General features: G+C 43.2%; 44 protein-coding genes and 8 tRNA genes. 44 read left to right on the top strand and 8 right to left on the bottom strand.

Annotated elements, in window-relative coordinates; all coding sequences use genetic code 11:
* The first annotated feature begins 1 nt into the window (after nucleotide 1).
* The 7 genes from ACESZH_RS19695 (at nucleotide 2) to ACESZH_RS19665 (ending at nucleotide 692) form a co-directional block, all read left to right on the top strand.
* Nucleotides 2-75, top strand: a tRNA-Asp gene (locus ACESZH_RS19695).
* A gap of 37 nt (nucleotides 76-112) precedes the next feature.
* Nucleotides 113-185: transfer RNA gene (locus ACESZH_RS19690), tRNA-Val, on the top strand.
* Nucleotides 186-192: 7 nt separating this feature from the next.
* A tRNA-Tyr gene (locus ACESZH_RS19685) sits at nucleotides 193-274 on the top strand.
* A gap of 60 nt (nucleotides 275-334) precedes the next feature.
* Nucleotides 335-407: transfer RNA gene (locus ACESZH_RS19680), tRNA-Thr, on the top strand.
* A gap of 17 nt (nucleotides 408-424) precedes the next feature.
* Nucleotides 425-498: transfer RNA gene (locus tag ACESZH_RS19675), tRNA-Met, on the top strand.
* A gap of 5 nt (nucleotides 499-503) precedes the next feature.
* A tRNA-Phe gene (locus ACESZH_RS19670) sits at nucleotides 504-576 on the top strand.
* Nucleotides 577-619: 43 nt separating this feature from the next.
* Nucleotides 620-692 (top strand) — tRNA-Lys (locus tag ACESZH_RS19665).
* A gap of 201 nt (nucleotides 693-893) precedes the next feature.
* Here the strand turns inward: ACESZH_RS19665 and ACESZH_RS19660 are convergent.
* Together ACESZH_RS19660 and ACESZH_RS19655 are read right to left on the bottom strand one after the other, a co-directional pair.
* The gene (locus ACESZH_RS19660; protein WP_373218591.1) at nucleotides 894-1,070 is read right to left on the bottom strand and encodes a hypothetical protein; all 177 of its coding nucleotides are present in this window, start codon (nucleotides 1,068-1,070) and stop codon (nucleotides 894-896) included.
* A complete protein-coding gene (locus tag ACESZH_RS19655) occupies nucleotides 1,060-1,263 on the bottom strand; it encodes a hypothetical protein (protein WP_373218589.1) in 204 nt (67 codons plus the stop codon). Before ACESZH_RS19655 ends, ACESZH_RS19660 begins: the two co-directional genes overlap by 11 nt.
* Before the next feature lie 33 nt (nucleotides 1,264-1,296).
* On the opposite strand from ACESZH_RS19655, the gene ACESZH_RS19650 reads away from it, so the two are divergent.
* From ACESZH_RS19650 to ACESZH_RS19590, 13 genes are all read left to right on the top strand, one after another.
* Nucleotides 1,297-2,037, top strand: a complete 741-nt coding sequence (locus ACESZH_RS19650; protein WP_373218587.1) for a TetR/AcrR family transcriptional regulator — start codon at nucleotides 1,297-1,299, stop codon at nucleotides 2,035-2,037.
* Nucleotides 2,038-2,231: 194 nt separating this feature from the next.
* Nucleotides 2,232-3,503: an MFS transporter gene (locus tag ACESZH_RS19645; RefSeq protein WP_373218585.1), complete on the top strand. Its 1,272-nt coding sequence runs from the start codon at nucleotides 2,232-2,234 to the stop codon at nucleotides 3,501-3,503.
* A gap of 98 nt (nucleotides 3,504-3,601) precedes the next feature.
* Entirely contained in the window at nucleotides 3,602-4,681 is a 1,080-nt protein-coding gene (locus ACESZH_RS19640; protein ID WP_373218583.1) for an SH3 domain-containing protein, read from the top strand.
* A 135-nt stretch (nucleotides 4,682-4,816) separates the two neighbouring features.
* The gene (locus ACESZH_RS19635; protein ID WP_373218581.1) at nucleotides 4,817-5,200 is read left to right on the top strand and encodes a BlaI/MecI/CopY family transcriptional regulator; all 384 of its coding nucleotides are present in this window, start codon (nucleotides 4,817-4,819) and stop codon (nucleotides 5,198-5,200) included.
* A 30-nt stretch (nucleotides 5,201-5,230) separates the two neighbouring features.
* Entirely contained in the window at nucleotides 5,231-6,970 is a 1,740-nt protein-coding gene (locus ACESZH_RS19630; RefSeq protein WP_373218579.1) for a M56 family metallopeptidase, read from the top strand.
* Nucleotides 6,971-7,000: 30 nt separating this feature from the next.
* A complete protein-coding gene (locus tag ACESZH_RS19625; protein WP_373218578.1) occupies nucleotides 7,001-8,632 on the top strand; it encodes a response regulator in 1,632 nt (543 codons plus the stop codon).
* 6 nt (nucleotides 8,633-8,638) lie between these two features.
* Nucleotides 8,639-10,114 carry a sensor histidine kinase gene (locus tag ACESZH_RS19620; protein WP_373218577.1) on the top strand — a complete coding sequence of 492 codons (1,476 nt, stop codon included), beginning with the start codon at nucleotides 8,639-8,641 and terminating at the stop codon, nucleotides 10,112-10,114.
* A 171-nt stretch (nucleotides 10,115-10,285) separates the two neighbouring features.
* On the top strand, nucleotides 10,286-11,269 hold the full coding sequence (locus ACESZH_RS19615; RefSeq protein ID WP_373218576.1) for an ABC transporter substrate-binding protein: 984 nt from the start codon (nucleotides 10,286-10,288) through the stop codon (nucleotides 11,267-11,269).
* Nucleotides 11,270-11,418: 149 nt separating this feature from the next.
* Entirely contained in the window at nucleotides 11,419-12,933 is a 1,515-nt protein-coding gene (locus ACESZH_RS19610; RefSeq protein ID WP_373218575.1) for a sugar ABC transporter ATP-binding protein, read from the top strand.
* A complete protein-coding gene (locus tag ACESZH_RS19605) occupies nucleotides 12,933-13,982 on the top strand; it encodes an ABC transporter permease (protein ID WP_373218574.1) in 1,050 nt (349 codons plus the stop codon). Before ACESZH_RS19610 ends, ACESZH_RS19605 begins: the two co-directional genes overlap by 1 nt.
* A 1-nt stretch (nucleotide 13,983) precedes the next feature.
* Nucleotides 13,984-15,018, top strand: coding sequence for a sugar ABC transporter permease YjfF (locus tag ACESZH_RS19600; protein ID WP_373218573.1), 1,035 nt, complete (start codon nucleotides 13,984-13,986; stop codon nucleotides 15,016-15,018).
* A gap of 40 nt (nucleotides 15,019-15,058) precedes the next feature.
* Nucleotides 15,059-16,558, top strand: a complete 1,500-nt coding sequence (gene araA / locus ACESZH_RS19595) for an L-arabinose isomerase (RefSeq protein ID WP_373218571.1) — start codon at nucleotides 15,059-15,061, stop codon at nucleotides 16,556-16,558.
* 138 nt (nucleotides 16,559-16,696) lie between these two features.
* Nucleotides 16,697-18,301 (top strand): xylulokinase, encoded by a 1,605-nt coding sequence (locus tag ACESZH_RS19590; RefSeq protein ID WP_373218570.1) that lies wholly within the window; start codon nucleotides 16,697-16,699, stop codon nucleotides 18,299-18,301.
* Nucleotides 18,302-18,353: 52 nt separating this feature from the next.
* Here the strand turns inward: ACESZH_RS19590 and ACESZH_RS19585 are convergent, their stop codons facing one another.
* Nucleotides 18,354-20,243, bottom strand: coding sequence for a serine hydrolase domain-containing protein (locus ACESZH_RS19585; protein WP_373218568.1), 1,890 nt, complete (start codon nucleotides 20,241-20,243; stop codon nucleotides 18,354-18,356).
* A 310-nt stretch (nucleotides 20,244-20,553) separates the two neighbouring features.
* Here ACESZH_RS19585 and ACESZH_RS19580 point away from each other — a divergent pair, with 310 nt between their 5' ends.
* A complete protein-coding gene (locus ACESZH_RS19580) occupies nucleotides 20,554-20,874 on the top strand; it encodes a hypothetical protein (protein ID WP_373218567.1) in 321 nt (106 codons plus the stop codon).
* A gap of 23 nt (nucleotides 20,875-20,897) precedes the next feature.
* On the opposite strand, the gene ACESZH_RS19575 is transcribed toward ACESZH_RS19580, so the two are convergent.
* Entirely contained in the window at nucleotides 20,898-22,085 is a 1,188-nt protein-coding gene (locus ACESZH_RS19575; protein ID WP_373218566.1) for a metallophosphoesterase, read from the bottom strand.
* 192 nt (nucleotides 22,086-22,277) lie between these two features.
* Between ACESZH_RS19575 and ACESZH_RS19570 the strand changes: the two genes are divergently transcribed.
* The 4 genes from ACESZH_RS19570 to ACESZH_RS19555 all read left to right on the top strand — a co-directional run bounded on the left by ACESZH_RS19570 (nucleotide 22,278) and on the right by ACESZH_RS19555 (nucleotide 26,019).
* Nucleotides 22,278-23,120, top strand: a complete 843-nt coding sequence (locus ACESZH_RS19570) for a SpoIID/LytB domain-containing protein (protein ID WP_373218565.1) — start codon at nucleotides 22,278-22,280, stop codon at nucleotides 23,118-23,120.
* A gap of 128 nt (nucleotides 23,121-23,248) precedes the next feature.
* Nucleotides 23,249-24,079 carry a peptidoglycan DD-metalloendopeptidase family protein gene (locus ACESZH_RS19565; RefSeq protein WP_373218564.1) on the top strand — a complete coding sequence of 277 codons (831 nt, stop codon included), beginning with the start codon at nucleotides 23,249-23,251 and terminating at the stop codon, nucleotides 24,077-24,079.
* A gap of 187 nt (nucleotides 24,080-24,266) precedes the next feature.
* The gene (locus ACESZH_RS19560) at nucleotides 24,267-25,496 is read left to right on the top strand and encodes an ATP-binding protein (protein WP_373218563.1); all 1,230 of its coding nucleotides are present in this window, start codon (nucleotides 24,267-24,269) and stop codon (nucleotides 25,494-25,496) included.
* A 280-nt stretch (nucleotides 25,497-25,776) separates the two neighbouring features.
* On the top strand, nucleotides 25,777-26,019 hold the full coding sequence (locus ACESZH_RS19555) for a GIY-YIG nuclease family protein (protein WP_373218561.1): 243 nt from the start codon (nucleotides 25,777-25,779) through the stop codon (nucleotides 26,017-26,019).
* 51 nt (nucleotides 26,020-26,070) lie between these two features.
* Here ACESZH_RS19555 and ACESZH_RS19550 read toward each other — a convergent pair whose 3' ends face one another.
* A complete protein-coding gene (locus ACESZH_RS19550; RefSeq protein WP_373218558.1) occupies nucleotides 26,071-26,733 on the bottom strand; it encodes a hemolysin III family protein in 663 nt (220 codons plus the stop codon).
* Between the two features lie 271 nt (nucleotides 26,734-27,004).
* Here ACESZH_RS19550 and ACESZH_RS19545 point away from each other — a divergent pair, with 271 nt between their 5' ends.
* From ACESZH_RS19545 to spoVT, 8 genes are all read left to right on the top strand, one after another.
* Nucleotides 27,005-27,772 (top strand): DeoR/GlpR family DNA-binding transcription regulator, encoded by a 768-nt coding sequence (locus ACESZH_RS19545; protein ID WP_373218556.1) that lies wholly within the window; start codon nucleotides 27,005-27,007, stop codon nucleotides 27,770-27,772.
* 413 nt (nucleotides 27,773-28,185) lie between these two features.
* Entirely contained in the window at nucleotides 28,186-29,205 is a 1,020-nt protein-coding gene (locus tag ACESZH_RS19540; protein ID WP_373218555.1) for a sugar ABC transporter substrate-binding protein, read from the top strand.
* Between the two features lie 132 nt (nucleotides 29,206-29,337).
* Complete coding sequence (locus ACESZH_RS19535; RefSeq protein WP_373218554.1) at nucleotides 29,338-30,834, top strand: sugar ABC transporter ATP-binding protein; 1,497 nt, start codon at nucleotides 29,338-29,340, stop codon at nucleotides 30,832-30,834.
* Nucleotides 30,835-30,855: 21 nt separating this feature from the next.
* Complete coding sequence (locus tag ACESZH_RS19530) at nucleotides 30,856-31,824, top strand: ABC transporter permease (protein WP_373218552.1); 969 nt, start codon at nucleotides 30,856-30,858, stop codon at nucleotides 31,822-31,824.
* A 19-nt stretch (nucleotides 31,825-31,843) separates the two neighbouring features.
* Nucleotides 31,844-33,331, top strand: a complete 1,488-nt coding sequence (locus ACESZH_RS19525) for an L-fuculokinase (RefSeq protein ID WP_373218550.1) — start codon at nucleotides 31,844-31,846, stop codon at nucleotides 33,329-33,331.
* A gap of 18 nt (nucleotides 33,332-33,349) precedes the next feature.
* A complete protein-coding gene (locus tag ACESZH_RS19520) occupies nucleotides 33,350-34,186 on the top strand; it encodes a class II aldolase (RefSeq protein WP_373218548.1) in 837 nt (278 codons plus the stop codon).
* A gap of 25 nt (nucleotides 34,187-34,211) precedes the next feature.
* Nucleotides 34,212-35,699, top strand: a complete 1,488-nt coding sequence (locus ACESZH_RS19515) for a xylulokinase (protein WP_373218547.1) — start codon at nucleotides 34,212-34,214, stop codon at nucleotides 35,697-35,699.
* Nucleotides 35,700-35,800: 101 nt separating this feature from the next.
* On the top strand, nucleotides 35,801-36,349 hold the full coding sequence (spoVT, locus tag ACESZH_RS19510; protein WP_373219956.1) for a stage V sporulation protein T: 549 nt from the start codon (nucleotides 35,801-35,803) through the stop codon (nucleotides 36,347-36,349).
* An 83-nt stretch (nucleotides 36,350-36,432) separates the two neighbouring features.
* On the opposite strand, the gene ACESZH_RS19505 is transcribed toward spoVT, so the two are convergent.
* Nucleotides 36,433-37,002 carry a M15 family metallopeptidase gene (locus ACESZH_RS19505; RefSeq protein ID WP_373218544.1) on the bottom strand — a complete coding sequence of 190 codons (570 nt, stop codon included), beginning with the start codon at nucleotides 37,000-37,002 and terminating at the stop codon, nucleotides 36,433-36,435.
* 138 nt (nucleotides 37,003-37,140) lie between these two features.
* A complete protein-coding gene (locus ACESZH_RS19500; RefSeq protein ID WP_373218543.1) occupies nucleotides 37,141-38,607 on the bottom strand; it encodes a nicotinate phosphoribosyltransferase in 1,467 nt (488 codons plus the stop codon).
* A gap of 292 nt (nucleotides 38,608-38,899) precedes the next feature.
* Here ACESZH_RS19500 and ACESZH_RS19495 point away from each other — a divergent pair.
* The 3 genes from ACESZH_RS19495 (at nucleotide 38,900) to aroE (ending at nucleotide 40,625) form a co-directional block, all read left to right on the top strand.
* Nucleotides 38,900-38,971 (top strand) — tRNA-Gln (locus ACESZH_RS19495).
* Between the two features lie 291 nt (nucleotides 38,972-39,262).
* On the top strand, nucleotides 39,263-39,619 hold the full coding sequence (locus tag ACESZH_RS19490) for a nucleotidyltransferase domain-containing protein (protein ID WP_373218541.1): 357 nt from the start codon (nucleotides 39,263-39,265) through the stop codon (nucleotides 39,617-39,619).
* Nucleotides 39,612-40,625, top strand: a complete 1,014-nt coding sequence (gene aroE / locus ACESZH_RS19485) for a shikimate dehydrogenase (protein ID WP_373218539.1) — start codon at nucleotides 39,612-39,614, stop codon at nucleotides 40,623-40,625. Before ACESZH_RS19490 ends, aroE begins: the two co-directional genes overlap by 8 nt.
* Before the next feature lie 266 nt (nucleotides 40,626-40,891).
* Here the strand turns inward: aroE and ACESZH_RS19480 are convergent, their stop codons facing one another.
* Nucleotides 40,892-41,125, bottom strand: a complete 234-nt coding sequence (locus tag ACESZH_RS19480; RefSeq protein WP_373218536.1) for a hypothetical protein — start codon at nucleotides 41,123-41,125, stop codon at nucleotides 40,892-40,894.
* A 951-nt stretch (nucleotides 41,126-42,076) separates the two neighbouring features.
* Between ACESZH_RS19480 and ACESZH_RS19475 the strand changes: the two genes are divergently transcribed.
* The 8 genes from ACESZH_RS19475 (at nucleotide 42,077) to ACESZH_RS19440 (ending at nucleotide 51,037) form a co-directional block, all read left to right on the top strand.
* The gene (locus ACESZH_RS19475; RefSeq protein WP_373218535.1) at nucleotides 42,077-42,547 is read left to right on the top strand and encodes a hypothetical protein; all 471 of its coding nucleotides are present in this window, start codon (nucleotides 42,077-42,079) and stop codon (nucleotides 42,545-42,547) included.
* 168 nt (nucleotides 42,548-42,715) lie between these two features.
* On the top strand, nucleotides 42,716-42,838 hold the full coding sequence (locus ACESZH_RS19470; protein WP_373218534.1) for a hypothetical protein: 123 nt from the start codon (nucleotides 42,716-42,718) through the stop codon (nucleotides 42,836-42,838).
* A gap of 201 nt (nucleotides 42,839-43,039) precedes the next feature.
* Complete coding sequence (locus ACESZH_RS19465; protein WP_373218533.1) at nucleotides 43,040-43,996, top strand: radical SAM/SPASM domain-containing protein; 957 nt, start codon at nucleotides 43,040-43,042, stop codon at nucleotides 43,994-43,996.
* Nucleotides 43,993-45,087, top strand: a complete 1,095-nt coding sequence (locus ACESZH_RS19460) for a radical SAM protein (protein ID WP_373218532.1) — start codon at nucleotides 43,993-43,995, stop codon at nucleotides 45,085-45,087. Before ACESZH_RS19465 ends, ACESZH_RS19460 begins: the two co-directional genes overlap by 4 nt.
* A gap of 41 nt (nucleotides 45,088-45,128) precedes the next feature.
* Nucleotides 45,129-46,373 (top strand): SPFH domain-containing protein, encoded by a 1,245-nt coding sequence (locus ACESZH_RS19455; RefSeq protein ID WP_373218531.1) that lies wholly within the window; start codon nucleotides 45,129-45,131, stop codon nucleotides 46,371-46,373.
* Between the two features lie 6 nt (nucleotides 46,374-46,379).
* A complete protein-coding gene (locus ACESZH_RS19450; RefSeq protein WP_373218529.1) occupies nucleotides 46,380-47,042 on the top strand; it encodes a hypothetical protein in 663 nt (220 codons plus the stop codon).
* A 14-nt stretch (nucleotides 47,043-47,056) separates the two neighbouring features.
* Nucleotides 47,057-49,525, top strand: a complete 2,469-nt coding sequence (locus tag ACESZH_RS19445) for a TIR domain-containing protein (protein WP_373218527.1) — start codon at nucleotides 47,057-47,059, stop codon at nucleotides 49,523-49,525.
* A gap of 42 nt (nucleotides 49,526-49,567) precedes the next feature.
* Nucleotides 49,568-51,037: a helicase HerA domain-containing protein gene (locus ACESZH_RS19440; protein WP_373218525.1), complete on the top strand. Its 1,470-nt coding sequence runs from the start codon at nucleotides 49,568-49,570 to the stop codon at nucleotides 51,035-51,037.
* Nucleotides 51,038-51,094: the final 57 nt, after the last annotated feature.

The raw sequence follows: 51,094 nt of genomic DNA, 5'->3' as shown, positions 1-51,094 counted from the left end.
TGGCCCAGTGGCTCAGTTGGTTAGAGCGCCGCCCTGTCACGGCGGAGGTCGAGAGTTCGAGTCTCTTCTGGGTCGTTAGCATGAAGCTAACGAAGTTAGTCAAGTGCATAATGGGGTCTTAGCTCAGCTGGGAGAGCATCTGCCTTACAAGCAGAGGGTCATAGGTTCGAGCCCTATAGGCCCCATCAATATGGATGGATTCCCGAGTGGCCAAAGGGGGCAGACTGTAAATCTGTTGGCAACGCCTTCGAAGGTTCGAATCCTTCTCCATCCATTGATGAAGAAAACTTCTTCATCTACTTCAATGATTTATCATTGAAATGCCGTAGGGCACGCCGATGTGGCTCAATTGGCAGAGCAGCTGATTTGTAATCAGCAGGTTATCGGTTCGAGTCCGATCATCGGCTTTTGAATTAAATATTGCCGCGGGGTGGAGCAGTCTGGAAGCTCGTCGGGCTCATAACCCGAAGGTCACAGGTTCAAATCCTGTTCCCGCTACTTATGCCCAGATAGCTCAGTTGGTAGAGCAGAGGACTGAAAATCCTCGTGTCGCTGGTTCGATTCCGGCTCTGGGCATTTGCAATGTATGAAAATGTGCATTGCAAATAATAAGAAATGTGGGGTATTAGCTCAGTCGGTAGAGCACTTGACTTTTAATCAAGTTGTCCGGGGTTCGAATCCCCGATGCCTCAGTTGAAAAATGGCGGAAATCCTTGTTTGGGGATTTCCGCTATTTTTCATTACTGGAAGTAATGGAAAGTAAATGGTATGTAGATGTCCCGAAAATTCCTCATTAAAACCAGAATGTCTCAAAACTGTCTCAAAAATTCAGCACGAACGTTACGTGTGGTGGTGTGAGAAGGGGGCGGTTAATCACCGCCGCCTTCTCGATTTCAGTTAAAAATAGATTCTACATAATTCCGCATTTCATTTCGGGAATTGATGTTACGGGCACCGTTTATAACGGATTCTTGTTCCTGCTTAGACAATTTAGAAAAGCGGTTCAGGATATCTGAATGCTGTGCCAGCTCCATAGTGAAGCCGATGGGTAACTCTTCATTATTGATCATCACCGTCACCTCCGGGGCCATCCTTGCGCGGTCTGGTGGATTCCGGAAGCGGTTCTGTGATCCAGGAATCCTTTGGAAGATCGATTTCCGGAATGTTACCATCGTCATATTCGCCGCCTTCTGTTTTGGGCGTACCCGTCATGAGATTCGAAGCGTTTGGATAATTGGTAATGGTTGAATATTTATCTGGCATGATGATACCTCCTTTTTGATTAGTATGTGTGAAATGAAATATAATATACGGCTTGACAAACATACTATTGGTATGATAAATTTAAAACATACTGATAGTATGTTTGGAGATGAAAAATCAATGGCAAGAAATAAACATCCGGAAGAGACGGTTAATCGGATATTAGATGTTGCTTTTCAGCTATTTATGGAGAAGGGATATGAGCACACCTCTATTCAGGATATTATCGACAATTTAGGAGGGCTGAGTAAAGGTGCCATTTATCACCACTTTAAGTCAAAAGAGGAGATTTTGATGGCAGTAACGGACAGAATGACAGAGGAGTCTAATCAAATGCTTGCAGTTATTCGTGACCGTTCTGATCTTAGCGGAAAAGAAAAATTAAAAACTATTTTTAAAGAATCCATTAGCCGGCCTGTACAGGATGATATCTTTACGGTGGCGCCTAGTTTTAATAATAATCCGAAGCTCCTTTTTAGCTTACTGCATGATACCATATATGAAGCTGCACCAAACTATATTTTGCCCATTATTAAACAGGGAATTTCAGATGGGTCCATTCAGACAGATTACCCGGAGCAATTAGCTGAGTTGATCCTGCTGGCAGCAAATGTTTGGATGAATCCCATGATATTTGATAATACAGAGGAAGAGTCCTATTGTAAATTTATGGTGTTCAGCCAAATGCTGAAGGGTTTTGGTCTGGATATTGTGGACGAGGAAATGCTGAACAGATTGCAGGAGTTGACATCTATATATCAAAAAAATAAATAAAATTCTGCCCTGAAATATGGGCAGATATTTTTGAATTAATACATACCGTCATTCGGTATTAAAAATGCCAAGGATTTAAAAACGAAGAATTGTAGGTAACGGATATGAATGTAAGGCAACAGATATAAAAGATGGGTAATTTCTTATTGGCTAGGGGTATTAACCATAAATTCATTGTAACAGGAGGTTAGAGAATGAATCAGAAACTATTTTCTAAGGATTTTACATTAGTGGTAATTGGTCAGATTATTTCTTTGTTTGGTAATGCAACAATAAGATTTGCTTTGCCGTTGTATTTGTTAAATCAGACAGGCTCTTCCATGATTTATGGAATCGTGACAGCGTGTGCATTTATACCGGCTATCCTGCTTTCTCCTATAGGGGGCATTGTTGCGGACAGGGTGAATAAAAGAAATATTATGGTATTTTTAGATTTTTTCACGGCGGCAGTTATCCTGATATTTTCTTTGCTGATGAATCGAGTAAATCTTATTTTTTTACTGGCAGTAACATTAATGATTTTCTATGGTATCGCAGGGGCATACCAACCGTCTGTGCAGGCAAGTATACCGGCGTTGGTCAGCCAGGAGTATTTTATGGAGGCAAATTCTATCATCAATACGATCAGTTCTTTTGCATCTTTAATGGGCCCTGTATTGGGCGGGATCCTGTATAGTGCATATGGAGTAAAACCTGTGCTGTGGGTTTGTATGGTATGCTTTTTAATGTCAGCAATTATGGAAATCTTTATTAAAATACCATTTGTGAGACAGGACACCAACGGAAATATATGGAGAACTGTAAAAGCGGATTTTTCGGAAAGTATCCGATTTATTCGAAAAGAAAAACCTGCTGTTGGAAAAGGAATGCTTGTGGTTTGTGGAATCAATTTGTTTTTGTCTGCAATGATCATTGTGGGAATGCCGTATATGATAACAGAAGTATTGGATTTAGGAGCAGCGCAGGCAAACAAATTGTATGGCTTTGCTGAGGGAATTCTGGCAGCAGGAGGGTTGGCTGGCGGCATCTGCGCAGGTATTTTTGCAAATAAGCTGACTGTAGAAAAGGCAGGAAATCTGTTAAGCGCCTGCGCTGTCTGCGTATTTCCTATGGGAGCGGCACTCATGCTGTTTCGTTCCGGAATGCTCAATTATATCATTATGACCGTATGCTGTTTTATTATTATGATATTTTCAACGGTTTTTTCCGTGCAGATGATGTCCTTTGTCCAAACAGAAACGCCGCAAAATCTGATTGGAAAGGTTATAGCGGTAATCCTTACGGTTTCTATGTGTGCGCAGCCATTAGGAAATGCCCTGTATGGAGTTTTGTTTGAGATATGTAAAGGATTTGAGTTTGTTGTAGTGTTGTTTGCTGGTATAGTCTCTTTAATTATTTCCATCAGCACGAAAAATATATTTAAAAATTTTTTTACTACAAATGTAGAAATATATATTGACAAATAACTACTACAAGTGTAGAATAAACACAACTACTACAAATGTAGAAAAAAAGAGCGCCTAGGATCCGGCAGCAAAGGAAATGATCGAAGGGAGATTATGATATGAAATTAAATGGAAAATTATTAGCGATTTTGGTTATAGCATCAGGACTGGCAATAAGTACACCTGTCTGGGCGAAGGAGTTTAAGACACAGGATGGTGTGATGACGATTGAAGCGCCGGATAAGGGTTGGGGTGAGACACAGGCTAAGGATGCGGTTATGGCTTTGACTGATGGGAAAAATAAAATCGTTGTGCAGCATTACAGCAATGGAGCGCAGCTTCCGGCAATTACAGTGGCTGACAGCAATTATGCGCAGACATGCCAGAATATTATTTCTACAACGGATGAAGTATTTATTATTACAGGCTTTGCTGCAAAACAGGACAGCTTTCCAGAAATCCAAAAGTCAGTTCAGAGTACAGTCATTAACAAATATGGAACGAAGAAAGCCGTAAAAGTATCGTCCGGTACAGCAGGCGGATCATCCGGCAAAGCATCAGGAAGCACGGAAAAAACCGGATCAAGCGGAAGCTCCGGTGTGGAATCAACCAGCTTTACTGGATGGGTAAAGGGAACCCAGGTTAATGTGCGCAGCGACTGCACCGTAAATTCAGATATTTTGGGACAGATTTACTTAGAGGATACTGTTTCTGTTACAGGATATGTGGCATCGGGAAAAGATGGGGCATCCTGGTATCAGATTGATTATAACGGAAAGAAAGGATATGCTGCAGAAGAGTACATTTCTCGTTCTCCATCCACAGCAGAGCAGAAAAATATCGGGTTGACTGATGAATGTGTAACGCTTTATTCTGTAAACGGCGATGGGGCGGCATACGTATATAAATCAACCAACGGAAATTGGTATGATGGCAGCGGAAGACTGTATTCACCCAATGGTTCCGGTATGTGGACGCTGACTACAGACGGAACCACCTGGACAGAGGAGGCTCCGGAATCACCTGGCGACAGTGCGGAAGAGGAAGTTGTGGTGGAGGATGAGGATGGTTACAACAGCATGACACTTTACGGTGACGGCGCTGGCTCCTGGAGCAATATTGCGGGCGGCGATTATACAGATAATGGAGACGGAACCTGGACAGGCCCGGACGGTACTGTGTGGTATGAGGTCGGTTGATCTTAGCATTTGGGACAGTAAACTTTAACTTCATAAAAAATCTAAAGGATTCTTGACATTTATCTACTACAAGGGTAGCATATAAACAAAAGAATCCTTTTTAGCATTGTAAGCGATCAGAAAGGGGAAATCAGAATGAAAAAAACAATCAGCCGCCTGCCGGATTCAGAGCTTGATATTATGCTGGTTTTATGGAAATATGAACCGCCAATGAGCAGAAGTGAGATCGAGCGGGTAGTAAATGAAAAAAAGGCACTGGCGCCAACTACGATTTTATCGCTGTTGACAAGACTGGAAAAAAAGAATTTTGTTTCAGTTACAAAACAGGGAAAAATGAACCTTTATACCCCACTAATTTCCCAGGAAGAGTATCAGCAGAATGAGAGCAAAAGCGTTCTGGAAAAATTATATGGAAATTCATTGAAGAGATTTGTTGCTTCACTTTATCAGGGAAAGAAAATGGATGAGGACGATATCAAAGAACTTCACGACTTCTTAGAGGAAATGGAAGAGAAATAATAGAGAAATTGGCAGCGGAGGAACTGGCAGATGGAAGCGTATATGTTTCACATTTTGAAAATGAATGTTATTGCAGCGGTCATGATCATGTTGGCTATGATTTTTGCGCGCTTTGCAAAGGGGAAGTATTCCTCAAAGTGGAAATATTACATGTGGCTTGCCATCATGATCTTTCTTTTGCTGCCATTTAATTTTTCATCAAAAAGTCCGGTAAAGCTACAGATCAGCAGGACGGAGACGGGGCAGCAGGCATCGGAGATAGTGAACACTGCTGTTTCGGGAAAGACGGGAAATAATGGATCATCAGAAACACATGCAGAGCCTGAAGCCGTGCTTTCTGTAAAACAGGAGAATTCGGTTATTGAGCTTTCATCACCGAAAATATCGCTGTATGGCCTTTTGAAAGCAATGGCGGTTATTTGGATCTCAGGAATTATATTTTTCGGGGCTGTGAGAGGTATGAAATATTATTTTTCTCTTCACAGCATGATGAGATGGAGTTACCCGACAGATAATGATAAGCTTCTGGAGCTGTATTTTTACATATGCAGGAAAAAACATATAAAGAATCCGCCGAGGCTGCTGGTCTGCGAGGGCTTGTCCTCACCTATGCTGGCTGGTCTGAGAAATCCAGGGCTTTATGTTCCGGTGGAATCTTATGGGATGGAGGAACTGGAATTTATCTTTTCCCATGAGCTGTCTCATTATATCCGGAAGGATTTGTGGTACAAGATGCTCATGATCGTTGTCACCACTATTTACTGGTTCAATCCGGCGCTTTACTGGATGCAGCGTGAGGCGGAGAAGGATATTGAGAATCTCTGCGATGGGAAAATGGCGGTCAATTACAGTATGCAGGAATGCAGGAGATACGGGGAATTGCTGCTGAAAATAGCGGCGACCCAGAATCACGTACCATATTTGTCTGTAAGCTTAAGCGACAGCAAGCAGGTTTTTAAGGATCGCATTCTGTATATGAGAAACCTGAAATCCTTAAAGGAAAAGCTTTTTCCGGCAATATTGCTGACAGTGGTTATGGCGGTATCCCATGTACTTGTGGGCATTTCCATAGGAGATATCCCGGTAATGGCAGGAAATCTGGTGGATTTCCAGCCGGAGGCCAGGGGATTAACTGATATGAGTACCGGTGCGGGGCAGGAGAGTGATGGCGGTGAATTTGGGACACCGGAAGGAAAAGCTTCGGGACAGGCTGTTTCCATGGTGCCATCTATCCGGGAAAACAAGGAAAATCAGGAAAATACCCATGCTTTGCCGGATTCCGAAGCGGACAGCAGGACGGAACAGGTGACGGAGGTTCGGAACGAAGAAGCGGATACACAGCAGGAAGGGGCTGAGAATCCATCGTCTGCGGATGACACTGCAGATACATCACAGATGGAGGAGCCGCAGAATCCTACTCTTACGGATGAACGTGTAACGGTTTATGGAAACGGCGGAAATAGTGCTACCTATGTATACAGGGCAACGGATGGCAACTGGTATGATGGAGGATGGCAGCAGTATTATGCAAACGGCGGCGGTGAATGGGTAGAAGCCGGGACGGGAAGTGTCTGGACAGAACAAGGACCGCCAAATCCCAGTGATAGTGCGCAGGCGGAAGCTTCCGTTACAGACGAAAGCGGGCTTAATTCACAAAGCCTGTATCTGGGAGCGGACGGCGTATGGCAAAATGGTGCCAGAGGCGTTTACACAGATAACGGAGACGGAACCTATACAGGTCCGGATGGAACTATCTGGTATCAGAATTAAGCATTTATTGATAAAAGGACGGATGCTGTGATGTTAAAGGTTTTTTTAGTAGAAGATGAAGCAATCATCAGAAGAGGAATCAAAAATAATATACCATGGGAAAAAGAGGGATTTGAATTTGCAGGCGAGGCATCCGATGGAGAACTGGCATATCCCATGATAAAAAAGATCAAGCCGGACATTGTTATCACGGACATCAAAATGCCTTTTATGGATGGTTTGGAGTTGGCATCAATTATCAGAAAAGAAATGCCGAACACGAAAATTATTATCTTAAGCGGATACAATGAATTTGATTACGCGAAAAGAGCTATTTCTATTGGTGTTACGGATTACCAGCTTAAACCGATCAGCTCTGATAAGCTTCTGGAAACGGTTAAGAGAGTGGGAGAGATCATCCGGGAGGAGCAGGCGCAGAAAAAGCTTCTGGAGGAATATAAACGGGAGAATCAGGAAAATCTGGAGCTTGATAAGGCGAAGCTGTTTTATGCGCTTGCGGATAATTCTCTTTCTACGGCTGAAATCCTGGAATGGGGAAGGCAGCTTGGCCTGGATCTGACTGCTTCATTTTATACGGTCATTCTTTTGAAAATCATCTCTTCTTCTGTGGGAAATACCTATCAGGAGCATCTGGTGGAGATGGAGAGCAAGGTAGAAGAATTCCTGGAGCATCAGGAGTGTATCTATTACTTTAAGCGCTGGGGCGAAGGCTGGTTCCTTCTTGTAAGAAGTGAAGATGAGGATGAGTTTTCTGACTTGATCCAGGGGCTTAAGGAATATCTGGACAGCCTTTTTGCTCATGATAAAAAAGAGAGCCTGCGTTATTTCGGGGGAATTGGTAATACGGTACAGAGGCTTGGCGACGTGCGCCAGTCATTCCTTTCGGCAAACCGGCTGTTTGCCGCCCGCTTTTTTATGGAACCAAACCAGATCATTACAGCGGACGAGCTGCATCGTATTGAAGCCTCACAAAAAGAAAATGAGGATTTGAAGGACATCAATATTTCCAATATGGATAGAAAGCTTCTTGAAGACTTTCTGAAAGTAGGAGATGTAGAAGAGGCAGGTCCGTTTCTGGATACGTATTTTGAAAAAATCGGAGTGGGAAGCTATAGCTCCCTGATGTTCCGTCAGTATTTGATGGTAGATATGTTTTTCTGTGTGTCAAAATTTCTGGAAGGTCTGGACAGCGGCGCCCAGGAGCTGATGGACAAATTCGGTGATGTGGAAGAAATCAAAATGCGGATTCATTCAACGGAGCAGATGGTTCAATATATGAAGGAGCTGTTTACAGCGGCTATGAAGCTTCGTGATTCTCTTTCACAGGATAAATACAGCCGTCTTTTGGAGGAGGCACAGAAATATGTAAAACAGAATTATTCCAGCAATGAAATTTCATTGAATATGGTTGCATCCCATGTTGGTATCAGCCCAAGCTATTTCAGTACGATTTTCCGTCAGGAAATAGGCAGTACCTTTACGGAATATCTGACAGAGATCCGTATGGAAAAAGCAAGGGAGCTTTTGCGCTGTACCAGCAAAAAAACTGCGGAGATTGCTTATGATGTGGGCTACAAGGATGCGCACTATTTCAGCTATATATTCAAAAAGACCCAGGGCCTTACACCAAAGGATTACCGGGGAGAACGGAAAGAGGGGTGAATTTAAGTGAAACGCAGCATTTCCTTAAAAAAGAGATTGTTCATCCTCTCTTTTTCTATTATTGTGCCGCTTTTGATCATGGTGATCAGTGTGTTGGTGCTGTTGAGAGGGTTTACAGAATCCTACAGCCAGATTGTTACCAATATCACGGAAGCAAATGAGTATAACGTAAATTTTGAAAAAGAAATGAATTATGCGGTATACAGGGTGGTGATCGGGTCTATTTCACTAGACGACCTGAAAGAAGGAGATATTCTGGACGGAAAAGATGTACGGTATGCTACTTTGGTCAAAAATCCATATGGAATGATCGATGATGCCAGAGAGCATTTCGAAAGCATGCGGGAGACAGTCACGGCAGACGATAGTACCTTTCAGATTAAGGGAATCCTGTCCTGTCTGAATACGCTGGAAAATGTTTTAATGAAGATCGAGAAAAATTTGGGTACACCATCTAATTATTCGGATAATCAATCTATGTGGGAAAATGATGTCCATGGTGTAACCTCCCTGATACAAAATTACATACAGAAATATATATATTATGAGACCCTTAGCCTGGAACGCCTTAAAAATACCATTGAACAAGAGACGGCACAGGCTATTTCCATAAGCATTTTGCTCCTGGTGGGAATTGTGGGAATTGTATTCTGGACATCACGAAGAACCATTCGAAGTGTCACGGTACCTATCAATGCACTCTGCGATGCGGCAAGGCAGATGGAAAAGGGTGATTTTTCCGCAGAGCCGCCTATTCCGTCGGACGATGAGATACAGATTCTGGTACATCGTTTTGACAGGATGAGATATAAGATCGCAAATCTGGTTGAAGATATCAAAACAGAACAGATGAAGCTGAAGGATACGGAGCTGAAGCTTTTGCAGGAGCAGATCAACCCGCACTTTTTATATAATACGCTGGATACGATCGTATGGCTGGCGGAGGATGGGCAGGATAAAGAGGTTATTGCTATGACCACATCTTTGTCTGAATTTTTCCGCACCGTGCTGAGCGGCGGGCGGGATTATATTACGATTCGGGAAGAGGAAACGCATATCCAAAGTTATTTAAACATCCAGCATTTCCGGTATGAGGATATTCTGGATTATGAAATTTCCATTGATGAGTCGCTGTATGGATACAGCATTTTGAAGCTCACCCTGCAGCCGCTGGTAGAGAACGCTTTGTATCACGGAATCAAGAACAAGCGGGGCAAAGGAATAATTAATATCAATGGATTTGAGGATGGAGATGATATTGTTTTTGAGGTATGCGACAACGGGATCGGCATGACAGAGGAGGAGCTGATCAGCCTGAGACAGAAGATCAAACAGAAATCAAGCAATGAAAACAGCGGTTTTGGTCTGATCAATGTTGAGGAGCGTATCCGGATGAATTATGGTTACCGTTACGGATTGGAGTTTGAAAGTCGAAAAGGAGAAGGTACGAAAGTAACGGTAAGAATACCGAAAAAAAATTAACCTTTATCAAAAGAAAACACACCGATTTTTTTAAAAGTTCAGAAAAACCAAAAATAACCAACCAAGACTTTGCTTTTTTCCGTAGATTCCTGCTGTGATTCTGATAGAATGTAGTCATCAGCTAAGGGAGTGAGACACCCAAAGCACATAGAATAAAAGGAGGTTCTCAAAATGAAGAAGAAAGTTTTAGCAGTAGCATTATCTGCAGCAATGGTTGCATCTCTTGGAACAGCAATGACTGTTCAGGCAGAGGACGATTTGATCGTTGTTGGTTATGCACAGGTTGGTGCAGAGTCTGACTGGAGAACTGCAAACACAGAATCCTTTAAATCTACATTTACAGAAGAAAATGGCTACAAACTGATTTTTGATGACGCACAGCAGAAACAGGAAAACCAGATTAAAGCAATCCGTTCCTTTATTCAGCAGGATGTTGATTACATCGTAGTGGCTCCTGTAGTGGAAACTGGTTGGGAAACTGTTCTGGAAGAAGCAAAAGAAGCTGGTATTCCGGTTATCCTTTCCGACAGAATGATGGACGTTTCCGACGACTCCCTGTATGAGTGCTGGGTAGGCGGAAACTTCATAAAAGAAGGCGAAGACGCCGGCAAATGGCTTGCTGATTACCTGGAAGCACAGGGACGCGGCGATGAGGATATTAACCTTGTTACAATTCAGGGTACCATCGGAGCATCCGCACAGGTTGGACGTACCGAAGGTTTCGGAAACATCCTGAAAGAGCATGAGAACTGGAATATGTTAGATATGCAGTCCGGTGAGTTTACACAGGCTAAAGGCCAGGAAGTTATGGAATCCTTCCTGAAATCCTATGACGACATTGACGTAGTTGTTTGTGAGAACGACAACGAAGCATTTGGCGCTATCGACGCGATCAAAGCTGCTGGAAAGACCTGCGGACCAGAGGGCGACATCATTGTTATCTCCTTTGACGCTGTAAAGGCTGCTTTCGAAGCAATGATCGCTGGTGACTTAAACGCAGCATTCGAGTGCAACCCGCTTCACGGACCACGTGTAGACGAGATCATCCAGAAACTGGAAGCTGGCGAAGAAGTTGAAAAAATCCAGTACGTTGACGAAGCATACTTCGATACATCTATGGATCTGGAAACCATTATGGCAGAGCGTGCATATTAATTAGTACCATAATGAGATTGATGTATTAAATTAAGGTGCGGAGGGCGGAGGCCGAAAAACCTCCGCTCTCCATTTCTTTTGTGACGTAGGAAGCGCAGGATGCGCACAGTTTTTAGATGTCATAGAAATGAAAAGAGAGGCGGGACCATATGGAATCAGGTGTAGTTCTTACCATGAGAAATATATACAAGACCTTCCCGGGCGTTAAGGCCTTGCAGAATGTGGACTTTACCCTGCACAAGGGCGAGATCCATGCTCTGATGGGAGAGAATGGTGCCGGTAAATCAACACTTATTAAGGTATTGACCGGCGTAGAAGAATTTGAAACTGGAGAGATCAGGATTGACGGAAAAGACGGTACGATCATTAACCGTTCTCCGCAGGAAGCACAGATGAACGGAATCAGTACCGTGTATCAGGAGGTAAACCTGTGTCCGAATTTATCTGTGGCAGAAAATCTTTATATTGGACGTGAACCGAGAAAAGGCGGATTTATTGATTGGGCAACCATGAAAAAACAGGCGTCTGAGCTTTTGGAGAGCCTGGATATTCATGTTGACGTATCTATGGCAGTAGAAAATTATTCTATCGCGATCCAGCAGATGCTTGCAATTGCCCGTGCAGTTGACATGTCTGCAAAGGTATTGATCCTGGACGAGCCGACTTCTTCTCTGGATGATGATGAAGTAGAAAAGCTGTTTGTACTGATGAGACGGCTAAAGGAACAGGGAGTAGGTATTATTTTCGTTACCCATTTCCTGGAGCAGGTATATGCAGTCTGCGACCGGATCACGGTTCTCAGAAACGGTACGCTGGTAGGAGAATATAAGGTTGAAGAGCTTCCGCGTGTACAGTTGGTTGCTAAGATGATGGGTAAAGATTTTGATGATCTGGCAGCGCTGAAAAAAGAAGGGGAGGAGACGAAGGTCAGCGATGAGGTGGTCATTGAGGCAAAAATGCTAGGTCATAAGGGAACGATCCGTCCGTTTAACCTGACCGTACATAAAGGTGAGGTTATCGGTCTGACCGGACTTTTAGGTTCCGGACGTTCTGAGCTGGTACGTGCTATCTACGGTGCAGACAAACCGGATGAAGGTGAGCTGTTTGTAAAAGGCAAAAAGCTTCAGGTAAATATGCCGATTGACGCGATGATGAACGGCATGGCATATCTTCCGGAAAACAGAAAAGAGGAAGGTATTATCGCGGACCTGTCTGTGCGTGAAAATATCATTATTGCACTTCAGGCAAAACGAGGTATGTTTAAGCTTCTGAGCAAAAAAGAGCAGGAGGAATTTACAGATAAATATATTAAGATCCTGCAGATCAAAACGGCTGACCGGGAAACTCCTATTAAGCAGCTTTCCGGTGGTAACCAGCAGAAGGTGATCCTGGGAAGATGGCTTCTGACCAATCCGGATTTCCTGATCCTGGATGAGCCGACCCGAGGCATTGATATTGGTACAAAGACAGAGATCCAGAAGCTGGTTCTGGAGCTGGCAGAGCAGGGAATGAGCGTGATCTTTATTTCCTCTGAGGTGGAGGAGATGATCCGTACCTGCAGCCGTATGGCTGTTCTCCGTGATGGAATGAAGGTAGGCGAGCTGGAGGAATCCGAGCTGAACCAGTCCTCCATTATGAAAGCAATTGCAGGAGGTGCAGAATAATGAGTAAACTGAAAAAATTAACACAGTATCGTTTGTTCCTGCCGCTGTTGTGTCTGGCGCTTGTGCTTCTTGTAAACCTGATCACAACACCTGACTTTTTCTCAATCAGCGTGCGTGACGGAATGCTTTACGGATATATTATTGATGTTATTAACCGTGCCAGTGAGCTTGTGATCCTGGCTGTTGGCATGACTCTGATGGTTGCGGCTTCCGGCGGTACCGACATTTCCGTAGGCGCTGTTATGGCAGTGGCAGCAGCCGTTACCTGTAATGTGCTTTCCGGCGGGCAGCAGTCTGTAAGCGAATACAGCAACCCATACATCCTGGGAGTTCTGGCTGGTGTTGCAGTTGCTGGTATCTGCGGCTGTTTCAACGGGCTACTGGTTGCAAAGCTGAAAATACAGCCAATGATCGCAACACTGATCCTGTTTACAGCAGGCAGAGGTATTGCACAGCTGATCACCAAGGGACAGATCACTTATGTACGTGTAGACCAGTACAAGGTATTGGGTTCCAGTATAAAGGGGCTTCCTCTTCCGGTGCCGTTTTTCATGGCAATGCTGGTAGTGATCATTACCCTTCTGATACTGAAACGCACAGCAATTGGACTTTATATTGAATCAGTTGGTATTAATGCCAAGGCTTCCCGTCTGGTAGGACTGAAATCTTCCAAGATCATCTTTTTGACATACCTTTTCGGCGGAATTTTGGCAGGTATTGCAGGGCTGGTTGCAAGCTCCCGTATTTATTCGGCAGATGCAAACAACATTGGCCTTAACATGGAGCTGGATGCAATTCTTGCAGTTGCATTGGGCGGAAACTCCCTTGGCGGCGGTAAGTTTTCTCTGATGGGCTCTGTAATCGGTGCTTATACCATTCAGGCGCTGACCACCACCTTGTATGCGATGCACGTATCCTCTGACCAGGTGCCTGTATATAAGGCAATCGTGGTTGTTATCATTGTATCTTTACAGTCTCCTCAGCTTAAGAAATGGCTTAATAAGCATAAGCTGGGCAAGAAGGCAGTAAGCGGAAGCGAGGTGGCATAAGATGAGTTCAAAACCAACAAAAATGAAAAGAAAAATTGATGGAAATTCCTTCCTGCTTTTAATTACCATTGCGTTGTTTTTTGTTATGTATATTGCTGGTATGGTGATCTTTAGTGAGCAGGGATTCGGAAAGGTTCAGAACTTCCTGAACCTGTTTATCTCCAATGCAGGTCTGATCGTAATTGCTGCCGGAATGACAGTTGTAATGATCACAGGCGGAATTGACATTTCCGTTGGCTCTGTGGTAGCATTAACTTGTATGCTTCTTGCGTGGATGACAGAGATCAAAGGGATAGGCGCTGTCCCGGCAACCATTCTGGTTCTTGTGATGGGCGTTGTGTTTGGCCTGGTACAGGGATTTCTGGTTGCTTATCTGGACATCCAGCCGTTTATCGTTACGCTGGCAGGTATGTTTTTTGCCAGAGGTATGACTGCGATCGTATCTACGGATATGATCAGTATTTCCAACGAAACTTTTTTATCCTGGGCGAAATTTAAGATTTATTTTCCGTTTGGAGGATACGTAAACAGAAAAGGAATTATGATCTACCCGTATATTTATCCGAGTGTAGTTATTGCACTGATCGTTCTTGTACTGGTATTTATCATGCTCCGCTATACAAAATTCGGCCGTTCCATCTATGCAGTAGGCGGTAATGAACAGTCTGCACTTATGATGGGGCTGAATGTGCGAAAAACAAAGCTGAAAGCTTATGTTTTAAGCAGCACGCTTTGCGGTCTGGGCGGTTTCCTGTTTTGTCTTAATACCTGTGCAGGATTCGTAGAGCAGGCAAAGGGTCTGGAGATGGATGCCATTGCGTCTGCCGTAATCGGCGGTACGCTGCTGACTGGTGGTGTAGGAAACGTATTCGGCTCCCTGTTCGGCGTACTGATCAAGGGTACCATTGAAGCATTTATTACCTTCCAGGGAACACTGTCTTCCTGGTGGACAAGAATTACCATTGCAGCACTGCTTTGCTTCTTTATTGTTATGCAGAGTGTTTTCGCAGCAATGAAAGAGAAGAGAAAACATTAAGCGCAGCGGAATAATTGATTTTTATGTGGAGGGTTTGGACATGGAAACAGGAAGAAATTATAAGTTTTGGTTTTGTACAGGTTCACAGGATCTGTACGGCGATGAGTGTCTGCGGAAGGTTGCAGAGCATTCCAGGATCATTGTGGAGGAGCTGAATAAGTCCGGTATGCTGCCGTTTGAGGTAGTATGGAAACCGACCCTGATCACAAATGAACTGATCAGAAAGACCTTTAATGAGGCAAATGCAGATGAGGAATGTGCAGGTATCATTACCTGGATGCACACCTTTTCCCCTGCAAAATCATGGATCCTTGGCCTGAAGGAATACAGAAAGCCACTGTGTCACTTACATACACAGTTTAACCAGGAAATCCCATATGATACCATTGATATGGATTTCATGAATGAAAACCAGTCTGCTCACGGCGGAAGGGAGTACGGTCATATTGTCACCAGAATGGGCATTGAGAGAAAGGTCATCGTGGGACATTGGGCTGACAAAAAGGTTCAGGAAAGACTGGCATCCTGGATGCGCACAGCAATCGGTATTATGGAGAGCAGCCATATCCGTGTGTGCCGTGTAGCCGACAATATGAGAAACGTGGCAGTTACGGAAGGCGACAAGGTAGAGGCACAGATCAAGTTTGGATGGGAGATCGATGCTTATCCGGTTAATGAGATCGTGGAATATGTGAATGATGTAAAGCAAAGCGATATTGACGTTTTGGTGGAAGAATATTATGATAAATATGAGATTCTTCTTGAGGGGCGTGACCCGGAAGAATTCAAACGTCATGTAGCAGTTCAGGCAGGAATTGAGATCGGTTTTGAGAAATTCCTGGAAGAAAAGAATTACCAGGCAATTGTTACCCACTTCGGTGATCTAGGCGGACTGAAACAGCTTCCCGGCCTTGCAATCCAGAGGCTGATGGAAAAAGGCTATGGCTTCGGCGCTGAGGGAGACTGGAAAACGGCAGCAATGGTACGTCTCATGAAGATCATGACTGCTGGTGTTAAGGATGCAAAGGGAACCTCCTTTATGGAGGATTATACCTATAACCTGGTTCCGGGAAAAGAGGGAATCCTGCAGGCCCATATGCTTGAGGTATGCCCAACTGTTTCCGAGGGTAAGATCGGCATTAAGGTATGCCCGCTTTCCATGGGCGAGAGAGAAGACCCGGCAAGACTTGTATTTACATCAAAAGCAGGCCCTGCAATCGCGACTTCCCTGGTTGACCTGGGAGACCGTTTCCGTCTGATCATTAATGATGTAGAGTGCAAGAAGGTGGAAAAACCGATGCCGAAGCTTCCGGTTGGTACCGCATTCTGGACTCCGCAGCCGGATCTGGCAACAGGAGCAGAGGCATGGATTCTGGCAGGAGGTGCACATCATACAGCATTCTCTTATGACCTCACCGCGGAGCAGATGGGTGACTGGGCAAACGCCATGGGTATTGAGGCTGTCTACATTGACAAGGATACAACGATAAGAAATTTCAAAAATGAACTGAGATGGAACAGCCTTGCTTACAGAAAGTAAGAGCTGTAGGATCGCGCTGCCGTTCATTCCCGCGAGCAATGAGCCAAGCGCGGGTGCTTGCACACGCATTTGGTGAATGTTGCGGGGTATTTGACTTTGTGAACGGCAGCAGGTTCAGGAAGATTGGGAGGATTTACCATGGGTGTTTGCGAAGCAAAAGAAGCAATTTTAAGCAATAAGACAGCGCTGGGCATTGAGTTCGGTTCTACCAGGATCAAGGCTGTTCTTGTGGACGGTGAGAACCAGCCGATCGCATCAGGAAGCTATGACTGGGAAAACCGTTATGAGAACGGTGTCTGGACCTACAGCCTGGAGGATATCCACAAAGGACTTCAGGGAAGCTATCAGGACATGGCAAAGGACGTAAAGGAAAAATACGGAGTGGAGCTGACAAGAGTCGGCGCATTGGGAATCAGCGCCATGATGCACGGCTATATGCCTTTCAACAAGGCTGGTGAACTGATGGTTCCCTTCCGTACCTGGAGAAATAATATTACCGGAGAAGCTTCTGAGAAGCTGATGGAGCTGTTTCAGTATAATATTCCCCAGAGATGGAGCATTGCCCATCTTTACCAGGCGATCTTAAACGGTGAAGAGCATGTGAAGGATATTGATTACATGACTACTCTGGAGGCTTACATCCACTGGAGACTGACCGGAAAGAGAATTCTGGGTATTGGCGATGCCGCAGGTATGTTCCCGATTGACAGCACCACAAAGGATTACAACCAGGGAATGGTTGATAAATTTGATGAGCTGGTCGCGCCTTATGGATTCCCGTGGAAGCTGCGTGACATTATGCCGCAGGTTATGGTGGCAGGACAGGATGCGGGCTGCCTGACAGAGGAGGGCGCGAAGCTTCTGGATGTTACCGGAAAGCTTGAGGCCGGCATTCCTATGTGTCCGCCGGAGGGTGATGCAGGAACGGGAATGATCGCTACCAACAGCGTAAAGCAGCGCACCGGAAATGTATCTGCAGGAACCTCTGTATTTGCAACCATCGTACTGGAGAAAGAGCTTTCCAAACCTTATAAAGAGATTGATATGGTAGCTACTCCGGCAGGTGATCCGGCAGCGATGGCACATTCCAACAACTGTACTTCTGACCTGAATGCGTGGGTAAATATTTTCAAAGAGTTTACAGAAGCCATGGGTATGGAAGTGGATATGAACAAATTGTTCGGAACACTTTACAATAAGGCTCTGGAGGGGGATGCTGACTGCGGCGGACTTTTGTCCTACTGCTATTTCTCCGGAGAGCATATGACCGGATTTGAGGAAGGCCGTCCTCTGTTTGTCCGTTCTCCTGAGAGTAAATTTACTCTGGCAAACTTTATGAGAAACAACCTGTATACCTGCCTTGGAGCAATGCGCGTGGGCTTAAACATCCTGACAGAAAAAGAGGATGTAAAAATCGACAAGCTGCTGGGACACGGCGGTCTGTTTAAGACAGAGGGCGTAGGACAGCAGATCCTGGCGGACGCAGTGAATGCCCCGGTATCGGTCATGTCAACAGCAGGGGAAGGCGGTGCATGGGGTATTGCGGTGCTGGCTTCCTATCTGGTGAATAAGGAAGAGGGTGAAACCCTGGAGGATTTCCTGGATAACAAAGTTTTTGCAGGAAATGAGGGCAGCACTCTGGATCCGAAGCCAGAAGGAGTGGAAGGCTTTAACGTATATATGGAAAGATACCTGAAGGGTGTTTCCATTGAGCGGGCAGCGGTGGACAGTGAGATTTGGTAAAAAATAGATAAGTAAGACACCCGGTGCTTTTCGGTACCGGGTGTCATTGAATTTAAAAAGAAGTTGATTCCGGTGAACCGGAGGTGTCGGCTTCGCAGGCGGGCTCCTGTGGTTCAGATGCAGCGGATTCATCGCCAGCTTCAGGCGGCTGGGCTGGGTAGCCCGTTACAACAGGCTCAATGGTCTGCTCCATCAGGCGATGGAGAACCTCGATGCCGTTCTTTTCTTTCAAGGCTCCGTACAGGAAGTGGTTGGAAAGCTCCTCTGTTACGGATTCAAGTCCTTCCATGATCATGTCTTTTCCTGGCGTTTCCAGCCAGCGTATCTTGATCTCATCATCCAGGAAGAATATGCTGGCTTTTCTTGTGGTACATTCTTCCAGAAAGGCCATTTCCAGCTTCAGTACCAGAGAACCATTTTCATCCGTGGTGAAACAGCCGCGGGTACCGAGAAGATAGCTCTCTTCGTGCAGTGTCAGCCATGTTTCCTTTGCCTTACCAAAGCCAACGGGGATTTTATGCCATTCTTCCGCTTCCTGAAAGCTTACGGAGAATTCTCCTTTTTCATAAGAAAAAGACAGGCCGCAGCATCCCTCGGTCATATTGTTGTGGAAAACCTGGATAAGTAACGGGAACAGACCGATGCTTTGTGGATAAAGCTCATATTGCCGTCCGTTCAGAAGTCTCATACAGGCGGTTGGGTCAGGCATTGGAATGTCCTTCTGGATGTTCCAGGATTTTCTACGGATACCAAGGGAATTCTTTTTCCACCCGCCCTTTTTGATGGAGAGCGCATCCCGTGTGCCGTTTCCCATTTCTGCGATCAGCCGCCTGAGCATGGCCTGAGAGCAGGGATTTTCCGGAAGGACGGTTTCCGGTTGGAATTTGCGTGGAAAATACTTTCGGATAATATTCAACATGACACAGTTCTGGAAAAGCTCATTATTCCCTGCGTTTGTCACAATGACCATATCCATATCCGGATAGACGATCACATTCTGACCCAGCATTCCGTTGAACTCAAAGCTTCCGGGGCGCTGTTCCATCCAGATCTGATATCCGTATCCGAAGGTACCTTCTATGCTTTCCAGATGTTTTGCAGTGGAGGCTTCCACCCACCAGGCGGGAACAACCTGCTGACCGTTCCAGATTCCTTTCTGAAGGTAAAGCTGACCAAGCTTTGCCATGTCTTCGGCACAGAGGAAAAGTCCCCAGCCGCCCTTGGTGATTCCTTTCGGGCAGGTTTCCCAGAAGTATTTTGTGATTCCCAGAGGAGCGAAAAGCCGGGGCTCCAGGTATTCTGTCAGGGTAAGTCCTGTGCGCTCTGTGACGATGGCAGAGAGGACATAAGTATTCAGGCTGTTATACTGGAAGGCTTCGCCGGGGTGTCCGGTGATGGTGGAATTCAGGTAGCTGCCGAGCCAGTCATTACCGGATATGATCCCGGACTCATTAAAAGAAACACCGCTGGTCATAGTGAGAAGATTTTCCACTGTGATGGTGGGACGGAAAATTTTTACCAGAGGATTCAGTTTGTCTTCAAAAATTTTATAGATATTTTCGTCCAGGGCGAGCTGTCCTTCGTCTATCAGCATTCCGATCGCCATTCCGGTGATGCTTTTGCACATGGAATGGGTGATATGCCAGATCCCGTTCCGGTATGGAGCAAAGCTGCATTCACAGATGACCTTGCCGTGGCGGAGAATCATGAGATGGTGCATATCCGTATATTTTGACGCACCGAGGGCGCGGATCAATGCTGCCAAATGGTCGGAGGAAATGCCCTGGCTTTCGGGGGTCTCCCGGGGAAATGGCTGTTCATAGGGTTCCTCAAAGGGGAATTTCGGCTTTTGCGGGAAAAAGTCTACGCGACCGGATGCCTCTGTTTTTCCCAGGATCGTATTGGTGATCAGTTCTACAACTGCAAGCTGCTCTTTTGCCATAAAATCAGTCCTTCCTTTTCGTGTGCAGGATTGTTAGTGTGTCAGCGAATATTTTCAAATGTACCATGGCTGCGAAATCTGCCCTGAGCGGATGCACGGGCTTATTAAGTGTCTATATTATACCGAGTATTGACATAAATTACAAACATAATTCAGGGCCATGGCACTGGGATCAGGCCTGGCTTAAAAAAATTTTTGTTTTTTGGTTCTATTTGGTCCGGGGCGGGGCATAGGATTTTATTACCTGTGCAGCCGTGGGAAGTGCGCAGTCCCCAGAGCGGACAGGCATGGTAGAAAAAGGAGGACCTTTATGAAACATTTGAAAAAATATTTCAACGTGATAGTTACCGCAGTGATTTGTTTCTTCATGGGAATGGTTCGTGGAAAAAAGAAACACGGAGAGATTGTAAAGGTACTTGGAAATGGACAGGCTGTCGGCAACGAGACCCGGGGCATGTCGGGGTGCAGTGAAGGTGTCGGCAGATGGCATGAAGCTTTCTGCGTGTCTGATATGAGCAGCACGGACTGCATGAAAAAGAGAAAATATAAACGCCCCAGAATCAGGAATGTGTTCTTCTGGCTGGGTGGTCCGGGCGACAGGCCCCGCCCGGACATGGTCTGGCTATTGTAGCTTGTGGTGCGAGAGATTTGAGTTCAGCGAAATTCCGCCGTGATGACGCAGATTTCGCAATCCGTTCCTACGCGCATGTTGGGACCCCATATGCCGGCACCGGATGTAACGATGTTGTGCATGTCGCCTTTTTTCAGGTAGCCGCAAGAATTCTCCCAGAATAATTGGACAAAAAGATTTCCGGGAAAAAGCTGGCCGTCATGGGTGTGACCGCAAAGATCCAGGTCTGCTCCCGCATCCGCGATTTCTGATAATTCCTTCGGCTGATGGTCGATAAAAATAACAGGTTTGCTCCGGTCCAGATTTTCAGTAAGCTGGGCCGGGGTTTTCCGCCCACCTTCCATTTTTTCTGAGCGGGAAGCGTCCCGCCGTCCTACCAGGTAAAATCTGTTGTCGATCAGCACGGATTCATCATTGAGAAGATGGATCCCTGCATCTTTCAAAAATTCTTCCATTCGTGGATCTTCATAGTCAGGCTGTGCTCCTCCGAAGGTAAAGCCTGCCAGAATAGGCTCATTCAGATCGTGATTTCCCCAGCAGGCGTATACGCCGTATTTTGAACGTATTGATTTCAGGCTTTCTTTTACCTGATCAGGAAACTGGAGCGCGTCATATTCGTTATCAAAAATGTCGCCTGCAAAGCATACCAGATCCGGATCCTGGGCATTGATCTTTTCCACAAGCTGTTTGGCATGATGGCTGCCATAGCTGTAGCCGAAGTGGGTATCTGCCACAAGAACGATTTTCAGGGAATCCATTCCTTCAACCTGTTTATGCACCGTCACCTGATATGGAGTGACCTTCAGGTTCCACATGTGAAGGATTCCATAAATGCTGACAAAAATGATCAGCAGGCAGCAGACGGCGCCTGAGACAACAAAAGAGGTGCGGCTGCGGATAAAGGTGACATGGAAGATATACTTTAACACAAGGCGGCTCAAGTCAGCGATCACAATTACAAGAATTATGTACATAAAGGTGCCAAGAAAGTAGTTGCCTGTGTTTTTCAGAAAACGGTGAAGGGGTTCAGGTTTTTTTATGAGAAACCCGGTGAGCAGAGATGTGGAGAAAAAAATGTAAATCCCCACAAAAAGGGCGCGGAAAAAGAATGTCTGAAAGATATGGTGACAGGCACCCATCCAGAGAAACATCCATCGGACAACATAAATATTTACTAAGATATATAATGGAGCCAGAAACAAAGCAGCCATGGCAGAAACCTCCGAAAATATGCAGCGTTTATAATAATCGTGGTCACTAAATTCAGCTCTCTTTTCAGTCGGCCTCATTACACCGCAGGTGTCCCTTTGGGAAGTGTCCAGACATATGTTCCTATTATACTCCAGTTAATAAAATTCCGCAATTGTCCATATATTAAGAAAAAGACATAACAGGACAAATTTATGAAAAAGCAGATTTATTCCTTATTTTCCGCGGTTCCGGTGCTTTTGCTGGTGGCTTATCTTCTTACGGCGGCTCTCAACGGACCGGAGACAGCGCTTGTTATGAGGATTCCTGATGCGGAGAATTGTCTTCCGGTGCTGCTTTCGCTTCAGATAGAAGCAGATTATGAACCGGAGGCAGTGAAAGCCCAGGCGATCATCGCCCGCTCCAACCTTTACCGTCAGATTGAAGAAAAGGGTCTTTTTACGGTTTTGGGGGAAACGGGAAGAAAAGTGAGCAGCTCTTTTGTACCGTTTTATTTTTCTATATCTATGAAGGATTGGGAATGCTATGAGGAGGCAGTGACAGAAACCGAGAATATGGTTCTTTCTTATGAAAATGAATTGCGGCTTGTCCCATACCATGAGATGAGCAGCGGGACTACCAGGGATGGGGCGGAGGTTTTGCACAGCGAGGAATATTCCTATTTGAAGTCAGTGGACAGCAGCGTGGACAAATCCGCACCGGACTATCTGAGCACCAGCTATGTGGCAGCGCGGCAGATGCCGAAACGCCTGGTGATAAAAAGCCGGGACAGCGCCGGGTATGTCACCAGGCTTACGGCAGACGGAGCATCTCTGGAGGGCGAGGCGTTCCGGCAGGGAATGAATCTGGCGTCTTCTAATTTTAAGGTGCAGATCATCGGAACAAGATATCGTTTTCTGTGCAAGGGTAAGGGACATGGATTGGGCTTTTCCCAGTATGGAGGAAATGCCATGGCAGAGTCCGGAGCTGACTGTGAGGAGATTTTAAAAACATATTTCCCGGTTATGGAGCTGGTGGATGTACATAATATGATATAAGAAAGGCAATAGTTGCAAAAAAAGTGAATAGACTCCCATATTTTGGACACCCTATAGTTACAAGCAGAGTGGTTGGCCTTATGCCAGAGCTGCTGCGAATAGATTACGCATGTAGAGGTGAAAAGAATATGAGTAAAAACAGAACAAGAAAAGTCATTTTCAGCGGTTCCCTTGTGGCAGCTATGGCAGCGCTGGGTATTACCGTCTATCAGGTGGGAACGTCCGGCCAGAGAGACAATGTACAGGAGATTCTTCCGCTGGAAAGTACAAGCGAAAACCAGACAGCACAGGAAGAGCCTATGGTGGATGTTGGAACCAGCCAGGTAGAGGCGGACATGAGCAGCATGGACGGAGAGGACTTCCTGGCAGGAATTGAGACGGATGTGGCAGGAAGCGGTGTGGTTGCCGGGGTTGGTACTATTACAGGGACAGAAGATGGGATAGACGAGGCAGCAGACACAAATATTGCCAGTGCGGATAATTTGGTAGATATGGCAGCAGCTGCAGATACAACAGCTTCTGTTTACACAGCGCCGGAAATTAATTTTTCCGAGGATACATTAATGGAGTGGCCGTTACATGGCACGATCCTGATAGATTACAGTATGGACCAGACGACCTATTTCCCTACTCTGGATCAGTATAAATTAAATCCTGCAATCGTGATCCAGTCAGGTGAGGGTGCCCCAGTAGTATCGGCTGTAAACGGAACCGTATATTCCATCGAGGATACGGCTGAAACCGGGACTACTGTTACCATGGAGTTGGGGAACGGCTATCAGGCAATCTACGGCCAGCTTACGGATCTGAATATCTCTGAGGGCGATACGGTTACAAAGGGAACCACCATCGGGTATGTGGCAGCGCCTACAAAATACTACAACACAGAAGGCAGCAATCTGTACTTTGCCATGAAAAAGGATGGCAAACCCATTGATCCGATTGCATATTTGCCGTAAAGGTTAGAAAAGGCTTCCTCCAGAGCAAGGGATATCCTGAACTGGAGGGAGTTTTTTACCGATGTTTTTTTGAATGTACAAGTCAAAAACTACATAAAATTATAAAGTTTCTGACTTGTAAGTCGGAAACTATTGACTGATTCCGGATTTCGTGTATAATAAGGATAAGAGATTTAGGAGGTGCATTATGGCTGAGCTTATTAATCGCCCTGAATATTTAGCGCAGCTTATCCAAAACAAAGATGTCGATCTGGTCAAAATCGTTACAGGCATTCGCAGGTGCGGGAAATCTTCGCTGCTTGATCTGTTTCATCAATATTTGAAAGAAAATGGCGTACCGGATACGAACATCATTCATATGAATTTGGAATCGCTTCGTTATCGGAATTTAAAAGATTATCTCTCTTTCTACGATTATATCAGCGAACGTATTTCAGAAGAGGGAAGGACATATTTGATTTTTGATGAACTGCAGGAGGTGGAGCACTGGGAAAAAGCCATAGAGTCATTCCGGCTTGATTTCAATGTGGATATTTATATTACAGGGTCTAACGCTTATTTATTGTCAACAGAATTTTCTACCCTGCTTTCCGGGCGGTATGTGGAAATAAATATGCTGCCGCTATCTTTTAAGGAATTTTTGACCTTCTATGAATTTGAAGCAGCTATTACAATGGAGGAGAAATTTCAGATGTATTTAAAGTTCGGCGGTATGCCGATCCTCCGGGAGTATCAGTTCAACGAGGCGAGGAGCAATCAGGCGCTGGAAGGTATTTATTCCACTGTTGTTTTGCGTGATATTTTGCAGCACAACAATCAGGCAGACCAAAATATGCTTCAGAAGATCATGCTGTTTCTTTGCTCCAATATAGGCAGTATAACTTCGCCCAACAGCATCGGAAATGTGCTGTCAAATGAAGGCGATATTCAAAGGGAAAGAGGCAGAAATGTTGCTGGTAAGACAGTGGATAAGTATATTTCTATGCTGCGCAGTGCCTTTATTTTTTATTCTGTTGGACGATATGATGTAAAAGGAAAGCAGCTACTTAAAACGCTTAGTAAGAATTATATTATTGATATGGGGTTTCGCAATATGCTTCTTGGATATCGTGATGGGGATAGGGGACATATTATTGAAAACATTGTATTTTTGGAGCTTATCCGCCGCGACTATCGTGTGTATATCGGCAAAGTGGGGGAAACGGAAGTGGATTTTGTAGCCGAAAGACCGGATGACAAAGTGTATATCCAGGTGACGGAAAGTATGCAGGTGCCGGAGACTCGTGAGCGTGAGCTTAGACCTCTCCGCATGATTCCGGATAACTACGAAAAAATCGTATTGTCTATGGACAGAAATTATATCAATTCCTATGATGGAATCAAATCGCTGAATTTGATTGATTGGCTGCTGTCTTAAATACGGATATCAATAATCCTATTCACAAAATTCGCGGAACAACGTATAATAAAGCAGGTGGGAATGAAAAATCCGCAATCGGTAATCTCCTACCTGCTTTTCTTTACCGAAACGGTGGTTTCGGCTGACTGATGTACTGTTTTGGACCGATTGCTTTTTATAGAGAATAGGAGGACTGTCTGAAATGAGTAGGGCGGTGCTCCTTTACATAGAGAAAGGACAAAAGAAAACTGCGGCGTTGGCTGCGTCTGCAGGTTGGTTCGCTTAAAAGGAGCTGCATATGAATTACACTTATATAGTCCGCTGCGCGGACGGAAGCTTTTATACAGGATGGACAAACTGTCTGGAAAAGAGGATCAAAGCGCACAACAGCGGCAAGGATGGAGCAAAATATACAAAGAGCAAGCGGCCTGTAACCCTTGTCTACTATGAAGGCTTTGCCACAAAGGAAGAAGCGATGAGCCGGGAATATGCCATCAAGCAGCTTACCCGAGCGGAAAAAAAGGCTCTGATGAAGTTTTGAACTCATCAGAGCCGTTCCTGTTATTACGTATTATGAGAGCCGAACCGACACTTATATGGGCATAGGAGCCACAAAGAAATACATCACGATAAAGTGGCACAGGCTTCCAAGCATAACGAAAATATGGAAAATCTCGTGCGAACCGAAATTTTTATGTTTGGAATTAAAAATCGGAAGCTTCAGTGCATAAATAATACCGCCGATGGTATAAATAATACCGCCTGCTAAAAGCCAGCCAAAGCCTGCTTTTGGAAGGGCACGGACAATGGGGACAAAAGCCAGGACACACAGCCAGCCCATTCCGATATAGAGTACCGAGGATACCCATTTCGGACAGGTAACCCAGAAAGCCTTAAAGGTGATTCCCAGAATCGCTGTGATCCAGACAAGGGCGCACAGTGCATAGCCGGTACGGCTATGAAGCACGATCAGGCACACCGGAGTGTAGCTGCCTGCTATCATGACAAAGATCATCATGTGGTCGATTTTTTTCAGCCGCCTGTTTACTTTTTCCGTGGAATCCACGGAGTGATAAATGGTACTTGCCGCATAAAGTAAAATCATGGTCAGAATGAAAATGCTCAGAGCCGCTATATGAAGGGAATCGGTCCATCCGGCTGCACGAATGAGCAGCGGAGCCGCGCCCGCTATGGCGAGAAGAAGGGCAATTCCATGAGTGATTGCACTGCCGGGGTCTTTTAATTTTAGTCTCATTTTAATCTCCTCCTAACTGGAATGACAAAAACTTTAACACATAGTTTTAAAAACTACATAAGAAGTATATGAATACTATAACACAAATATTCGAAAAAGCAAGGGGGAATTTACATAAATTCAATATGTGCTTTCGAACAACTATATGTCCATTTTATATGGGAAACGAAAATATATCTTGAAAAAAGATGTCCAAATGGTATAATTAAATGGTCAGTGAGGTACGAGATCATCGTAAATGCTGGTAATTTATATATAGAGGGTGGAGCGTGTGAACAAGAACGAACGATGCCTTGAGATTTTGGAAATACTCCAGAAGGAACATAAAGTCGAAGTAGGCGAGTTGGCAGAGAAGTTTGAAATCTCAGAAATGACCATAAGACGTGACCTGAATGCACTGGCACAGCAGTATAATATAACCAGAACCCACGGCGGCGCTATTTTGAACAAGAATCAGCCGGTTGTGCGGATGATATCCTTTGATGAGGACAGGATTGCCAACAGGGATGCTAAGGAGCGTATTGCTGAGATGGCGGCATCCATGATACGGAACGGACAGAGAATTTTTATAGATGCAGGTTCTACCACCAGAATCATACTGAACTATTTGCCGGAGGATACAAAGGCGGTGGTGGTCTGCAACCATTTGAAGGTGGCGGAGCAGGCGCTTAAGTTTAACAATCTTTCGGTAATCATGCTGGGAGGGGATATGATCAGGATCACCAATTGCAGTTCCGGCCCGGTGGCAGAGGAGCAGCTCCGAAAATACCAGCTTGATACGGCCTTTATCGGAGCAGCAGCTATAGGGACTGATGGAAAGCTGTATGATGGATACTCACCGGAGGCGCGGTTGAAAAGCGCTATCTTTGAGGTGGCAAAACGGGTTTACGTGCTGGCAGATTCCTCCAAGATCAACACCTATGACTTGAATGAATTCGGAAAGCTTACCCAACTGGACGGTGTGATCACAGACAGCGGCATGGACAAAGAAGGAGAAAACCTGATGAAGCGGCATCATGTAAATGTGATGCTGGCATAGTAAAAAAAGAACGAAAGTTAAGGAAAGAATCTCGTTAAGTGACGGGGTTCTTTTTTTGTGCATTGCGTGCAGGAGGAAAATCGCCGCTAGTGTGATGGCGCTCCGGCGTGAATGTGATTCACTTCTGGCTTGTAAAGAATAAACTTAACTAAAATATAAACACAAACGAACATGGAAAATTTTTGTAAAATTTGAGAAATACTGATAAATTAAAAGAATCAAACAAAAACAAAACTATATTTGTTCGAAATGAACGGCTCTGATACAAAAGACACAAAATCGAAATGTTAATTTTGGGAAGAAATGGCATTGAATTCTTAAAAATAATGTGCTAATATGTTCATACAATCAAAAAGGAACCTAAGAATTCCGAAAAAAGAACAAAAAACAAACATTTAAAGGAGGTTTTATCAATGAAAAAACTTGTAGTGGCAGCTCTCACAGGAGCAATGGTATTTACTATGGTTGGTAGCGTAAACGTAATGGCAGAAACCGAAGACGGCGGATACACCATAGGATTTTCTCCTTATACTCTGACAAACGAGTATTTTACAGCAGTACTTGACGGTGTTCAGAAAGCATGTGATGAGACAGGAAGCGAACTGATTTACTTTGACCCACAGAACGATCCGACACAGCAGGCTTCCCAGATTGACGATATGATCGCAAGTGGGATTGATGCTCTTGTATACATTCCATACGATTCTGCAGGAGCACACACCGTTCTTCAGACCTGCAAGGATAAAGGGGTTAAGGTTATCAATGTTGACAATGTGATCACAGAAGATGACTACGAACTGGTAGACGGAATCATTGCTTCCGATAATACACAGTTAGGTTACCTTTCCGGACAGTGGGTTGCTGAAAACCATCCGGACGGAGCAAACATCTTGATCGTTCACCTTCAGACAGCAGAGTCCTGTATCATCAACGTAGACGGCTTCTGGCAGGGAATCAAGGACAACACAGACAACCCGGATGCTTTTGTAGAGGCACAGGTTGTTGAGGGAGAAGGCTCTACAGAGGTTTCCTTTAACGTAGTATCCGATGCACTTCAAGCAAACGAAGATATCGATGTGATCTACTGCATCAATGATACTTCCGCTCTGGGGGCTGTACAGGCTGTTGAGGAAGCTGGAAAGACTGGCGAGATCGACATTCTCGGAAAAGACGGTGCGCCTATCGGAAAACATGCCATCAAGGATGGCACCATGGTACAGAGCTCCGCTCAGAGACCTACCTACATGGGTTATATGGGTGTGAAGGAAGCTATTGACCTTCTGGAAGGAAATGAAATCGAATTCAATACAAGTATTGAATCTTACAGCATCACAGCCGATAACATTGATGATTACGATTTAGACGCATGGGATACTCTGGATACAGAAGAAACAGCAGAGGAAGATGCTGCAGAGGAGGAAGCAGCCGAATAACAGTAAGGAAAACAGCGTGTTACGCGAACTGGCTGCAGTGTAAAATGATTTGATTATCCGGCCGGCTCAAAAAGGATTCTTCTTTTGAGCCGGCCTGTTTTTTCAGAAAAGAAGATAATGAGGTAGCATAATATGAGCGAGACAAAGCTATTAGAAATGTCCAATATAACAAAAGCATTTGCTTCAAATGTTGTGCTGAACGGTGTTAATCTTTCCGTCAGTGAAGGAGAAGTTGTTGCTATCCTCGGCGAAAACGGAGCTGGAAAGTCAACCTTGATCAAAATATTAGGTGGAATTTACAGGGCGGATTCCGGGGAAATCCGTATTAACGGTCAGACAAAAAACATAACCACTGCTGCAATTGCAGGCGAAAACGGAATCCGCATTATCCATCAGGAAATCATCCTGGTTCCGGACAGAACCATCGCCGCAAATGTATTTCTCGGACGTGAACTGAAAAATAAACTTGGCATGGTTGATGCGAAGCTTATGGAGCAGGAGACACAGAAGGTGATCGATGACCTTCATCTGGATCTTCGTGCAGACCAGTTTGTGGGTGACCTTACCATGGGCATGCAGCAGCTTGTTGAAATCATAAAGGCAATATCAGCAGAGGCGAAAATAGTCGTTATGGACGAGCCTACATCATCTCTTTCTCAGGCAGAGGTGGAAATTTTGTTTGACATCATCCGCCTTCTCCAGAAAAAGAAAGTAGGAATTGTCTATATTTCACATAGATTGGAAGAGCTGTTTACGATCACAGACCGCATTGTGGTATTGCGGGACGGTAAAATGGTGGGAGACGTTCCCACAAAAGAGGCGGACAAGGACGATCTGATCCGTATGATGGTGGGCCGGGAGCTAAGCAGCTACTATACAAGGAACAAGCATGAGATCAAGGGTGTGTCTCTGGAGGTAAAAGGGCTTTCCCATGATAAATACTTTAAAAATGCAAGCCTTCAAGCAAGGTATGGAGAGATTATCGGGTTTGCCGGCTTGGTGGGCGCCGGACGGACAGAGCTTATGAAAACAGTTTTTGGAGCATATCCGAAGACCGGTGGGGAAATCTATCTGGATGGAAAGAAAATCGACATCAAACGCCCCCAGGATGCAATCAGCAATGGAATCGTTTACGTTTCAGAGGATAGAAGAGGCGAGGGGCTGATCCTGAAAAACGATGTAAAGTTTAATATGGGACTTGTCTGTCTGGCCGATTTTGTAAATGGAATCCGTGTGAAAAACACAGCCTGGGATGAGATGGTGGAGGAGTACAGAAAGAAATTCTCTATTAAAATCACATCCTCCAGACAGCTTACAGGAAACTTAAGCGGCGGTAACCAGCAGAAGGTGGTATTGAGCAAATGGCTGGCAAAGGATCCAAAGGTTATTATCCTGGATGAGCCCACAAGAGGTATTGATGTGGGGGCGAAAGCGGAGATATATGCCATTATTGATGAACTGGCATCCAGAGGTGTTTCCATTATTATGATCTCTTCGGAGCTGCCGGAAATCATTAATATGTGCAATAGATGCTATGTTATGTGCGAAGGCGCTATCACCGGGGAGATTCAGGAAGAGGAATTTTCTCAGGAAGCAATGATGCAGCTTGCAACGAAGAGAGAAGATTGAATTTTTTAGGAGGATTTTGTTATGGGAACGAAAAATGGAAAGTCTGTCCCGGGCATGGGTTATTTTAAAAGAAATATAGGTACCATCATAGGTCTGATCATATTGATCGTGATCGTAAGCTTTTCAACACCAAAGTTTCTCACAAGTTCAAATATATTGAACCTGTTTAAGTCCAATGCGGTGAATGCCATTATAAGCTGCGGTATGTTGCTGGCGATCCTGCTGGGCGAGATTGATATTTCTGTAGGCTCTACCGTAGGATTAACGGGGGTAGTGGGCGCCTATATGATCACAAATGCAGGACTTCCTGTACCGGTAACGGTTCTGATATGCCTTGGTCTTGGCGCATTGGTAGGTCTGGTAAATGGTATTGCCATCTCTTATCTTCAGGTTCCGGCGTTTGTGGCAACTCTTGCAACACAGTGTATTGGAAGAGGTCTTACGGAAATCATTTCCGGCGGTGTTACCATCCGTATCCGTAATGATGGGTATACTGCTTTGGGAAATAAGGAGATTGCAGGAATCTCCATTATCATTATCTATGCAGCCGTGATTCTTGTATTTACATGGTTTTTATTAAACCGTACACGCTTTGGTTACTATATTTACGCACTTGGAGGAAATAAGCTGGCGGCTCAGTATTCCGGCGTAAATGTTAAGAAATATAATATGCTGCCATATGTGCTTATCGGACTTTTCTGCGGTCTCGGCGGTATTATCTGGTCAGCACGTCTTGGTTCCGCAGCCGCAACCCTCGGATCTGGTTTTGAGATGGATGCGATCGCTGCAGTTGTGATCGGCGGCACCAGTATGTCAGGTGGTGTAGGTACTGTAGGCGGAACCTTTGTAGGCATTATGATCATCGGCGTAATTACCAATGGTCTGAATCTGATGGGAATCAACTCTTTCTGGCAGGATGTGTTCAAAGGAATCATTATCATGGCAGCCGTTATCATCGACGTTGCGAGAAAGAGCAGATCAAAACAGTAAAAGAATGATGAGGTGTGATATGGCATTTGCAGGAATGGATGTAGGTACCAGCGGATGCAAAATGCTGGTGTACGACCTGGACGGAAATGTTATTTTCCAGACATCAAGACGGTATCAGGAAGAAGGGGACAAAGGATACAGGGAGCTGGATCCCCGGATGGTACTGCGCTATGTAAAAGAAGTGCTGAAGGAAGTGGGTGAAAACTGTCCAAAACCAATTGAGGCAATGGCAGTCACAAGCCTGGGAGAGTCTGTGGTGTGTCTGGATGAACAGGATCATGTGCTGGCAAACTCTATGCTCACAGGAGATTCCAGAGGAATTCCGGAGACAAAAAGAATCATTGATAAGATAGGCGCACAGAGGGTCTTTGAGATTACGGGTCTCCCGCCTAATGAGCTTTATGGGCTGCCAAAGTATATGTGGCTCAATGAAAATACTCAGGCAGTAAAAAAGGCAAAGGCAATTCTTTTTTATGAGGACTTTGTAGGATATGTCCTGACCGGAGAGAGAAAGGTCAGCTATTCCTCGGCTGCGAGAAGCATGGCGTTTGACATCCGAAAACTGGAGTGGTCAGAGGAAATGCTGGCAATGGCAGGAATAAAAAAGGAGCAGATGTCTGTCCCGGTAAAACCTTGTACCATAATCGGCACCATTCTTCCTGAGATGGCCAGGGAGCTTCATCTCAATCCTGAAATGAAGCTGATAGTTGGTGGGCATGACCAGAGCTGCGCGGCGCTGGGGAGCGGACTTAAGGACATGACGACCGGGGAATGCGGAATGGGAACCTGTGAATTTATGTTTACGATGCTTCCGGAGGCAAAGATGACACCGGAAATGCGTAAGGATGATTTTACCTGTATCCCTTATATTATACCGGGCACGTATCTGTCCAGCATTGAGGTCACAACCTGCGGCGCTTTGAAAAACTGGGCAAGGGATACACTTTTCCGTGATATTTATGCGAAATGCAGCCATGAGGGGAAAAACTTTTTTGCCTATATGGACAATCTGGCAGCGGATGTGCGGACAGAGGTTTTGATCCTTCCGCAGTTTGGATCAGCGGGTAATCCGGACCTGTCAATGGATGCGAGAGGAACCATTACCGGGCTGACTATCCACACAAAAGCGGAGGAGTTGTACCGGGCGCTCTTGGAGGGAATGGCGTTTCAGATGTATCTGGCATATGAACGGCTGGAAAAGGCTGGGACAGCGATGCAAAGCATTGTGGCAACCGGAGGCGGGGCAGCTTCTGAGCTGACGCTGCAGATACGCGCTGATGTTTTCAATAGGAAGGTGTTTTCACTGAAAAGCGATGAGTCCGGTACTTTGGGCTGTATGATGATGGCGGCAACAGCAGCAGGTGCCTATTCATCTCTTGCAGAGGCGATTAAAAGGGCGGTAAAAATCCGCGAGGAGTACATTCCGGATAAGGAAATGCACGCCTATTATATGGAAAAATTTAAAAAATATAAGCAACTGTACACCAGGATGTTTGATTTTAAATAAAGTGATGGAGGAGAAATTATGAAGCTTATCAATGGATTTCAACTAATGGAATATGCAAAGAAGTATAATTATGTTTTGCCTGCATTTAATACCACAAATCTGGAGATGACATATGCCATTGCAAAGGGGCTTATGGATGCAAATCTTCCCGGGTACATTCAGATTTCCTCTAATAATCTGCGGCTGTCCAATCCTGAGATCATTGCAAAGATTGCTGCGGATGCTGTAAAAAAATCTGAGACACCTATCGGACTCCATCTGGATCACGGAAAATCCTTTGAGGATGTAAAGGCATGCGTGGATGCAGGATTTTCCTCCATTATGATCGATATGTCCCATCTTCCTTTTGAGGAAAATATCAGGGAAAGCCGGAGAGCAGCGGAATACTGCCATTTTTACGGGCTTCCTGTAGAGGTGGAGCTAGGTGCGCTTAAGGGAAAAGAGGAAGATGTGGTAAATGAAGCAGACTGTAAGACAGATCCGGATATGGTTGCAGATTATGTGGAACGGACAGGCTGTGATACCCTGGCAGTTTCTGTGGGAAATGTGCATGGACTTTGCCTGGATCCGCAGATCGATATTCCGCTTTTAGAGAAAATTTACAAGGTCAGCAAGGTTCCGTTGGTACTTCACGGCGGTTCCGGAATTCCTAAGGAAGTGATCTGGGAGTGCAAAAAATATGGCCTGATCAAGATTAATTACGGTTCTGATCTGAGAAAAGAATATATCCACACCTTTGGTGAAGCATATGAAAAAGACCATAACGAGCACGATGTGATTCATTTGAGTATTGCAGCAGTTGACAATGTAGCAAAGAGGGCACAGGAACTGGTTACGATGATTAATGAACACTGATAAAGTTCGCAAAGTGGGTGTTGGTATGAAGCATACGTTTTTAGGCATTGATTTAGGGACATCTGCCATGAAGCTTGTTCTGACCGATGAATATAAGAATGTGCTGGAGCAGATTACCGAAGAATATGAGGTAGTACAGTCAGATGGAGGGTGGCGCGAAATCAATCCAGAGATCTGGTTTGAATGTATGAAACATGGCATCAGACGGATTTTACATAAGCAGGATGGGAAAAATATCAGGGCAATCGGAATTACGGGGCAAATGCACACTTTGGTGGTGGTTGATCGTGACGGAAAGCCTGTCCGTCCGGCAATGATGTGGAATGATACGAGAACAAAGGAGCTGCTTCCTGAATTAAAAGAAAAGGTGAAGTCTTTTCCGGGAGGAGAATATCTTTCCCGTACAATTTCTACCGGCAGCCCGGCTGCGAATCTTTATTGGATGAGTCTGTACGAGCCGGAGAATCTGGAAAAGATACACAAGTTTATGATTGGACCGGATTTTCTGGTATTTCGGATGACAGGGGAGTGCGGCACGGATTACTGTGAGGCGTCCACCTCCTGCCTGTATCAGATTTATGAAAGAAAATGGTCGGAAGAAATCAGAAATCTGATCGGTCTGAGTGAGGATGTGTATCCTGTTATCAGAGGCAGCGCCATGTCAGCCGGAAGACTTTTGCCGGAAATGGCGGCAGAGCTGGAAGTGAATCCAGAGGCAGAGGTGATCGTAGGTACCGGGGATAACCCGGCGACTGCGATTTCCACAGGATGCTTGGGCTTAGGGTATCCGGTCATATCGCTGGGAACCTCCGGGGTGTTTATGATGCCGGTGGAGGAGCCGGAGAGTCAGGCGAAAGGAAAAATGATTCTGTTTTCTTTTGACAATAAATCCTTTTCCTATCTCGTCCAGGGGGCTGTGCAGTGTAACGGAAATACCTTTGACTGGTGGAGCCGGGATATTATGGGAAGGAAGAATTTTGAAGAGTTGACCAATACGCTGGATGTAAAGCGTGCCAGTGAAAACCAGCTTTTGTTTTATCCCCACCTTGGGGGAGACAAGACCATTTATGCAGATCCGGATATGCGGGGGGCATTTGTGGGACTGGGTATTGACACGAGCTATTCGGATATGTTTTATGCTGTGATAGAAGGGTTGTGCTTTGGATTCCGGGAGCTGGCTGAAAAAATGCGTCTGCCTCTGGAGCGTTACGGGAGCGTAAAAGTAGTGGGCGGCGGCGCCAAAAGCCCGGTCTGGATGCAGACCATGGCAAATGTACTGAATATCCGGATTGAGAAACTGGACGGCATGATAGGTCCCGCATTTGGCATTGCACTGCTGGCTGCTTATCAGGGCGGTTATATCTCTTCTCTGGAGCAGATTTCGGAAGGAACTGTAAAGATTGAGAGATGCTTTGAGCCGGATGTGGAGGCGGCGGCGCGGTGCGACAAAAAATATGAAAAATATCTCCGGATTCGAAATGCCATGAAATATATTTCGGAAGGAACCCTGTAAGCGTATAAAAATAAGAAATGGTAAGGTATAAAATCCCTGTATTTACAGATACTAGTATCACGAAATTACGATATTAGCAGAGATAAATGGAGGGATTTTTTATGAAAGCGACAGGAATCGTCAGAAGAATAGATGACTTGGGACGGGTGGTAATTCCAAAGGAAATCCGGAGAACGCTGCGGATCAAGGAGGGCACGCCGCTGGAAATTTTTACGGACAGGGAGGGTGAGATCATCCTGAAAAAATATTCTCCCATTGGTGAGCTGAGCATTTTTGCAAAGGAGTACGCTGAAGCGCTTTCCCAGACAACGGGAATGCTTTCCTGTATTACGGACCATGATCAGGTGGTTGCGGCGGCAGGTTTGGGAAGCAAGGAGTTTGCGGGAAAAGAGATCAGCAAGGAACTGGAGGAGGCGATCACCAGCCGGGAAGGAAAATGTCTGAACGGAAAGGATCGGGGAAAGATCCCAGTGGTGGATGAGCAGCCGGATCCGCTGTATTCACAGGTGATTCAGCCCATTATCTGCTCCGGCGATGCTATTGGCAGCGTGATCCTTATGGGAAAGACAGAAAAAGACGTTATGTGCGACGGGGAAAAACTGCTGGTGCAGACCGCCGCGGGATTTCTGGGAAGACAGATGGAACAATGAATTTGAAAGGCAGCGCATAGGTCAAAAGTGCCCGGGCAATCTGCGCTGCAGGACGGATGCCTCGCAGCCTGCTGCGGGGTGTTTTACTGTATGGGATTATCAGATTTTCTATGCTGAGGAAGTTGGTGGTATTCTTCCAGGGTAAGTCCTGTCAGGGTCAGATATGTGGCGAGCGGCTTGGTAACATAGCGGATATGCCAGGGTTCATAGGGAACACCTGTGATATCCTCTTTGCCTTTGGGGTAACGGAGGATGAAGCCGAACAGGGAGGCGTTGCGGGCAAGCCAGATTCCCTCCGGTGTGTGGGCAAATTCCTCCACAAGCTCCATACGGACAGCAGGACAGGAAAGGTCCAGGGCAAGTCCGCTCTGATGCTCACTGGTGCCGGGGGCAGCTACGTAAGGGCTTCCGGTGCAAAGCTGTTTCTGACGGGAATAGGAGCGGTATCCGGAGACTCCATAGAGGCTTAAGCCATCTCGTTGGCTTGCGCTTATCAGGCGAAGGGCAGCCCGGGCTGTTTTCATTTCCAGAAGGCGTTTGGAATCGCCGGGAAGGGCATCAAAGGGAATGCCGATATCCACCAGATGCTCCGGAATGTAACCTTCCGGGAGAGGATGCTGCTGGTTAATAAGCCGCGTATACATATTTGACATAAAAAAGCCCTCCTTTCCTTTTATGTACATGTTTCAGGGACAAAAACCATGCCGTCCGGCAAATCTTCGAAACCCTTATATCATGTATATGAAAAAGAAAAGGGGGCTATGACATAAAATCTTTGACAGTTGCTGAAATTACAGCTCCAGGTCTTTTCGGCTCATTTCCTCGATCAGCTCGTTCTTCATGTCAAACAGCTTCTGAGAGAGGTCCACATATACCTTCTGGGGATTTACGAAACGTCTGGATTCGTCCCAGAGAGTATTCTGCTCTTTCTGGCAGAAGTCGCGAAGCTCCATCACGGAAGGAGAGGTGTAGACACATTTTCCTTCTTTAATGACAGGAACCAGAAGCTCACGTACATCATAGGTGCCGCCCAGGATTTTTGTCTTTTTCCAGGTATCAACCGGGTCGAAAACGATCATGGTTTCTTCTGGATTCAGCTTTTCATCAGCAAGGCAGATCAGGTCAGCCTTGATTTTTCCGGTAGCTTTGCTGTAAATACGGTAAACGGTTTTATTACCCGGATTGGTGACCTTGGCAGTATTTTCGGAAAGCTTGATCTTCGGGATAAATTCTCCGGTATTCGGGTCTTTTACTGCGGCGAGCTTATATACACCGCCGAATGCGGGGTTGTCGTTTGCCGTGATCAGGCGGGTGCCTACGCCCCAGGAGTTGATTTTTGCGTCCTGTGCCTTCAGGCTCTCGATCAGGTATTCGTCCAGGTCGCTGGATGCCGAAATGGTAGCATCGTCAAATCCTGCAGCAGCCAGCATTTTGTAGGCTTCCTTGGAAAGATAAGCCAGGTCGCCGCTGTCAATTCGGATACCATACTTTTTGAGCGGAATTCCTTCCTCGCGCATTTCTTCAAAGACGCGGATAGCGTTGGGAACACCGGATTTTAATACATCGTAGGTGTCTACCAGGAGAACACAGGCATCGGGATATAGTTTTGCATAAGTCTTAAATGCCGTGTATTCATCCGGAAAGCTCATGATCCAGGAGTGGGCATGTGTTCCCAGAACAGGTACGTTAAACATCTGTCCGGTAAGTACGTTGGAGGTGCCGATGCAGCCGCCGATGATTGCAGCACGGGCACCGAAAATACCTGCGTCCGGTCCCTGTGCACGGCGAAGCCCGAATTCCATAATGCCCTCACCCTTTGCTGCGTAGCATACGCGGGCTGCTTTCGTAGCGATGAGGCTCTGATGGTTTATGATATTTAAAATGGCGGTTTCCACAAGCTGGGCCTCCATAATGGGGGCAATAACCTTTACCATTGGTTCGCGTGGAAATACGACAGTGCCTTCGGGAATGGCGTAAATATCGCCGCTGAAGCGGAAGGTGCTCAGGTATTCCAGAAAATCATCGTCAAACATGTTCAGGCTTCTCAGGTATTCAATGTCCTCCTGGGAAAAGGTGAGATTCTCGATATATTCAATCATCTGCTCCAGTCCGGCGCAGATAGCAAAACTGCCGCCGCAGGGATTGTCACGGTAAAACATATCAAAAACTACAGTTTGGTCAGATGGATTTTTAAAGTATCCCTGCATCATGGTCAGTTCATAGAGATCGGTGAGCAGAGTGAGTTTATTTGCTCTCATGTAAATTCTCCTTTAAAGTTTCCTTTAGTTGTAAAGGATAAAATGTGGGCTGCCGGGTAAAAATATGTTACGGCAGTATGTGGTTTACAGATTGGTGCAAGCTATGCCTGCCCTTTCGGCATATTATATCACATTTTCAGGGATTGTAAAACTTTGAGGGGAAATTTTATAAAAATGCCGGGCTGAAAAAATAAAAAATATTAAAAAAAGGGCTTGACTTTTACTCTGTACTTATTATATAATACCACTTGTCGCGAGGCACGAAACGTCAAATTGCGAAACAAAAATATATAGGGCTATCGCCAAACGGTAAGGCAACGGACTCTGACTCCGTCATTTCAAGGTTCGAATCCTTGTAGCCCTGCTAAGAGGAAGCATCTTTCAGATATCTGGAAGGTGCTTTTTCATGTTATAGGAAAGTACTCCATTTTGTTCTGCGCGGAAGTTTACCAAACTTTCCTATAACATAAAAACGCAGCTTACGCTGCGGGGATGCGCATACGCGCAAGAGGAATGTGGTTGCTGACGCAACCGCGCTCCGGCGCGAGTGTGCGCCAAGGCGCACACTTTTTACATGAAGGAAAACGTATCAGAGGAGAGTTGATTTTACGAATAAAAGTGGATATACTGAAATTAAAAAGGCGAGGAGGTTGAAATGATGGATGAATTAATACTGAATGACAAAATTATAGCTAATGTAAAAAAAGAAGTGATACATTTAGTTCGAGAGCTAGTAAAATCCGATTTGGTAGAGATTATTCTTTATGGCTCCTGTGCCAGGGGAGATTACACCGATGATTCAGACATTGACATTGCTTTGATCGTAAAATGTGACCGTTTAGAATCTCAGAAGTATACAGAAGGGCTTGCTGAGATCGCGACAGAATTGGCAATGAAATATTTTGCTATTGTAAATTTTATATGTCTTCCATATGGGGAGTATATCACTAAGTGTAAATGGTATGAGTATTTTCGTAATATTAGAGAGGAGGGGCAGGTATTGTATGGATGATGAATATTTTGATGCTCTTGCAAAGGTTCGAATGGAAAGAGCAGCAGAACTTCTCGACGATGCAAAAGATATGCTAAGTAAAGGTTCTTATAAATCTGCAAATAACCGGTATTGCCGAAAAATCATAGAAAGGAATCACATAAGAAAGGAGAAAGAAATGACTAAGAATTATCGTGCAGAGCTGACGGGCGTCTTTGGGGACCCTGTGGATGAGAATCCGACTGGAGTGGTGGAGGAGGCTGCATTTCAGGCAAAGAACCTGAATTACCGCTATCTGACCATCAAGGTGCTGCCGGATGATCTGGAAGCGGCCATGGCCAGTGTGCGTGTGCTGGGAATGAAAGGAATCAACCTGACTATGCCCCATAAGGTGAAGGTTCTTCCCTATCTGGACGAGTTGAGTGAGGCCGCCGGGATCATCGGGGCGGTGAACACGGTCATTCACCGGGACGGAAAGCTGTACGGAGAAAATACGGACGGAAAAGGCTTTGTGACAGCTTTAAAAAATACAGGGACTACCTTGATAGACAAGCGGGTAACGGTTCTGGGCGCTGGAGGCGCGGCGAGAGCCATTGCGGTGGAATGCGCCCTAAACGGTGCAAAACATATTAACATCATCAACCGGAACGAGGAGAGAGGCAGGGAGCTGGCTGCACTTCTCAATGAAAAAACGAAATGTCCTGCAGATTTTCTTGTATGGGAAAAAGGCATTCGGATTCCAGAGGATACGGAAATCCTGATCAACGGCACTTCTGCGGGATTTTCACCAAATGTAACAGAAAAGCCGGATATCGCTTATGATTCCGTGACAGAAAAAATGTGCGTCTGCGACGTGGTATTCAATCCAGCGGAAACCGTCTTTTTAAGCGAGGTGGCAAAGCGCGGCGCAAAAACAGTATCCGGTCTTGGGATGCTGGTGCAGCAGGCGGCGCTGAACTTTACCTTATGGACTGGGGTGGAAGCTCCGGTGGAGGTTATGGAGGAAGCGTTGAGAAAAGAATTTTGAAAAAGGCATGGGAACGCCGCTCCCTGTAGGTGCAGGGGACGAGCTACGGCACCCTTTGGGAATGCGTCTGAGGTAAATGTACATACAACGCGATCTAGAATCGCATCCATGACTCTGGAATCTCGAGCGTGGCAATGAGGTTGATGAATAGAGGATAAGCAGGGATAACGGAACTGGAATGGTATAAGGTTATATTGATTTGTATGACAGGGCACTTTTCTAAACATTTTTTAGAAAGGTGCCCTTTTTATGGAGAAATATAGGGTTCATTCCTGCTGGGGTTCCGTTTTGTCGGAAGAATGCGGAATAGAAGGGTTTATGGTGAAATCTGTGTAGTAAGCGGCAGCTTCTTCGTATTTTTTCATGTCCATCAAATAGGAGAGGGAGAGAAGGTGATTCTCAATATCATGATTCCATTTCCTTAGTTTCCGGTATTCCTGTTCCATCTTTTTTGAGGATTCCAGTTGGGCTTTGGCTAACAGGATATTTTTCTCTTTCATGATTCGTTTTTTCTCCTGATTCCGGATATTTTTGACGCCTGTCAGAAAAACAGGACAGCACATCAGGAATGCAAAAAAATACAAAGCAGCCCCTAGTCCAAAATGATAGCTTCTTTGGTAAATAAAAAGCTGCATAATAAATGGAAGGTACAGGGGCAGAATAAGCTGAAAAATAGTCCGTGATTTTATAGAAAGCAGTAAATGCTTTAATAAAGGTGTTGTTTTGCAAAATAGAAGAATGCCCATTGAAATAACCAGGAGGGAAGACAGGATAAGATCAGGGATACCGTTGACTTCCCGGACCGCTGTAGAAGCGTACGGGCTGCGGGAGAGCGACTGTTTAATAAATAAAAACAAGGTGGAAGCATTAAGCTCTACAATAATCAGCAACATCATAAAAACAATGTAGGAAATAAGCCTCAGGCGCAGCTTGTCCTGAAACAGAAACAGTACCATCAGGAGTATACTGAGCTGAACAAAAGTGGTACCTAAATTGTAAACAATTTTTCGGAAGGAAACACTGCCGAATATCATTATCAGACAAAGCGTAAAGATGGACAATCTGGGATGTCTAATGGATTTCCGGGGTGCCAGGATCCGAGCAAAAAAATAGGAGGCAGCCCAAGCCATATAGATAAGTGACGGAATGTAATATAAGAGATTCTCGGACATTGCTTTACAGCTCCTTTGGGATTATTTATGAGTATAAGTATATCTAAAAATGGGGAGAGAGTCCATGATGATTTATGTTGTTCGTGACGTTTTTTTTACATCTGGTGCAGATGAATTGAAAAGAAAAAGAGAAATTGATATCATTAAAAAATGAGAGGTAACCTAGGTGAGAACAGTTATTGATGGAATTACCCCCATATGTATATTAAAGGATATGTGTATTGTGCAATGAAAGCATAGTAAGAGTATGACACTATAATACGCAAAAGGAGAATTGTTATGATAAAGGAAAAACAACTGAATCAAGATCTCACAAAAAATATAAGCTCAAATCGATGTACTATTACACAAGGAATGCAAGCAATATCAGAAATAGCTGTTAATAATGAGATACCGGTAAGTATTTATCAGGAAACAGTTAAAGTTGGTGGATTATTTAGTTCAAAAATTCTGGATTGCCTTGTGATTTTTCATCCAGAACATGAAAAAGATTATTATAAAATTGTTGTTATTCCTGGAGGCGGCGAAGTTATGATGGCAACAACTGGGACAAGCAAACAAATGAAAAAATTTGCAATGGCTGAAGCCGCAAAACAACATAGGAAAGGTAAATCACTATCATACAAAATAGGGCATACAGTGGGGAGTTCGATTCGTCTTTTGGGGAAAAGTAAGAGTAAATTAGAGCTGGAACAAAATTATTATGATGCTATTATTCAGATTATAGCGGAAGTTTATGACTTTGTGTGACTTTCGGTATGAATCGTAAAGGCTTTGTTTGGCTCAATTGCGTAGAATAGGTTGACGCAAAGTACTTTAAGAAATTTGTGATAATTAGGGCAGCATCAAATTAAGCGATATAGCATGAATTTGATCGCACCTAAATATAAAATAAATCAGCAGAAAGGAGTATATGGAATGAGTAAACTTGATTTAGTTATCGCAGCAGTAAATAAGGAAATGGAATTGCGAAGTAAAAATGAAATGGCACATACAGATCATACGGATTATAGTGATTCCTACTGTATAGGGATCGACTAATTATTGCTGAAACTTTTGAAATGGGACTTGGATGTCTCTGGCGTATTGGTAATAAAAATTGATAAGTTGATCAAAAGAGGATATATATGTCCTGCAAAGGCTCTGTGCGTGCACCTTAATGAGTGATGCCGTACAGAGCCTTTTAGCTATTTGTACCATTGAATTCTTATAGAAAAGTTTGAGAGAAGGAATAGTTCATATATGAGATTAAATTATGTAATGTTTGACGTGACAGATGCGTGCAATTTTAGGTGTAAACATTGTTATAAGGCACACCCAGATATCTGTAAAGACTTGGAAATAAATATAATAGAACGTTTTTTAAAAGATGTGGAAAGTAACGGCTTTGTGCCATCAATTGTTATCTCTGGTGGTGAGCCTTTGATGTATAAAAATATATTTAAATTACTAGACTTAGTTTGTGATGGCAGAAGTGTACGAATTAATACTAATGGAATTCTATTGGACAAATATTATGAAAGGCTAAAAAAATACAATAATATCCGAATTCAAGTGAGCCTAGATGGATATGACGATGAAACTTTTTTTGAGGTAAGAAACAATCATAGTTTTGCAAAAATTGTGAACAATACGGTTAGAGCATATGAAGCAGGCTTGGATATATATTTCAGATCAACATTGACAGGGGTAACATTTGCAAATTATGAGAAATTTATTGAGGTGTCAAAAAGTACGGGCGTCCCTCTAGTGATCAGGCCTATGTACAATACGGGAGAGATAAGCCAGCAACAATTAAGAATAGAGTTTGAAGATTTGTGTATATGGCAAAAAGACGTCATAGAAAAAAATTATTTAGAATATGTAGGATGCAAAGATTTGATAACGGAAAGTTCATGTCCATTACTAAATCGGGATACCATTTTTAGTGTTCTGACTGTTGATAACTATGGACGAATATTTCCTTGCCAGATGCTTAGGGGAAATAAATTTTATATGGGATCGATTTACAGGGATTCTTTCAAAAGCATCTTTTTAAATGCTGAAAAAATAGTAAAAGAGTTGGAAAAAATCATCCATAATGATTCATGCGAACGGTGTGGTTTTAGAAAACAATTTGGTAATGGAACGTGTGTACCTGCGTGTTATTTGGGAAATAAAAAGTGTGTAAAAGAAAAAATATATGGGGTGAGAAAATGACAGGATTAGTTTGCTGCACATTGGACTGCAATTTGGCATGTACCTATTGTTATGAAGGAAATGGAAATATTACAACGTATCCACACATACAATTAATCAATGAGAAATTTGAGGGCGCCAGAGAAAGAATCATTCGCTTTATTGATGAATTATATAACTATAATCACGAAGGGTTTACAAAAATCATTTGGCATGGCGGTGAGCCAACACTTATAAAACCAGAACTGTTGGATAGTATCATGAGTGATCAAATTCAAAAAGAGCACGTCAATATCCAATGGTCTATACAGAGCAATGGGACACTTATAACAGAAAAATATATAGAAGTATTGAAAAAACACAATGTTTCAATAGGTATTAGTTTAGATGGTCCTAAAAAGCAACACGACACATATCGTGTTTTTAAAAATGGTAAGCCGACTTTTGATATTATAATGAAAAATATCGACCGTTTGATGGCCAGTGGAGTTAGATGCGGAACACTTATTACAATTACTGATAATAATGTTGATTATTTAATGGATATTTATAAATTGTTTGCAGAAAAAAAGTTGAATTTTAGCTTTAATGCATTATTCCCGGATAGAAATAATACAGATGCAAAGTTAAATACTAATGAATATGCAAAGCGCATATGCGATCTATTTGATTATTGGATTACTGATACAGAACATCAAATAATGATTTCTCCATTTATGCATATTATTGAAGGCTTATTAAAACCGATACGTGGAATACCAGCATGTCACTGGTCCCAGGATTGTTCAAAAGGTTTCGCGGCTATTGATACAAATGGAGATTTATATCCATGTGAACATTGGGTGGGAAATCATGAGTATTGTTTTGGAAATATTGATGCAGGTTTGGAACATGAGCTTAATAATTGTGTCTACTTCTCTGAACGAAAAGATGTGCTTGAAAAGTTAGATTGTAAAGAGTGTGACATTTGGCATTTATGCTATGGGGGATGTCCCTGGAATGGATGGGTCCTTTTTAAGGATAGTAACCGAAAAGATGTAAGTATATGTCAGGGACGAAAAATAATCATTAATCATATAAAAGAGTATTTAAAACAACATGATAAATTATAAAACTGAATTATTAAGAATAGATAAAATATAGAGGAGACGGGATGGCAGTTTTAGATGTAATTACATATGAAGGAAGTAACGAAGTATTAGTTTATAAATACCCTAATACAGAATTTAATACATTATCACAGCTTATTGTTCATGAATCTCAGGAAGCGGTATTTTTTAGAGATGGAAAAATGCTGGATTCATTAGGGCCTGGAAAATATACATTGCATACTGGTAATATTCCGTTACTCAGTAAACTTATCAATTTGCCGACAGGAGGAGAATCGCCATTCCGGTGCGAAATTTACTTTATTAATAAAGCATTAGCGCTGAATTACAAATGGGGAACAACCTCATTGACCAGAATAATAGATCCTAAGTTTAATTTGGTTCTTGATATAGGTGCGAGCGGTATTCTAGGACTAAAGGTAATTAATCCACGAATGCTGGTAGCTAAAATCGTGGGCACAGAATCAATACTTACGGCGGAAACATGTCTTACCTATTTCAGGGAAAATATTTCGGCTAGGGTGAAGGAATATTTAGCAAGAGTAATGTCAAAGCCGGAAATGAGTTTCATTGTTTTGGAAAGGTATCTAAGTGATTTTTCAAAAGCAATTCAAGATCTTCTCCATGAGGTATTTAGTGATGTCGGCGTTGATTTATATAATTTTTTTATAAGTAGAATTATTATTCCCGAAGAACAATATGCAGTGATCACGCGAGGAATGCAAAATATTAAGGAGGAAGAATACAGGAAACAGCAGAAGGAGATTGAGGCACAGGCACGCGCAAACAGCCAGCGTATAGAGGCAAAGGGACATGCTGATAGTAGGCGTTTGGAAGGCTATAACTGGGCGGATGAACAAATAGCAGAGATTACGAAATTATATGCAGCAAATCCAGGAAATATTCAAAATCCTGCAAATATGTTTGCTCAGGCTCCAGTGGCATTGGCCTTTGGAAATATGTTAAAGGGAAATATGGAACCGTTAATGGGTATGCAATTTTCAAATCCGCCAATCAATTTTTCTAATGGTAATAGTAAAAAAGATCAGTTTGATCCAGAGAATCTGAAGGATGATATGTTCCAAGATATTACAGTGGGTATATATGATGACGTATCACCACTTACGGATGTGCATGACGAAGCAATAAGTGAACCGAAGGAAAAGGAAACAATGCAAAATGATCCTATTGAAATCCTTTCTAAATTAAAGAAAATGGTGGAAATGGGATTAATGAAACAGGAACAATATGATAAAAAACTAGAAGAAATAATCGCGAAAATGGGGTGACTATTTATGATTAGGAATCGAAGATTAATATCTGCAATATATGTATTTTGCTTCGTGGCGGTTTGTATTCTACTTAATGTTATACTCAAAAAACGGACAAGTTCTTTTTGGATCGGACAAGTATTTTCGCTAATTTCTACAGTTTTTGTTTTAAGTACATATGTTTTGATGAACAAAAAAGGTGAGGATACTTTTTTAGGGTTCACGTTAGTTTTAATTGGTACAGTTTTTTTCATATTGCAGATGATAATTTCTTTTGTATTGGCGCTTATTCCTTTTTCGATAAGAGTTGCGATTATAATTGAGATTATCCCAATGATAATATATATTTTTTTGGCATTGTCAAGTTTGCTTGGAAAATCCGTAGAGAGTTCCTCGAATGTGAAACTGGAAATTGATATTCGTAATTGGAATGAAGTAGAAGAGATGCTTAGAATAGCATTGATTAGATGTGATAATAATGAAATCAAGTTACAATTAGAAAAACTGATTGATGCAGTGCACTATAGTGATCCGGTATCTAATGATACTACGATTGTTATGGAAGAGCGAATTCATGCGTTAGTGGTTAAGTTGATAGAAGAGATTAAAGATGATGTGGCAGTAAGACAGGATTGTGAAGAGTTAAAACAATTGTTGGAAGAAAGGGTAATTGTACATAAGAGATAGCAAGGGGGAACAAAATGGCTATTTTGAAATGTGGTTATTGTGGAGGAAATTTGGATCTCAATGAAAATATGACGGTTGGTATTTGTCAATTTTGTGGATCTACCAATATAATTCCCAAGAATTTAGAAAAGAAACAGAATTTATATAATAAAGCAACATATTTGCGACAAAATAGCGAGTTTGATAAGGCAATAGAGACATATGATAAATTGCTGGATGAAGATAACACGGATGCAGATGCCCATTGGGGGATTACACTATGCAAATATGGTATAGATTATGTGACCGATCCACATTCTGGGGAAAAAATACCAACATGTCATCGTGTACAAACACAATTAATATTAAATGATTTGGACTATAAGGCTGCCATTCAATATGCAAAAGACATTTGGGCAAGAGAGCTATATGAAAAGGAAGCGAAAAAAATTGCAGAAATTCAAAGAAAATATTGGGATATAGCTAAAAAAGAATCAAAATATGATATCTTTATTTGCTACAAGGAAACGGATGATATAAGCGGAGAAAGAACTTTAGATAGTGCATTAGCACAGGATATTTACTTTGAATTGGAAAAACTAGGATATAGGGTTTTCTTCGCTAGAAAAACTTTGGAAGGTAAACTGGGGACAGAATTTGAACCTATTATATTTGCCGCTTTAAATAGTGCGCAAGTGATGATTGTGGTAGGGACTAAACCGGAGTATTTTACTGCACCGTGGGTTAGAAATGAATGGAGCAGATATCTTCAATTTGTAAGAGCGGGGGATAAAAATATAATTCCTACATATCGAAATATATCCCCATATGAGTTACCAGATGAATTAGCAGTTTATCAGGCATTAGACATGTCTAAAATAGGTTTTCTTCAAGATTTACTTGATGGCATTAAAAAGCTGACAAATAGAAAAACAGATTCTTTTCAAAATGTGACAGGTGGTGTGAATATTAACGCATTACTTTCGAGAGGAAGAATGGAAATTGAGGATAGGCAGTGGAACAATGCCAATAAATTTTTTGAGCAGGTGTTGAATTTGGATGCCGAAAATGCAGAAGCCTATTTAGGCTTGGTATTGGCAGACCAGAAGAGTACTTCGGTAGAAGACATTGGAAAGGTACATTTACAAGGAACATCTAATGCAAAGGTACAAACTCTTACAGTACCTATCAAAGATGAGAATACAATTGCAGAGGTGGTAAAAAAATATAGTATCGACGAGTGCTATGAACGTATTGAGATAGAAAAAAGTTTTGATTATGATTTGAGCTATGATTCGGCAGTTGCGGATAGAGAGCGACAGTTGCAAAATGAAATGGATTTTTGGAAGAATAATAAGTTCCTAAAGAAGGTATATCGATTTGGAGATGAAAAAATAAAGAAAACGTTGGATTCAGTAAGTAAAAAAACACTAGAAATAATGAATCGACGTATTGATTATGCAAAGGAACAGGATGAAAAAAATATAACCCGTATAGTTGAGGAGTATCAAACACATATAGAAAATGCAAGGCAGATAGTGGTGAATAACTATGTTCAGAAAAAATATGATGGTGTGATGAAAGAATACCATAAGCTGAATAAAAACAATGTGGAAAAAGTTATTGGTGATTTAACTGAAATAAAAGATCTTTATGATAATATGGAATTTCTTTCTGAACCATCATATATGAAACTAAATGAAAAGTTAATGAGATGTCTCCGAAAGGCTAAGGCATGGAAAAGAAAACCATTCATAATTAGTATTGTAATTTTATTATTAATTCTTCTATGCGTAATATACTTGAACATGCAGTATGGCAAGGCAGTAAATATGATTAGTAAGGGGGAATATGAAAAAGCAAATGAAATTTTGGATGGAATTAGGTTCTATAAGGACGCAGCATCTTTGGTAGACAATAATAAGGAAGAAATAGCGTATTTAGAAGCTAATGAACTTCTGGCTGCTGGAGATTATAATGGGGCGGCAGAAATTATATACGATATGCAATATTATAAAGATTGTGATGCTTTGGTAACGCAATATGGCTTGAAGGATTCAGACAGATTTCGATATGAAGATGCCATAAATTTATATAATAGAGGGGATTATATAACTGCCATGGAATCGTTTGCTTTGTTGCAAGATTATGAACGCAGCAGATCATATGCAAGTAGTTGTGTGCATGACTATTTGTTTGGAACATGGGTAAATGAAGAATTATCAATCTATATCGAAATAGATAATAATTATACATGGACTGGAGAAACCTCTGGGACGGCTTTGTATTATGGAGGAACAGGAGTATTTTCCGGAACACCATCGAAGTATAATTTAAAGCGGTTTGATTTTGGATATGACGATAGCAATTCATTTGCAGTTATTATTATAGCTCAAAATTCCGATGGTGAAGAAGTACATTTTGGAATCCAAAACTTAGAGAGCGAAAGCTTTGAATTAAGGGGAAAGGGCAGATTTATTAGGACAGATCAAGAATATTATTAAGATTATCAGTTTATAGTGCTGATTGTGAAAAGAGGTAAAAGTATGTATTTAATCTCACTAAACGATAATCGAGTACTAGGGTGCAAAGTTTACGAGATTATGAGGATACCCAATTATGTCAATTTATCGGAAGATGAGGCTGTAGCACAAGAGATAAATTGGGAATTATTTTATAGACTTCTTATAGAAAGTTACAGGTATTGTGTACCTGGAAGTACAGTGCTTGAATTATTGTGGAGTTCGCAATCTATAGACAAAGAACGTATTAAAGGACAATTACATCTATATGTGATCATTCGTATTATTGAAGAAAAAAGAAATGATATATCAAGTCGTATGAAAATTCTTAGCGAAAATATAATTTTTCATTTAAAGGCAGGCGGGTTTGAGATTGCAGAGCGTGAATTAGAAAAGTTACAAGAAATGACGGATTTAGCAGCAGGTGGTTATGTTAATGGCATAGTAAAAGCCGAGCAATGTATCACTCATTCCCAAGCGATGATGCCGTATTATTTTGTGCAATCCATTAAGAAAGAAGAAATGAATGATTTTTCCATGCTTAGTCGGGCTATGTTACAAATGCCGGGAAGTGCCATTGCGATTCAAGTGATTCCAGATAATATTACGGAAAAAGAGGCATTTGGAATAACAGAAATGTATTCATCATTGGATAAAATTGTTTCAGGAAATATTATGATGGGATTGGGAATAACGTATCAGGATGTAGTGGCAAAGACAGCTCAAGATTCTTTTCAGTATATGTATGAGAACTTGCAACAACCGCATTTTCGTTATAATTTTTTAGCATTTGGAAACCGCAATCAATGCGCAAACTTATCAGCGGTTTTGATTACTATGTTGAAAGGAAAATCCACGGAACAATACATGACAATTAATCTTAATTCTGAACGTATTTCTATGCGAGAAATGATTGCGTATTACCCGTGGAATTTGAATGCTCATCTTATACGAAGATACAGAAAAAAACAACTATGGAATGTACTTGGAAATATGTCGATTATGAGGATTTTATTTCGGATACCATATATGATCACGGCAGAAGAAGGAGCATCATTATTTCGCATTCCGATTGATAATAAGAAAATTGTGGGGATTCGTAGTCGGGAAATAGTGCAAAATGTTCATGCCATTAATGAGAAGGCGATAGATACTGAAAATATTCAGATAGGATACCTTGTGGGAGAAGAAAATAAAATCAATATTGGATGCCCTAAGAAGTCCATGACAAGGCACGCATTAGTGGTGGGTATGCCCGGAACTGGAAAAACAACATTTTCCATTAATCTGCTACTGCAGATGTATCAGAAAAAGATTCCTTTTTTAGCTATCGAGCCGACAAAGACAGAATATCGTGCAATGATTGATGTTATTCCGGAACTACAAATTTTTACACCTGGTAATAACGGAGTAAGCCCTTTTGTGATCAATCCATTTATTCCGCCTAGAGGAATTGCAGTAGAGCAGTATATCCCTAGTACAGCATTGCATTAATAATTAAGCAATATCAAACCGTCAAAGGTATACCTTTATAAGTCCATTTAAAGGGCT

The sequence above is a fragment of the Ruminococcus sp. 5_1_39BFAA genome (genome assembly GCF_964240875.1).
Classification (GTDB): Bacteria; Bacillota; Clostridia; order Lachnospirales; family Lachnospiraceae; genus Blautia_A.
The sequence above is the reverse complement of the archived record's forward strand: the minus strand, read 5'-3'. Positions and strand labels throughout refer to the sequence as shown.

Coding starts and splice junctions, on each gene's coding strand:
- ACESZH_RS19660 (WP_373218591.1), bottom strand. CDS start 1,070: ATGATCAATAATGAAGAGTTACCCATCGGCTTCACTATGGAGCTGGCA.
- ACESZH_RS19655 (WP_373218589.1), bottom strand. CDS start 1,263: ATGCCAGATAAATATTCAACCATTACCAATTATCCAAACGCTTCGAAT.
- ACESZH_RS19650 (WP_373218587.1), top strand. CDS start 1,297: ATGAAATATAATATACGGCTTGACAAACATACTATTGGTATGATAAAT.
- ACESZH_RS19645 (WP_373218585.1), top strand. CDS start 2,232: ATGAATCAGAAACTATTTTCTAAGGATTTTACATTAGTGGTAATTGGT.
- ACESZH_RS19640 (WP_373218583.1), top strand. CDS start 3,602: ATGAAATTAAATGGAAAATTATTAGCGATTTTGGTTATAGCATCAGGA.
- ACESZH_RS19635 (WP_373218581.1), top strand. CDS start 4,817: ATGAAAAAAACAATCAGCCGCCTGCCGGATTCAGAGCTTGATATTATG.
- ACESZH_RS19630 (WP_373218579.1), top strand. CDS start 5,231: ATGGAAGCGTATATGTTTCACATTTTGAAAATGAATGTTATTGCAGCG.
- ACESZH_RS19625 (WP_373218578.1), top strand. CDS start 7,001: ATGTTAAAGGTTTTTTTAGTAGAAGATGAAGCAATCATCAGAAGAGGA.
- ACESZH_RS19615 (WP_373218576.1), top strand. CDS start 10,286: ATGAAGAAGAAAGTTTTAGCAGTAGCATTATCTGCAGCAATGGTTGCA.
- ACESZH_RS19610 (WP_373218575.1), top strand. CDS start 11,419: ATGGAATCAGGTGTAGTTCTTACCATGAGAAATATATACAAGACCTTC.
- ACESZH_RS19605 (WP_373218574.1), top strand. CDS start 12,933: ATGAGTAAACTGAAAAAATTAACACAGTATCGTTTGTTCCTGCCGCTG.
- ACESZH_RS19600 (WP_373218573.1), top strand. CDS start 13,984: ATGAGTTCAAAACCAACAAAAATGAAAAGAAAAATTGATGGAAATTCC.
- araA (WP_373218571.1), top strand. CDS start 15,059: ATGGAAACAGGAAGAAATTATAAGTTTTGGTTTTGTACAGGTTCACAG.
- ACESZH_RS19590 (WP_373218570.1), top strand. CDS start 16,697: ATGGGTGTTTGCGAAGCAAAAGAAGCAATTTTAAGCAATAAGACAGCG.
- ACESZH_RS19585 (WP_373218568.1), bottom strand. CDS start 20,243: ATGGCAAAAGAGCAGCTTGCAGTTGTAGAACTGATCACCAATACGATC.
- ACESZH_RS19580 (WP_373218567.1), top strand. CDS start 20,554: ATGAAACATTTGAAAAAATATTTCAACGTGATAGTTACCGCAGTGATT.
- ACESZH_RS19575 (WP_373218566.1), bottom strand. CDS start 22,085: ATGGCTGCTTTGTTTCTGGCTCCATTATATATCTTAGTAAATATTTAT.
- ACESZH_RS19570 (WP_373218565.1), top strand. CDS start 22,278: ATGAAAAAGCAGATTTATTCCTTATTTTCCGCGGTTCCGGTGCTTTTG.
- ACESZH_RS19565 (WP_373218564.1), top strand. CDS start 23,249: ATGAGTAAAAACAGAACAAGAAAAGTCATTTTCAGCGGTTCCCTTGTG.
- ACESZH_RS19560 (WP_373218563.1), top strand. CDS start 24,267: ATGGCTGAGCTTATTAATCGCCCTGAATATTTAGCGCAGCTTATCCAA.
- ACESZH_RS19555 (WP_373218561.1), top strand. CDS start 25,777: ATGAATTACACTTATATAGTCCGCTGCGCGGACGGAAGCTTTTATACA.
- ACESZH_RS19550 (WP_373218558.1), bottom strand. CDS start 26,733: ATGAGACTAAAATTAAAAGACCCCGGCAGTGCAATCACTCATGGAATT.
- ACESZH_RS19540 (WP_373218555.1), top strand. CDS start 28,186: ATGAAAAAACTTGTAGTGGCAGCTCTCACAGGAGCAATGGTATTTACT.
- ACESZH_RS19535 (WP_373218554.1), top strand. CDS start 29,338: ATGAGCGAGACAAAGCTATTAGAAATGTCCAATATAACAAAAGCATTT.
- ACESZH_RS19530 (WP_373218552.1), top strand. CDS start 30,856: ATGGGAACGAAAAATGGAAAGTCTGTCCCGGGCATGGGTTATTTTAAA.
- ACESZH_RS19525 (WP_373218550.1), top strand. CDS start 31,844: ATGGCATTTGCAGGAATGGATGTAGGTACCAGCGGATGCAAAATGCTG.
- ACESZH_RS19520 (WP_373218548.1), top strand. CDS start 33,350: ATGAAGCTTATCAATGGATTTCAACTAATGGAATATGCAAAGAAGTAT.
- ACESZH_RS19515 (WP_373218547.1), top strand. CDS start 34,212: ATGAAGCATACGTTTTTAGGCATTGATTTAGGGACATCTGCCATGAAG.
- spoVT (WP_373219956.1), top strand. CDS start 35,801: ATGAAAGCGACAGGAATCGTCAGAAGAATAGATGACTTGGGACGGGTG.
- ACESZH_RS19505 (WP_373218544.1), bottom strand. CDS start 37,002: ATGTCAAATATGTATACGCGGCTTATTAACCAGCAGCATCCTCTCCCG.
- ACESZH_RS19500 (WP_373218543.1), bottom strand. CDS start 38,607: ATGAGAGCAAATAAACTCACTCTGCTCACCGATCTCTATGAACTGACC.
- ACESZH_RS19490 (WP_373218541.1), top strand. CDS start 39,263: ATGATGGATGAATTAATACTGAATGACAAAATTATAGCTAATGTAAAA.
- aroE (WP_373218539.1), top strand. CDS start 39,612: ATGGATGATGAATATTTTGATGCTCTTGCAAAGGTTCGAATGGAAAGA.
- ACESZH_RS19480 (WP_373218536.1), bottom strand. CDS start 41,125: ATGAAAGAGAAAAATATCCTGTTAGCCAAAGCCCAACTGGAATCCTCA.
- ACESZH_RS19475 (WP_373218535.1), top strand. CDS start 42,077: ATGATAAAGGAAAAACAACTGAATCAAGATCTCACAAAAAATATAAGC.
- ACESZH_RS19470 (WP_373218534.1), top strand. CDS start 42,716: ATGAGTAAACTTGATTTAGTTATCGCAGCAGTAAATAAGGAAATGGAA.
- ACESZH_RS19465 (WP_373218533.1), top strand. CDS start 43,040: ATGAGATTAAATTATGTAATGTTTGACGTGACAGATGCGTGCAATTTT.
- ACESZH_RS19460 (WP_373218532.1), top strand. CDS start 43,993: ATGACAGGATTAGTTTGCTGCACATTGGACTGCAATTTGGCATGTACC.
- ACESZH_RS19455 (WP_373218531.1), top strand. CDS start 45,129: ATGGCAGTTTTAGATGTAATTACATATGAAGGAAGTAACGAAGTATTA.
- ACESZH_RS19450 (WP_373218529.1), top strand. CDS start 46,380: ATGATTAGGAATCGAAGATTAATATCTGCAATATATGTATTTTGCTTC.
- ACESZH_RS19445 (WP_373218527.1), top strand. CDS start 47,057: ATGGCTATTTTGAAATGTGGTTATTGTGGAGGAAATTTGGATCTCAAT.
- ACESZH_RS19440 (WP_373218525.1), top strand. CDS start 49,568: ATGTATTTAATCTCACTAAACGATAATCGAGTACTAGGGTGCAAAGTT.